At 69.2% G+C, this 54165-nt stretch carries 59 protein-coding genes and 1 tRNA gene (2 of these 60 only partly in view); 24 read left to right on the top strand and 36 right to left on the bottom strand.

Translation table 11 applies throughout. The features are described 5' to 3' along the window. Window positions 1-176: the final stretch of a porin family protein gene (locus tag ACFWZ1_RS14405; protein ID WP_231321521.1), read on the top strand. 418 nt of this gene lie to the left of the window's left edge; only the last 176 of its 594 coding nucleotides appear in the window; its start codon lies off the left edge, out of view; the stop codon is at window positions 174-176. 464 nt (window positions 177-640) lie between these two features. Here the strand turns inward: ACFWZ1_RS14405 and ACFWZ1_RS14410 are convergent, their stop codons facing one another. From ACFWZ1_RS14410 to ACFWZ1_RS14430, 5 genes are all read right to left on the bottom strand, one after another. Beyond that, complete coding sequence (locus ACFWZ1_RS14410) at window positions 641-1645, bottom strand: class I fructose-bisphosphate aldolase (RefSeq protein WP_231321523.1); 1005 nt, start codon at window positions 1643-1645, stop codon at window positions 641-643. A gap of 127 nt (window positions 1646-1772) precedes the next feature. Beyond that, window positions 1773-2204 carry an energy transducer TonB gene (locus ACFWZ1_RS14415; RefSeq protein ID WP_231321525.1) on the bottom strand — a complete coding sequence of 144 codons (432 nt, stop codon included), beginning with the start codon at window positions 2202-2204 and terminating at the stop codon, window positions 1773-1775. Window positions 2205-2375: 171 nt separating this feature from the next. Then, window positions 2376-3848: a pyruvate kinase gene (gene pyk, locus ACFWZ1_RS14420; protein ID WP_439666948.1), complete on the bottom strand. Its 1473-nt coding sequence runs from the start codon at window positions 3846-3848 to the stop codon at window positions 2376-2378. A 137-nt stretch (window positions 3849-3985) separates the two neighbouring features. Further along, window positions 3986-4780 carry a S1/P1 nuclease gene (locus ACFWZ1_RS14425; RefSeq protein ID WP_439666949.1) on the bottom strand — a complete coding sequence of 265 codons (795 nt, stop codon included), beginning with the start codon at window positions 4778-4780 and terminating at the stop codon, window positions 3986-3988. A 46-nt stretch (window positions 4781-4826) separates the two neighbouring features. Then, window positions 4827-5687, bottom strand: coding sequence for an MBL fold metallo-hydrolase (locus ACFWZ1_RS14430; protein WP_439666950.1), 861 nt, complete (start codon window positions 5685-5687; stop codon window positions 4827-4829). A 233-nt stretch (window positions 5688-5920) separates the two neighbouring features. Here ACFWZ1_RS14430 and gap point away from each other — a divergent pair, with 233 nt between their 5' ends. Further along, on the top strand, window positions 5921-6919 hold the full coding sequence (gap, locus tag ACFWZ1_RS14435) for a type I glyceraldehyde-3-phosphate dehydrogenase (RefSeq protein WP_231321530.1): 999 nt from the start codon (window positions 5921-5923) through the stop codon (window positions 6917-6919). Window positions 6920-7083: 164 nt separating this feature from the next. Next, entirely contained in the window at window positions 7084-9030 is a 1947-nt protein-coding gene (locus ACFWZ1_RS14440; RefSeq protein WP_439666951.1) for an FTR1 family protein, read from the top strand. A 190-nt stretch (window positions 9031-9220) separates the two neighbouring features. Here ACFWZ1_RS14440 and fdxA read toward each other — a convergent pair whose 3' ends face one another. Continuing rightward, on the bottom strand, window positions 9221-9544 hold the full coding sequence (gene fdxA, locus ACFWZ1_RS14445; protein ID WP_439666952.1) for a ferredoxin FdxA: 324 nt from the start codon (window positions 9542-9544) through the stop codon (window positions 9221-9223). A gap of 246 nt (window positions 9545-9790) precedes the next feature. Here fdxA and ccoN point away from each other — a divergent pair, with 246 nt between their 5' ends. The 9 genes from ccoN to ACFWZ1_RS14490 are packed head-to-tail and all read left to right on the top strand — an operon-like array spanning window position 9791 to window position 16661. Continuing rightward, window positions 9791-11257, top strand: coding sequence for a cytochrome-c oxidase, cbb3-type subunit I (ccoN, locus tag ACFWZ1_RS14450; RefSeq protein WP_231321536.1), 1467 nt, complete (start codon window positions 9791-9793; stop codon window positions 11255-11257). 13 nt (window positions 11258-11270) lie between these two features. Continuing rightward, window positions 11271-11924 (top strand): cytochrome-c oxidase, cbb3-type subunit II, encoded by a 654-nt coding sequence (gene ccoO, locus ACFWZ1_RS14455; protein WP_231321537.1) that lies wholly within the window; start codon window positions 11271-11273, stop codon window positions 11922-11924. Beyond that, window positions 11921-12139, top strand: a complete 219-nt coding sequence (locus ACFWZ1_RS14460; RefSeq protein ID WP_439666953.1) for a cbb3-type cytochrome oxidase subunit 3 — start codon at window positions 11921-11923, stop codon at window positions 12137-12139. The genes ccoO and ACFWZ1_RS14460 overlap by 4 nt, the downstream gene beginning before the upstream one ends. Next, window positions 12136-13053, top strand: coding sequence for a cytochrome-c oxidase, cbb3-type subunit III (ccoP, locus tag ACFWZ1_RS14465; protein ID WP_439666954.1), 918 nt, complete (start codon window positions 12136-12138; stop codon window positions 13051-13053). Before ACFWZ1_RS14460 ends, ccoP begins: the two co-directional genes overlap by 4 nt. Further along, window positions 13028-13315 (top strand): hypothetical protein, encoded by a 288-nt coding sequence (locus tag ACFWZ1_RS14470; protein WP_439666955.1) that lies wholly within the window; start codon window positions 13028-13030, stop codon window positions 13313-13315. The genes ccoP and ACFWZ1_RS14470 overlap by 26 nt, the downstream gene beginning before the upstream one ends. Further along, on the top strand, window positions 13312-15543 hold the full coding sequence (locus ACFWZ1_RS14475) for a heavy metal translocating P-type ATPase (RefSeq protein ID WP_439666956.1): 2232 nt from the start codon (window positions 13312-13314) through the stop codon (window positions 15541-15543). The genes ACFWZ1_RS14470 and ACFWZ1_RS14475 overlap by 4 nt, the downstream gene beginning before the upstream one ends. Continuing rightward, a complete protein-coding gene (gene ccoS / locus ACFWZ1_RS14480) occupies window positions 15540-15755 on the top strand; it encodes a cbb3-type cytochrome oxidase assembly protein CcoS (protein WP_439666957.1) in 216 nt (71 codons plus the stop codon). Before ACFWZ1_RS14475 ends, ccoS begins: the two co-directional genes overlap by 4 nt. After that, the gene (azu, locus tag ACFWZ1_RS14485; protein ID WP_439666958.1) at window positions 15752-16204 is read left to right on the top strand and encodes an azurin; all 453 of its coding nucleotides are present in this window, start codon (window positions 15752-15754) and stop codon (window positions 16202-16204) included. Before ccoS ends, azu begins: the two co-directional genes overlap by 4 nt. A 52-nt stretch (window positions 16205-16256) precedes the next feature. Then, window positions 16257-16661, top strand: a complete 405-nt coding sequence (locus tag ACFWZ1_RS14490; RefSeq protein WP_231321544.1) for a group III truncated hemoglobin — start codon at window positions 16257-16259, stop codon at window positions 16659-16661. Window positions 16662-16722: 61 nt separating this feature from the next. Here ACFWZ1_RS14490 and tpx read toward each other — a convergent pair whose 3' ends face one another. From tpx to ACFWZ1_RS14520, 6 genes are all read right to left on the bottom strand, one after another. Beyond that, entirely contained in the window at window positions 16723-17223 is a 501-nt protein-coding gene (tpx, locus tag ACFWZ1_RS14495; RefSeq protein ID WP_439666959.1) for a thiol peroxidase, read from the bottom strand. Window positions 17224-17247: 24 nt separating this feature from the next. Next, a complete protein-coding gene (locus ACFWZ1_RS14500; RefSeq protein ID WP_439666960.1) occupies window positions 17248-17685 on the bottom strand; it encodes a CopD family copper resistance protein in 438 nt (145 codons plus the stop codon). Window positions 17686-17817: 132 nt separating this feature from the next. After that, a complete protein-coding gene (locus tag ACFWZ1_RS14505) occupies window positions 17818-18378 on the bottom strand; it encodes an SCO family protein (protein WP_439666961.1) in 561 nt (186 codons plus the stop codon). 4 nt (window positions 18379-18382) lie between these two features. Next, entirely contained in the window at window positions 18383-19177 is a 795-nt protein-coding gene (locus tag ACFWZ1_RS14510) for a formylglycine-generating enzyme family protein (protein WP_439666962.1), read from the bottom strand. Between the two features lie 3 nt (window positions 19178-19180). Continuing rightward, window positions 19181-20710: a copper-containing nitrite reductase gene (gene nirK, locus ACFWZ1_RS14515; RefSeq protein ID WP_439666963.1), complete on the bottom strand. Its 1530-nt coding sequence runs from the start codon at window positions 20708-20710 to the stop codon at window positions 19181-19183. Window positions 20711-20846: 136 nt separating this feature from the next. Further along, entirely contained in the window at window positions 20847-22085 is a 1239-nt protein-coding gene (locus ACFWZ1_RS14520; protein WP_439666964.1) for an NnrS family protein, read from the bottom strand. Between the two features lie 186 nt (window positions 22086-22271). Here ACFWZ1_RS14520 and ACFWZ1_RS14525 point away from each other — a divergent pair, with 186 nt between their 5' ends. From ACFWZ1_RS14525 to ACFWZ1_RS14540, 4 genes are all read left to right on the top strand, one after another. Then, complete coding sequence (locus tag ACFWZ1_RS14525; protein WP_231321553.1) at window positions 22272-23033, top strand: glucose 1-dehydrogenase; 762 nt, start codon at window positions 22272-22274, stop codon at window positions 23031-23033. Between the two features lie 14 nt (window positions 23034-23047). Beyond that, entirely contained in the window at window positions 23048-23485 is a 438-nt protein-coding gene (locus ACFWZ1_RS14530; RefSeq protein ID WP_231321554.1) for a universal stress protein, read from the top strand. Window positions 23486-23489: 4 nt separating this feature from the next. After that, a complete protein-coding gene (locus ACFWZ1_RS14535) occupies window positions 23490-25991 on the top strand; it encodes a cation-translocating P-type ATPase (protein WP_439666965.1) in 2502 nt (833 codons plus the stop codon). 87 nt (window positions 25992-26078) lie between these two features. Next, the gene (locus ACFWZ1_RS14540) at window positions 26079-27470 is read left to right on the top strand and encodes an MBL fold metallo-hydrolase (protein WP_439666966.1); all 1392 of its coding nucleotides are present in this window, start codon (window positions 26079-26081) and stop codon (window positions 27468-27470) included. Here ACFWZ1_RS14540 and ACFWZ1_RS14545 read toward each other — a convergent pair. The 8 genes from ACFWZ1_RS14545 to hmgA all read right to left on the bottom strand — a co-directional run bounded on the left by ACFWZ1_RS14545 (window position 27457) and on the right by hmgA (window position 33692). Beyond that, window positions 27457-27816, bottom strand: coding sequence for a DUF2238 domain-containing protein (locus ACFWZ1_RS14545; RefSeq protein WP_439666967.1), 360 nt, complete (start codon window positions 27814-27816; stop codon window positions 27457-27459). The genes ACFWZ1_RS14540 and ACFWZ1_RS14545 overlap by 14 nt on opposite strands. Next, complete coding sequence (locus ACFWZ1_RS14550) at window positions 27792-28055, bottom strand: DUF2238 domain-containing protein (RefSeq protein ID WP_439666968.1); 264 nt, start codon at window positions 28053-28055, stop codon at window positions 27792-27794. The genes ACFWZ1_RS14545 and ACFWZ1_RS14550 overlap by 25 nt, the downstream gene beginning before the upstream one ends. A gap of 5 nt (window positions 28056-28060) precedes the next feature. Next, entirely contained in the window at window positions 28061-28822 is a 762-nt protein-coding gene (locus tag ACFWZ1_RS14555) for a helix-turn-helix domain-containing protein (protein WP_209615402.1), read from the bottom strand. 20 nt (window positions 28823-28842) lie between these two features. After that, on the bottom strand, window positions 28843-30243 hold the full coding sequence (hemN, locus tag ACFWZ1_RS14560) for an oxygen-independent coproporphyrinogen III oxidase (RefSeq protein WP_439666969.1): 1401 nt from the start codon (window positions 30241-30243) through the stop codon (window positions 28843-28845). 247 nt (window positions 30244-30490) lie between these two features. Then, window positions 30491-30733 (bottom strand): hypothetical protein, encoded by a 243-nt coding sequence (locus ACFWZ1_RS14565; protein WP_439666970.1) that lies wholly within the window; start codon window positions 30731-30733, stop codon window positions 30491-30493. 74 nt (window positions 30734-30807) lie between these two features. Continuing rightward, a complete protein-coding gene (locus ACFWZ1_RS14570; protein WP_439666971.1) occupies window positions 30808-31794 on the bottom strand; it encodes a fumarylacetoacetate hydrolase family protein in 987 nt (328 codons plus the stop codon). A gap of 18 nt (window positions 31795-31812) precedes the next feature. Then, window positions 31813-32385, bottom strand: a complete 573-nt coding sequence (locus ACFWZ1_RS14575) for a lectin (RefSeq protein WP_439666972.1) — start codon at window positions 32383-32385, stop codon at window positions 31813-31815. After that, the gene (hmgA, locus tag ACFWZ1_RS14580; RefSeq protein ID WP_439666973.1) at window positions 32385-33692 is read right to left on the bottom strand and encodes a homogentisate 1,2-dioxygenase; all 1308 of its coding nucleotides are present in this window, start codon (window positions 33690-33692) and stop codon (window positions 32385-32387) included. Before hmgA ends, ACFWZ1_RS14575 begins: the two co-directional genes overlap by 1 nt. 109 nt (window positions 33693-33801) lie before the next feature. Between hmgA and ACFWZ1_RS14585 the strand changes: the two genes are divergently transcribed. Then, window positions 33802-34194 (top strand): DUF5362 domain-containing protein, encoded by a 393-nt coding sequence (locus ACFWZ1_RS14585; RefSeq protein ID WP_439666974.1) that lies wholly within the window; start codon window positions 33802-33804, stop codon window positions 34192-34194. A gap of 21 nt (window positions 34195-34215) precedes the next feature. On the opposite strand, the gene hppD is transcribed toward ACFWZ1_RS14585, so the two are convergent. Next, window positions 34216-35310, bottom strand: coding sequence for a 4-hydroxyphenylpyruvate dioxygenase (gene hppD, locus ACFWZ1_RS14590; RefSeq protein ID WP_439666975.1), 1095 nt, complete (start codon window positions 35308-35310; stop codon window positions 34216-34218). 137 nt (window positions 35311-35447) lie between these two features. On the opposite strand from hppD, the gene ACFWZ1_RS14595 reads away from it, so the two are divergent. Next, on the top strand, window positions 35448-35927 hold the full coding sequence (locus tag ACFWZ1_RS14595) for a MarR family winged helix-turn-helix transcriptional regulator (protein WP_231321565.1): 480 nt from the start codon (window positions 35448-35450) through the stop codon (window positions 35925-35927). A 71-nt stretch (window positions 35928-35998) separates the two neighbouring features. Here ACFWZ1_RS14595 and ACFWZ1_RS14600 read toward each other — a convergent pair whose 3' ends face one another. Both ACFWZ1_RS14600 and ACFWZ1_RS14605 read right to left on the bottom strand, forming a co-directional pair. After that, window positions 35999-37507, bottom strand: coding sequence for a peptide MFS transporter (locus ACFWZ1_RS14600; RefSeq protein WP_439666976.1), 1509 nt, complete (start codon window positions 37505-37507; stop codon window positions 35999-36001). Between the two features lie 155 nt (window positions 37508-37662). After that, a complete protein-coding gene (locus tag ACFWZ1_RS14605) occupies window positions 37663-38505 on the bottom strand; it encodes a tryptophan 2,3-dioxygenase (RefSeq protein ID WP_439666977.1) in 843 nt (280 codons plus the stop codon). A 395-nt stretch (window positions 38506-38900) separates the two neighbouring features. On the opposite strand from ACFWZ1_RS14605, the gene pdhA reads away from it, so the two are divergent. From pdhA to ACFWZ1_RS14625, 4 genes are all read left to right on the top strand, one after another. Then, the gene (gene pdhA / locus ACFWZ1_RS14610; RefSeq protein WP_439666978.1) at window positions 38901-39986 is read left to right on the top strand and encodes a pyruvate dehydrogenase (acetyl-transferring) E1 component subunit alpha; all 1086 of its coding nucleotides are present in this window, start codon (window positions 38901-38903) and stop codon (window positions 39984-39986) included. A 3-nt stretch (window positions 39987-39989) separates the two neighbouring features. Then, window positions 39990-40970 (top strand): alpha-ketoacid dehydrogenase subunit beta, encoded by a 981-nt coding sequence (locus ACFWZ1_RS14615; RefSeq protein ID WP_439666979.1) that lies wholly within the window; start codon window positions 39990-39992, stop codon window positions 40968-40970. 69 nt (window positions 40971-41039) lie between these two features. Continuing rightward, entirely contained in the window at window positions 41040-42428 is a 1389-nt protein-coding gene (locus ACFWZ1_RS14620; RefSeq protein ID WP_439666980.1) for a dihydrolipoamide acetyltransferase family protein, read from the top strand. A gap of 152 nt (window positions 42429-42580) precedes the next feature. After that, entirely contained in the window at window positions 42581-42964 is a 384-nt protein-coding gene (locus ACFWZ1_RS14625; protein ID WP_439666981.1) for a VOC family protein, read from the top strand. A 115-nt stretch (window positions 42965-43079) separates the two neighbouring features. Here ACFWZ1_RS14625 and ACFWZ1_RS14630 read toward each other — a convergent pair whose 3' ends face one another. The 8 genes from ACFWZ1_RS14630 to ACFWZ1_RS14665 form a co-directional block, all read right to left on the bottom strand. Further along, on the bottom strand, window positions 43080-43724 hold the full coding sequence (locus ACFWZ1_RS14630; protein ID WP_439666982.1) for a DUF6348 family protein: 645 nt from the start codon (window positions 43722-43724) through the stop codon (window positions 43080-43082). Window positions 43725-43731: 7 nt separating this feature from the next. Continuing rightward, a complete protein-coding gene (locus ACFWZ1_RS14635) occupies window positions 43732-44061 on the bottom strand; it encodes a hypothetical protein (RefSeq protein WP_231321578.1) in 330 nt (109 codons plus the stop codon). A gap of 10 nt (window positions 44062-44071) precedes the next feature. Next, window positions 44072-45430 carry a tryptophan--tRNA ligase gene (locus ACFWZ1_RS14640; protein ID WP_439666983.1) on the bottom strand — a complete coding sequence of 453 codons (1359 nt, stop codon included), beginning with the start codon at window positions 45428-45430 and terminating at the stop codon, window positions 44072-44074. A gap of 117 nt (window positions 45431-45547) precedes the next feature. After that, window positions 45548-46462, bottom strand: coding sequence for an arginase (gene rocF, locus ACFWZ1_RS14645; RefSeq protein ID WP_231321582.1), 915 nt, complete (start codon window positions 46460-46462; stop codon window positions 45548-45550). A gap of 45 nt (window positions 46463-46507) precedes the next feature. Further along, window positions 46508-46583, bottom strand: a tRNA-Thr gene (locus ACFWZ1_RS14650). A 68-nt stretch (window positions 46584-46651) separates the two neighbouring features. Continuing rightward, entirely contained in the window at window positions 46652-47332 is a 681-nt protein-coding gene (locus tag ACFWZ1_RS14655; RefSeq protein WP_439666984.1) for an SPOR domain-containing protein, read from the bottom strand. Between the two features lie 27 nt (window positions 47333-47359). Then, window positions 47360-48118 carry a type III pantothenate kinase gene (locus ACFWZ1_RS14660; protein WP_439666985.1) on the bottom strand — a complete coding sequence of 253 codons (759 nt, stop codon included), beginning with the start codon at window positions 48116-48118 and terminating at the stop codon, window positions 47360-47362. Continuing rightward, window positions 48115-49086 (bottom strand): biotin--[acetyl-CoA-carboxylase] ligase, encoded by a 972-nt coding sequence (locus ACFWZ1_RS14665; RefSeq protein ID WP_439666986.1) that lies wholly within the window; start codon window positions 49084-49086, stop codon window positions 48115-48117. The genes ACFWZ1_RS14660 and ACFWZ1_RS14665 overlap by 4 nt, the downstream gene beginning before the upstream one ends. Window positions 49087-49272: 186 nt before the next feature. Here ACFWZ1_RS14665 and ACFWZ1_RS14670 point away from each other — a divergent pair, with 186 nt between their 5' ends. Beyond that, window positions 49273-49590, top strand: coding sequence for a hypothetical protein (locus ACFWZ1_RS14670; protein ID WP_231321590.1), 318 nt, complete (start codon window positions 49273-49275; stop codon window positions 49588-49590). 43 nt (window positions 49591-49633) lie between these two features. Here the strand turns inward: ACFWZ1_RS14670 and ACFWZ1_RS14675 are convergent, their stop codons facing one another. The 5 genes from ACFWZ1_RS14675 to ACFWZ1_RS14695 all read right to left on the bottom strand — a co-directional run bounded on the left by ACFWZ1_RS14675 (window position 49634) and on the right by ACFWZ1_RS14695 (window position 53841). Then, window positions 49634-51010, bottom strand: a complete 1377-nt coding sequence (locus tag ACFWZ1_RS14675; RefSeq protein WP_231321591.1) for an ATP-binding protein — start codon at window positions 51008-51010, stop codon at window positions 49634-49636. Window positions 51011-51089: 79 nt separating this feature from the next. Then, entirely contained in the window at window positions 51090-51782 is a 693-nt protein-coding gene (locus tag ACFWZ1_RS14680) for a response regulator transcription factor (protein ID WP_231321592.1), read from the bottom strand. Continuing rightward, window positions 51782-52165: a PepSY domain-containing protein gene (locus ACFWZ1_RS14685; RefSeq protein WP_439666987.1), complete on the bottom strand. Its 384-nt coding sequence runs from the start codon at window positions 52163-52165 to the stop codon at window positions 51782-51784. Before ACFWZ1_RS14685 ends, ACFWZ1_RS14680 begins: the two co-directional genes overlap by 1 nt. Continuing rightward, window positions 52162-53139 carry a tRNA dihydrouridine(20/20a) synthase DusA gene (gene dusA / locus ACFWZ1_RS14690; RefSeq protein ID WP_231326052.1) on the bottom strand — a complete coding sequence of 326 codons (978 nt, stop codon included), beginning with the start codon at window positions 53137-53139 and terminating at the stop codon, window positions 52162-52164. Before dusA ends, ACFWZ1_RS14685 begins: the two co-directional genes overlap by 4 nt. A 48-nt stretch (window positions 53140-53187) precedes the next feature. Then, window positions 53188-53841, bottom strand: coding sequence for a TMEM175 family protein (locus ACFWZ1_RS14695; protein ID WP_231321594.1), 654 nt, complete (start codon window positions 53839-53841; stop codon window positions 53188-53190). 181 nt (window positions 53842-54022) lie between these two features. Here ACFWZ1_RS14695 and ACFWZ1_RS14700 point away from each other — a divergent pair, with 181 nt between their 5' ends. After that, a protein-coding gene (locus ACFWZ1_RS14700) for a ferredoxin--NADP reductase (protein ID WP_231321595.1) crosses the window boundary here: on the top strand, window positions 54023-54165 show its 5' end (the start). Its footprint extends 634 nt past the window's final position; 143 of the gene's 777 nt are visible here — the first part of the coding sequence; its start codon is at window positions 54023-54025; its stop codon lies beyond the right edge, outside the window.

Below are 54165 nucleotides of genomic sequence, written 5' to 3' on the forward strand. Positions count from 1 at the left end.
TCAACCCGGTGCGCAAGAGCCTGGACGACACCAGCTGGTACGCCGGCGCGGGCGTGGGCTACGACTTCAGCAACAACGCCAGCCTGGGCCTCAACTTCGACCACTACGATGCGTCGAAGAACAACGTCAACCTCGACACCAACATGGTGTCCGTCAGCGCCGAATACCGGTTCTGATCACATGGGCGCAGGGATGCGCCTCCATGGAGAAGAAGGGCGCCCTCGGGCGCCCTTCTTTTTTGCCCTCTCCATGGAACAGGGCATGTACACCGCAGCACACAGACACGCGCGGTCTTCGGCCTCGGCTCCCGAGCGTCCGCGGTGAAGCGGCGGCGGCTTTTCTAAGATCAAGAGACCCGCCAGTCAAAGCGAGGAGGCGCCCAGCTCTTGCCCCTTACCGGGCTTGGCAGACCCATTCTTTTGGTTACTTTTCCTTGGGCCGGCAAAGAAAAGTGACCCGGGCGCCGACAAGCAATCGGAGGCCGCCGCAGGCGAGCCACGTCACGGAGGGATTCTCAAGAAGCAAGGCATCCATGCGGGAGCTTCCCGCGAGCCGCGGCCCCTCTCCCCGGACGGGAGAAGGAGCAGGGCAAAAAAAGGGCGCCCTGAGGCGCCCTTTCTCACAACTGTGCGTTGGCAGTTCAGCCGTTCCACTGTCCCAGCGCGGCCAGGCCATTCTCCTTGGCACGCGCGGCGACGGTCTTCTGCGCCTCGGCGTAGTTGGCCTTCATGTCCTTGGCCCACAGCTTCAGCGCCGCCTGCTGCATGGCGCGGCCGTAGGAGAACGACAGCGGCCACGGGTGCGGGCCGATGTGGTTCATGGCGTTGAGGTGCGCGGTCGACTGCTCGTCGGTCTGGCCGCCGGAGAGGAATACGATGCCCGGCAGCGAGGCCGGCACGGTGCTCTTGAGCACGCGCACGGTCGCCTCGGCCACCTCCTCGACTTCGGCCTGCTCGTCGCAGTCCTTGCCGGGGATGACCATGCTGACCTTCAGGATGGTGCCCTCGAGCATCACGTTCTGCTCGTACAGCGCGTTGAACAGGCTGCGCAGCACGGCTTCGTGCACTTCGTAGCTGACCTCGATCGAGTGGTCGCCGTCCATGATCACTTCCGGCTCGACCATCGGCACCAGCCCGGCTTCCTGGCACAGCGCGGCGTAACGGGCCAGCGCGTGGCAGTTGGCTTCGATCGCGGTGGAGCTGGGGTTGTCGTCGGAGATGTTGATCACCGCGCGCCACTTGCAGAACTGCGCGCCCAGCTTGACGTACTCGGCGAGGCGGTCGCGCAAGCCATCGAGGCCCTCGGTAACCACGTCGCCCGGGAAGCCGGCCAGCGGCACCGGACCCTTGTCGACCTTGATGCCCGGGATGATGCCGTTCTTCTTCATCACCTCGGTGAACGGCACGCCATCCTTGGTCTTCTGGCGCAGCGTTTCGTCGTACAGGATCGCACCGGAGATGTGCTCGTTCAGGCCCGGCGTGGTCAGCAGCAGTTCGCGGTAGGCGCGGCGGTTTTCCTCGGTGTTCTCGATGCCGACCGCCTCGAAGCGCTTCTTGATCGTGTTGGTCGATTCGTCGATCGCGATGATGCCCTTGCCGGGCGCGACCATCGCCTGGGCGATGCTTTCAAGATCTTCGATGCTCATGAACGACTCCGTGCAGACGAGGCGGGGTCACCGCAATGGATTTGCGCCGCCCCAAGCGGGACGGCAGGTCAAAGAACCGGCGATTATAACGACATGGTGTCAACGCCGTCGTGACGGCGCAGCACGGCTAGTTTTCGTAGCCCGGCAGGCGGCACGGGGCCATCACCTGCTCCTGGCCGGCCGGATCGGAGGGCGCGTTGAACGGCACCACGTAGTACGTAGCCACCGGATCGTGGTTCTTGTTGGACAGCGAGGGGCCGTAGCGGAAGTTGGACACGGCGCTCAGCGCGATCTGGCCGAAATCGCCCTTGGGGACGACTTTCTCGACCTTCAGATCGCGCGGCAGACCGTCGGAACCGATCATGTAGCTCACCGCCGCGCAGCCCGGCTGGTTGACGTTCCGGGCGCTGTTGGGCACGTCGACGGCGACGTTCTGGTTCAGGAGGATCCAGTGGTCGTACAGGTGCCGCGGATCAACCCGTTGCTGGGACTGGGCCGCCACCGGCAGACCAGCGGCCAGCAGCGTCGCGAAGGCGAGACGACGGACGGTCGGGTTCATGGCAACCTCCTGGTGTGGGGCTGGCCAGTGTAGCGCCGTGGCGAAAAGACAGCCTGTGGCGCTTTGCTCCCTCTCCCCTCGGGTGGGAAGGACTGATGCTGCGGTGTATGGGGCCCTTCGCCTCGATCCTTTCCCTCGGAGGGGAGGGGAAGCGAACGCAGAGCGCCGTGCTTACAGGTCGCGCAGGCTCTCGACGATGCCCTCCGCACCCACCAGCAGCAACTTGAGCGTGTTGGTGCCGCCACCGGCACCGACGCGGTCGCCCTGGGTGAGCACCACCCGGTCACCCTCGGACAGCTTGCCCTGCGCAAACAGCTGGCGAACCGCCTCGCGCGCGTTGGCCGCCGAACTCTGGCTCACCTCGGTAAAGGCCACCGGTTGCACGTCGCGCAGCAGCAGCATGCGGCGGCGGGCGTCGGCGCTGGGCGAGAGCGCGAAGATCGGTACCGCGCTGCGATAGCGCGAGAGCCACTGCGCGGTGGCGCCCGAGTCGGTCAACGCGATCAGTGCGCGCACGCCGAGCTGCCCGGCCAGCACCATCGCGGCCAGGGCGATCGCCTGGTCCGCGCGGTCCAGTCGATGCGCGGCGGAGGTCAGGTCTTCCTTGGGCTCGAACTGGCGCTCGGCGCCCAGGCAGATGCGTCGCATGGCGGCCACCGCCACGTCCGGATGCGCGCCGGCGGCGGTCTCCTGCGAGAGCATCACCGCGTCGGTGCCGTCGATCACCGCGTTGGCGACGTCGAGCACTTCGGCGCGCGTGGGAATCGGCGCGGTCACCATCGACTGCAACATCTGCGTGGCGGTGATCACGGCGCGGTTGCGGGCGACCGCCTCGCGGATGATCTTCTTCTGCAGGCCGGGCAGCTCGGCGTCGCCGATTTCCACGCCCAGGTCACCGCGCGCCACCATCACCGCATCGGAGGCGTCGATGATCTCGCCCAGCACCGGAATCGCGTCGGCACGCTCGATCTTCGCCACCAGCGCGCCAAGACCATCAGCCTCGCGCAGCAGGCGACGCGCCTGCTCCATGTCGGCCGCCGAACGCACGAACGAGACGGCGAGGAAGTCGGCGCCGATTTCGGCCGCCAGGCGGATGTCCGCCCGGTCCTTGTCCGAAAGCGCGGACACCGACAAGCCGCCGCCCTGGCGGTTGAGGCCCTTGCGATCGGAAAGCTTGCCGCCGATCAGCACCTCGCAGCGCACCTGTGCGCCTTCGACGGCATCCACGCGCAACGCGACCAGCCCATCGTCCAGCAGCAGCACGTCGCCGGCCGCCACGTCCTGCGGAAGCTGGTGGTAGCTGACACCGACGCGCGTGCCGTCGCCGGGCGGCGCGTCGGGCGAGCAGTCGAGCACGAACGGATCGCCCGGATGCAGCTCGATCGGACCGTTGGCGAATTTCTCGATGCGGATCTTCGGGCCCTGCAGGTCGGCGAGGATGCCGACCTCGCGGCCGGCCGCGAGGGCCGCGTCGCGCACCGCCATGGCGCGGGCGCGATGGTCCTGTGGCTGGCCGTGCGAAAGGTTGAGGCGGACCACGTCCACGCCCTCGGCGATCAGTCGCGCGAGCATGCCCGGCGCGTCGGTGGCGGGACCCAGGGTGGCGACGATCTTGGTGCGGCGCAGGTGGTTTTCGGCATTCATGCCGTCGAGGCTAGCAGATGCCAGTCACGGCGCGGCCCGGGTGCAATCGTATGCAATGTGACGGGAGACCCATCCCCGCCCCAGCCTTCCTGGAGGGGGAGGAGCAAGGGCGCGGCGCCTCGAGTTCCTCACGCAACTCATCCCAGGGTGCGGTTGAGCAATTGGGCCAACCGCCGCCCCGCCTGGCGCAGTCGCCGTTCGGCCACCGGCAACTGCGTCCCGACGTAAGCGGCGCCAACCGTATGGCCGTCCGGATAGATGTCGCGGGTGAGCCGGCAGGATTCCTCCGCCCATGCCGCGAACGGCGCGCCCGCCACCGGCGGCAGTGCAACCATCCCGCGCGCATCCAGCCGCTTCGCGTACGTCTGCCAGTCCAATCCACGGGTGCGCAGCATCCCCGAGTCCCACACGCGATGCAGGTTGCTGCCCTGGTCCCGGAACTGCACCTGGTAGGTGTTGCCGCCCTTGTCGGGTCGATAGCCGGCGTGCAGCGGCTGGTGCACGTCACCGACGAAATGCACCACGAACTTCAGGGCCTCGCGGCGTGCATCCTCGCTCTGGCTCCGGTCGCCGAGTACGGCGACGTAGTGCGCCAGGCCCTCGACCACGCACCGTCCCCCGCGGCAGTCGCGCGGCGGCTGGTAGTCGCAGTCGCGGTCGCCGAAGTTGATGTAGTGCAGGCTGCGCGTGGCCTTCCACAGCGCCCGTTGCGATGGATCGTCCTGGATGTCGTCGGCCCAGGTGGCGACGTCGGCCAGCCGGCGCGTGTGCTCGGGGCCCAGCAGGCGCTCGACCTGGGCTTCGGCGGCGGGACTCAGGTGGCGCTGGGCGAGCTCGGCGACGATGCGATGACCGTCCGGTCCCCAGGCATGGGCGTCAGGGACCAGCAGGAAACAGGCGAGCAGGAGAACGGCGGAACGACGCAGGAACATCGTCGAGACAACGACCACAAAAGGCCGGCCAGTGTGCCACAGCGCCTCAGTCGCGCACTTGCAACGGCAGCTTGAAGTAATGCTGGCCGTTGCCTTCGGGCGGCGGCAGCCGGCCACCGCGGATGTTTACCTGCAGCGCCGGCCACAGCAGGCGCGGCGGCGGCAGGCCGGCGTCGCGCTGCCGCCGCATCGCCACGAACGCCTCCTCCGTCACGCCGTCCCGGATGTGCTTGTTCCCGGTGCGCTGCTCGGCGATCGGCACCTCTGCCCGCGGCGCGCTTCCGGCGGCGGGATAGTCGTGCGCCAGGAACATGCGGGTGACGGGCAGGCCGTAGATGCGCCATACCGACTGGAACAGCGCATGCGCATCGCCGCCGGGAAAATCGCAGCGTGCGGATCCCGCCTCTGGCGAGAACAGCGTATCGCCGACGAACACCGCATCGCCGATCAGATAGCTGAGGCTGTCGGGCGTGTGTCCCGGCGTGGCGATCACGTGGATCACGAGTTCACCCAGCGGCAACGCGTCGCCGTCGTGCAGCAGGCGGTCGAACGCGCGGCCATCCAGCTCCGGCTCGTCTTCCAGGCCCAGCCGCTGGCGGAAGGTTTCCTGCACCTGTTCGATGCCGGCCCCAATCGCGGTCTGTGCACCGGTGGATGCGCGCAACCAGGCTGCCGCCGACAGGTGGTCGGCGTGCGCATGGGTCTCCAGGATCCAGCGCACCTGAGCGCCGTCGCGCTCGGCCGCCTGAAGGATCGCCGCCGCGCTGGCGTGGCCGAGTTCGCCGGTGGCCGGGTCGAAGTCCAGCGCGGCATCGATGATGGCCGCCTCGCCCGTGGCGGCGTCGCGCACCAGGTAGCTCCACGTCGAGGTAGGCGCGTGGAAGAAGGGGGTGATCTGTGCCTGCATGGCTACGCTCCTGGGGAACTCGACGCCCGGGCAGGAGTATGACGCGACCGCCCTTGGGCAAGCAGCCGCGACACCACCGCCTCGACCGATACCTGCCGAGGCAGGCAGGCCGAAGGCGCAGCGGACCGGACGGTATACGGCCCCGTGACCCCGATCGGCGCTAAAATGCGCGTTTCAGGCGACCCGAACGTCGCCGCTCCACCGCTCCATCGAACCCAAGAGGATGCTTGCCCATGGCCATCAAGGTCGCGATCAACGGCTTCGGCCGCATCGGCCGCAACGTGCTGCGCGCCGCCGTGCAGAATTTCGCGGACATCGAAATCGTCGCCATCAACGATCTGCTGGAGCCCGACTACCTGGCCTACATGCTGCGCTATGACTCCGTGCATGGCCGCTTCAAGGGCGAGGTGGCCGTCGATGGCGCCCACCTGCTCGTCAATGGCAAGCGCATTCGCCTGACCCAAGAGCGCGATCCGTCGAACCTGAAGTGGGACGAAGTCGGCGCCGAGGTGGTGATCGAATCGACCGGCCTGTTCCTGACCAAGGAAACCTGCCAGAAGCATCTGGACGCGGGCGCGAAGAAGGTGATCCAGTCGGCGCCCTCCAAGGACGACACGCCGATGTTCGTCTACGGCGTGAACCATGAGAAGTACGCCGGCGAGACGATCATCTCCAACGCCTCGTGCACCACCAACTGCCTGGCGCCGCTGGCCAAGGTGCTCAACGACAAGTGGGGCATCAAGCGCGGCCTGATGACCACCGTGCACGCGGCGACCGCCACGCAGAAGACGGTCGACGGTCCGAGCAACAAGGACTGGCGCGGCGGCCGCGGCATCCTGGAGAACATCATCCCCTCCTCCACCGGCGCGGCGAAGGCCGTGGGCGTGGTGATCCCCGAGCTCAACAAGAAGCTCACCGGCATGTCCTTCCGCGTGCCGACCAGCGACGTCTCGGTGGTCGACCTCACCGTCGAGCTGGAGAAGCCGGCGACCTACGCGGAGATCTGCGCCGAGATGAAGGCGCAGTCCGAAGGCGCGCTCAAGGGCATCCTGGGCTACACCGAGGAGAAGGTGGTCGCCACCGACTTCCGCGGCGACGCGCGCACCTCGATCTTCGACGCCGACGCCGGCATCGCGCTCGACCCGACCTTCGTCAAGCTGGTCAGCTGGTACGACAACGAGTGGGGCTATTCGAACAAGTGCCTGGAAATGGTGCGGGTGGTGGCGAAGTAAGCGCATCGGCCGGCTTCCCTCGAAGCCGGCGCGCCACGAGAAGGCCGGGACCCGCGCCAGGTCCCGGCTTTTTTTTTCGCCCGGCGAACCGCCGCCGAAGGGCGCGTCTGCGGCATCCGGACACGCCTGGCGTCGCGCGTCCTGTTCCGGCCTATACTGAGGCAATGATAGGCATTCTCAACAAGGCAGCCGCGTCGATACTGGCCTTCGCGCTGCTGGCGGGCGGGTGTCCCGCCCTCGCCCGGGCCCAGTCGGCGGGCTCCGCCGCAGCCGCCGTCCCGGCATCGCCAGAGGTCAGCCAGACCTGGCAGATGCTCGACTACCTGGCCACCGACTACGCCGGCGCGGTGCACGACGGCCACGTGGTCAGCGCCTCCGAATATGCCGAGATGCGGGAATTCGCCGCCACGGTGCGCCAGCGCCTGGCGCAGCTGCCGCCGCGCCCGGGCTCGCCGGCGCTGCAGGCCCAGGCCGCGCAACTGGTGCAGCTGATCGACGCCAAAGCCGCCACGGCCGACGTGGCGCGCCAGGCCCACGGGTTGGCGGACGCGCTGCTGGCTGCCTATCCGGTGCCCACGGCGCCCGCGCATCTGCCCGACCTCGCCCGCGGCGCGGCGATGTACCAGCAGACCTGCGCCGCGTGCCACGGCGCCACCGGCCAGGGCAACGGCCCCGCGGCCGCGGCGCTCGAGCCACCGCCGATCGACTTCACCGACCGCACGCGCGCCGACCAGCGCAGCGTGTTGTCGCTGTACGAGGCCATCAGCCAGGGCGTCAAGGGCACGGCGATGACCGCCTATGCCGAACAGTTGTCGGTCGACGATCGCTGGTCGCTCGCCTACTACGTCGGTTCGCTGGCCTACGCGCACCGCGCGGGCGAAGGTGTGCGGGCGTGGAAGGACAACGCCCTGGCACACCAGCGACTGGGCAACCTGGAAGAGCTTTCCCGCGCCCGCGTGGCGGACCTGTCGCCTGCACTGGGCGAGCAGCAGGCGCGGGCCATCCTCGGTTACCTGCGCGCCTATCCGCATGCGTTGCCCAAGTCCCGTTCCGGCCTGGCGCTGGCGCGCGAGAAACTGGCCGCCAGCCTCATCGCGTGGCAACAGGGAAATCATGACGAAGCGGAGCGCCTGGCACTCTCGGCGTATCTCGATGGCGTGGAACCGGTCGAGCCGCAACTGGACGCGCGAAACGCGGCACTGCGCTCGCAACTGGAAACGGCGATGGGCGTCTACCGCACCGCGGTGGCCAGCGGAGGGGCAGACGTCGTGGCGAACCAGCAGGCCGCCGACGCGCTGCTGCAGCGTGCCCAGGCCGTCCTCGCCGGCGGTTCGGCCGACGCCGCCTCGGCCTTCCTCGGCGCCTGGACCATCCTGGTGCGCGAGGGGCTGGAGGCGCTGCTGGTCGTCGTCGCCCTGCTCGCCTTCCTGCGCAAGGCCGAGCGCCCGGCGATGCTGCGCTACGTGCATGCCGGCTGGAGCCTGGCGTTGCTGGCGGGCCTGGCCACCTGGGCGGTGGCGAGCTACGCGGTGGCGATCAGCGGCGCGGGACGCGAACTTACCGAAGGTCTGTCCTCGCTGTTCGCCGCCGCCGTGCTGCTGTGCGTGGGGCTATGGATGCACCGCAAGAGCGTGGGCGGGCGCTGGCAGGCGTACCTCAAGGCCAAGATGGCCGCCACCCTCGATCGCTCGGCCTGGTTCCTGTTCGGCCTGGCCTTTCTCTCGGTCTACCGCGAAGTGTTCGAGACGATCCTGTTCTACGTGGCGATGTGGAATGAAGGCCCACGGATGTGGCTGCTCGGCGGCATCGGTGCTGGCGCGCTGACGCTCATCGCGATCGCGTGGCTGCTGCTGCGCACCAGCCGGCGGCTGCCGCTGGGCAAGTTCTTCTCGGCCAGCTCCGCGCTGATCGCACTGCTGGCGGTGATACTCACCGGCAAGGGCATCGCGGCGCTGCAGGAAGCCGGCTGGATCGGCGTGCACGTGGCGCCGTTGCCGCGCATCGAACTGCTCGGCATCTATCCGACCTGGCAATCGATCAGCGCGCAGGCCGTGGTGGCGCTGGTGCTGGCCGGCGGGTATGCGCTGAATCTGCGGCGCGTTCCCGGCTGACCCGGCCCCGTCCCGCGGGCGCACCTGTGCGCGACCGGAGACACGGCGGTCGCGTCAGGCGCATTCCCGCAAGGGTGCCTGCAGACTTGGCGGGCGGACGCGCAGCGGCGAACTGCCCGGGCGCGTCCTGCGCGAGGTCCCTCGCGCAGGCGCACCCTGCAGCCCTCCCCAACCGATCCCCAGGCGGGTGCTACCGCTTGAGCAGCGCCAGCTTGTCCGGCACGCCGTCCCATTGCCCGGCCTCCGCCATGGCCGGGATCTTCGTGGTGATCACCGGCCACTCGCGCGCCAGTTCGGCGTTGAGCGCCAGGAAGCCTTCCTGGCCGACCGGGATGTCCAGCTCGGGAAAAATCGCGCCCACCGGGCACTCCACCACGCAAAGCGTGCAATCGATGCACTCGTCCGGGTTGATGACGAGGAAATTCGGACCCTCGTGGAAGGCATCGACCGGACACACCTCCACGCAGTCGGTGTGCTTGCAGTTGATGCAGTTCTCGGTCACGACGTGGGTCATCGGCGGCGAGTATGCAGATGCCCTCCGCGGGGCGCCCTGACCCAGGTCAGGGCGCGGGAACGGCCGGCACGGCGCCGGCCGGCTTGTACGCCACGGCCACGAATGCGGGCGCACGATCAGGGCCCGGCGGCGTGCGACAACCGGCCACAGCGCCGAAGCGGTCTTTTGCCGCGGTGCTTTGACACAGGTCAGGCGAACCGATCGCCCGCCCACGGAAAATACACGGACCTCTCCTGGAATCCCTCCATGCCCAACACCGAGTATTACAACGACAAGGTCGTGCGCCAGTTCCTGCTGGCGGCGGCCGTGTGGGGCATCGTCGGCATGTCGGTCGGCGTGCTCGCGGCCGCGCAGCTGGCGTGGCCCATGTTCAACTTCGATACGTCGTGGCTGACCTTCAGCCACATCCGCCCAGACCACACCTTCGGTGTGATCTTCGCCTTCGGCGGCTCGGCGTTGATCGGCACCTGCTACTACGTGGTCCAGCGCACCGGGCACACGCGGCTGGCCTACCCGAAGCTCGCCGCGTTCACCTTCTGGGGCTGGCAGGTCGCCTGCCTCGCCGCGATGATCACCATGCCGCTGGGCATGACCCAGAGCAAGGAATACGCGGAGCCGGAGTGGTGGGTCGACATCATCATCGCGGTGGTGTGGATCAGCCTGGGCGTGGTGTTCTTCGGCACGCTCGCGCGCCGGCGCATCCGCCACATCTACGTGGCGAACTGGTACTACGGCGCGTGGATCATCGCGGTGGGCCTGCTGCACATCGTCAACAACCTGGTGATCCCGGTGTCGCTGTCGAAGTCCTACCCGATCTACTCGGGCGTGGTCGATGCGATGGTGCAGTGGTGGTACGGCCACAACGCGGTGGCGTTCTTCCTGACCGCCGGCTTCCTCGGGATGATGTACTACTTCGTGCCGCGCCAGGCGCAGCAGCCGCTGTGGAGCTACCGCTTCTCCATCGTCAATTTCTGGGCGCTGATCTCGGTGTACATGTGGGCCGGCGCGCACCACCTGATGTACACGGCACTGCCGGACTGGGTGCAGTCGGTCGGCATGGCCTTCTCGCTGGTGCTGCTGATGCCCAGCTGGGGTTCGGCGGCGAACGGCCTGATGACCTTCAACGGTTCGTGGCCGAAGCTCAAGGTCGACCCGGCGGCCAAGTTCATGGTGCTGTCGCTGGTGTTCTACGCGGGCAGCACGTTCGAGGGCTCGATGATGGCGGTCAAGACCGTCAACCAGCTCTCCCACTACACCGACTGGACCGTGGCGCACGTGCACAACGGTGCGCTGGGCTGGGTGGCGATGATCACCATCGGCTCGCTCTACGCGATGGCGCCGCGCGCGCTCGGCCAGCCGGCGATGTACTCGCGCAAGGCGATGGAATGGCATTTCTGGCTGCACGTGTTCGGCGTGGTGCTGTACGTCGGCTCGATGTGGGTCGCCGGCGTCACCGAGGGCCTGATGTGGCGTGCCACGCTGCCCGACGGTTCGCTCACCTACCCGTTCATCGACAGCCTGCTGGCGATCCAGCCGGCCTATTGGACGCGGTGGTTCGCCGGCGTGGTGATCCTCACCGGCATGGTGCTGATGGCATGGAACCTGTGGCACACCGCCGCCGACGCCCGTGCGCGGCTGATCAAGCCGATCCCGGTGCCGATCCCCGAGCCCGATCCGCACCAGGTACCCGAACCGCTGCCGAGCGTGGGCTGAGGAACACGACCAGATGGCTTACAAGCATTTCGAAATCATCGAGAAGAATGCCGCGCTGCTGGGCATCCTCACGGCGATCATGGTGTCGATCGGCGGCCTCGCCGAGATCACCCCGCTGTTCATGGAAGCCCATGCGGTCAAGGCGCCGCTGGGGGTCAAGCCGTACGACCCGCTGCGCCTGGCCGGCAAGGATGTCTACGTGCGCGAGGGCTGCTACCTGTGCCACTCGCAGATGATCCGGGCGCTGCGCGCCGAGACCCAGCGCTATGGCCACTTCTCCACCGCGCAGGAATCGGTCTACGACCGTCCGTTCCAGTGGGGCTCCAAGCGCACCGGGCCGGACCTGGCGCGCGTAGGCGGCAAGTACACCGACGACTGGCAGCGCCTGCACCTGGAAAATCCGCGCCAGGTGGTGCCCGAGTCGAACATGCCGCAGTACGACTGGCTCGAGCACAACACGATCAGCGCCGAGGACATCCAGGCGCGCATGCGTGCGCTGCGCAGGCTGGGCGATCCGTACACCGATGCGGACATCGCCAGCGCGCCGAAGGCGCTGGCCGGCAAGACCGAGATGGATGCGCTGATCGCCTACCTGCAGGGACTGGGCATCCAGAACGAGCCGGCGGCCACCGTGCCGGTGCCGACCGGCCACGGAGGCACGCCATGAACCATCCGATGATGAATCCGTTCTGGGGCCACCTGACCGGCGTGGTCACGGTGCTGCTGATGCTGGTGTTCATCGGCATCTGGATCTGGGCCTGGCGCAAGCGCCACCGCTCGACCTTCAAGCGGATGAGCGAGCTTCCGATGGAAGACAAGCCGGAAGGGCCGGCGCCGGGCGCGCCGGACGCGGACACGAACAACAAAGGTAGGCAGCCGTGAGCGCGGGTTGGTCGTTGTGGGTGATGTTCCTGGTGGTGCTGAACTTCGGCATCACGTTCCTGCTGTTCCTGTGGGCGCCGCGGGCGAAGATCCCGACACTGTCGGACGACACGAGCGGCCATGTCTGGGCGCACGGCACGATCCGCGAGGGCGTGCGCAACCTGCCGCTGTGGTGGCTGCTGCTGTCCGGCGCGATGTTCGTCGCCGGCGCGCTCTACCTGGTGCTCTACCCGGGCTTCGGCAACCACAAGGGCACGCTGGGCTGGACGGCGCACGGCGAGCTGGCGCGGGACGAGGCCATCAACAACGCCAAGCTGGACGACCTGGTCGAACGCTTCCGCAAGTACCCGGTCGAGCAGCTGGCCGACGACCCGGCCGCACAGCAGATGGGCGAGCGCCTGTTCGTGGACAACTGCGCCGCCTGCCACGGCCGCGGCGGCTACGGCAACGTCAAGCTGGGCGCGCCCAGCCTGATCGACGATGACTGGCTCTACGGCGGCAGCGGCAAGGACATCCTCGCCTCCATCCACGATGGCCGCAGCGGCCTGATGCCGCCGTGGGCGAGCCTGGGCGAGGACAACGTCAAGAACCTGGCCAACTACGTGCTGAGCCTGTCCGGCTCGTCGCACGACGAGGGCCGCGCAGCCGCGGGCCAGCCGCTGTTCACCACCTGCGCCGCCTGCCACGGCCCGCAGGGCAAGGGCAATCCGGCGCTGGGCGCGCCCAACCTGACCGATCACGTGTGGCTGCACGGCGGCAAGTTCGAGGACATCGTGCGCACCATCGGCGGCGGTCGCCAGGGCCACATGCCGGCATGGGGCAAGCGCCTGAACGACGACCAGATCCGCGTGCTGGCCGCCTACGTCTACCACCTCTCGCACCAGGGCGATGCAGCAGCACAAGCCTCCCGCTGAGGCGTCGGCCGCGGCCGACGCCTGGTACCGGCAACCCGTGCTGTGGCTCGGGGCGGTGATCTTCGCCGCCTCGCTGGCCGGGTGCATCTGGACGATCGTGCTCGGTTCGCGCCATGCCGACCTGCCGCTGCAGATGACCGAGCATCCGCATGCGCTGCTGGACATGCCGATGCACGGGCCCGTGAACGGGGGCCGCAAAAAAGCGGAAAGCGCGAAGGCCTCGTCGTCCCGCGCGGCCGGAGCGCCAGGGCGCGGCCCATGAACGCCGCCGGCATGCACGCGGCGTGGCTGCACCCGCGCCTGGCTGCGCAGGTGATCCGTCCCCGGCGCGATGGCCGTGCCGAGATCGCGCTGCGTGTCGAAGGCCTCAACGACCCGCGCCAGCAACTGCGCCTGGACGCGCGCCTGCACGCCCTGCCGGGCGTGGCGCGCGTGGCGATCGACGCCCGCGCACAGCGCGCGCGCATCGTGTGGAACCCCGACCGGCTCGCCCTGCCGCAACTGCTCGACGCGTTCGCCGCCGAGCAGTGCAGCGCACGGCCGCTCCGGCGCGAACACATCGACGACGCGCGCAGCGGCGAGGCCAACGACGCGCTCAAGCGCCTGCTGGTCGCCGGCATGTGCGCCATGCAGGTGATGACCTACGCCTTCGTCATGTACATCGGCGTGGTCGACTTCGTCGACTTCACCACGCGCGGGCTGTTCCGCTGGCTCAGCCTGCTCACCACCGCACCGGTGGTCGCCTATTCGGCGCAACCGTTCCTCGTTGGCGCCTGGCGCGAGGTGCGCACGCGACGGCTCGGCGTCAGCTTCACCGTGTCGCTGGCGGTACTGCTGACCTTCGGCGCCAGCGTGTGGAGCACGCTGCGAGGGCACGGCGAGATCTATTTCGACTCGGTGAGCATGTTCGTGTTCCTGCTGCTGGCCGCGCGCCACGTCGAGCTGCGCGCGCGCCATGCCAGCGGCGCGCTGGGCGAGGCCGCGCGGGATGCCACCCCGCTGGTGGCCGAGCGTCGCCGCGCCGACGGCAGCCTGGAAACCATACCGGCGCTGGAGCTCCTGCCCGGCGATCGCGTACGTATCGCCGAGGGCGGCACCGTGCCGGCCGACGGCGTGCTGGAGAGCGACGCGGTCGAAGTGGACGAGGCGCTGCTCTCGGGCGAGTCCCGCCCGCGCCGCCGCCAGCGCGGCGAACGGCTGGTCGCCGGCGCCGTGGTCCTGGGCAGCCCGGCCGAACTGCGCGTGGAACACAGCGGCGACGACACTACCGCCGCACGTCTCGGCCAACTGGCCGGCCGCGCGCGCCAGGCGCGCCCGGGCAACGATGCCGCCGACCGCGAGGCCACCCGCTTCGTATTGCGCGTGCTGGCGCTGACCACGCTCACCGCGCTCGCCTGGCTGTGGCTCGACCGCGCGCGCGCGTTCGACGCCGCGGTCGCCGTGCTGGTGGTCGCCTGTCCCTGCGCCTTCGCACTGACCCGCCCCGCCGCCGTCACCCGCGCGCTGGCCGTGCTCGCCGGACGCGGCGTGCTGGTGACCGAACCGGCCGCGCTCGACACGCTCGCACGCGTCGATTACGCGCTGTTCGACAAGACCGGCACGCTGACCACGCCGTGGCTCGAACCCGACGCGATCGAGCCGCTGCGCGACGGCCTGGCGCCGCAGCAGGCGCTGCGCCTGGCCGCGGCGCTGGCGCGCGAAAGCACCCATCCGCTCGCCACGGCGCTGGCTGCCGCCTGGCCGTGCGACACGCCAGCGGCGCACGCGCTGAAAGTCACCGCCACCGCCGGCATCGGCGCCGAGGTGGACGGCCGCGCGCTGCGCCTGGGTCGCCCAGATTTCGCGCTGGCCTTGAGCGGTTGCGCGGCGCCGGCCAGCGCCGCCGGCACCTTGCTGCTGGCCGATGCCGAAGGCCCGCTGGCCGCCTTCCACGTCAGCGAGGCGCCACGCAGCGATGCCGCCGCCACGCTGCAGGCGCTGCGCGGCGAGGGCATCGTCACCGTGCTGGCCAGCGGCGATACCCGCGCCCGCGTGGCGCCGATCGCCAACGCGCTGCACATCAAGCGCTGGGCCGGTCGCCAGTCGCCCATCGACAAGCTCGCGCTGCTCGATGCGGCACGGGCGCAGGGCCACGTCACGCTGGCCGTCGGCGACGGCAGCAACGACGCCCCGGCACTGGCGGGCACGGACGTCTCGGCGGTGCTCGCTTCGGGCACCGACCTGGCGCAAGCGCATGCCGACCTGCTGCTGGCGCGCGGCCGGCTGGACGGCCTTGTGCAGGCGCGCCGCGTCGCCCGCCAGCTCGCCCACGTGGTGGCGCAGGGCCGGCGCTGGTCACTCGCCTACAACCTGCTCGCGGTGCCGTTCGCCGCTGCCGGCCTGGTGCCGCCGTGGCTGGCCGCGATCGGCATGTCGGTCAGCTCGCTGGTGGTGGTGCTCAACGGCCTGCGCGTGGGCCGCGCGAGTGTCGGCGCGGCGCTGCGCGCATGAACATCCTGCTGGTGCTGATCCCGGTCACCGGGCTGATCGTGCTGGTTGCCGTGGCGCTGTTCTTCTGGGCCGCCAACCACCAGCAGTTCGACGACCTGGACAGCCCCGCCGTATTGCCGCTGATGGAGGACGAACCGGTTCCCGGCCAGGCCGACGACGCGGCGCCGCCGCACGATCCCGCTTCCCCCGATAGCAAAGGAGACATCCCGTGAAACGTCGTCTGTTCGCTTTCGCCCTGCTCGGCCTGGTCGCCGCCCCGACCTGGGCCGCCTCCAACTGCTCGACCACCATCCAGGGCAACGACGCCATGCAGTTCGACCAGAAGTCGATCGTCGTGCCCAACACCTGCAAGCAATTCACCGTCACGCTCAAGCACGTGGGCAAGTTGCCGAAGGCCGCGATGGGCCACAACTTCGTGGTGTCCGCGACCGCCGACGAGCCGGGCATCGTCGCCGATGGCGCCAAGGCAGGCATCGACAACAACTACCTCAAGCCCGGCGACAGCCGCGTCATCGCGCACACCAAGGTCATCGGCGGTGGCGAGAGCGACTCGACCAGCTTCAAGGTGGACGCGCTCAAGCCCGGCCAGGATTACGAGTTCTTCTGCTCGTTCCCCGGGCACGCCGCACTGATGAAGGGCACGATCAGCCGCGCCAAGTAACCTCACCGCCGCGCCGCGGATCGCCCGCGGCGCGGCCACCCAAGCGAACCACATGCGCGACACCACGCTTACCGAATCCACGATCGCCCGCCTGGTCGATCACTTCTACGACAAGGTCACCGCCGACCCGTTGATCGGTCCGGTGTTCAACGCCGTCGTGCACGACTGGCCCGAACACAAGCGCCTGCTGACACGCTTCTGGTGCTCGGTGGCGCTGGGCGCGGCCAGCTATCGCGGCAACCCGATGGCCATGCACCGCCCGCTGCCGATCCGCGCCGAACACTTCGATCACTGGCTGGCACTGTGGCGCGCCACCTGTGCCGAGGAACTGGACGAGGCCGGTGCCGCGCAGATGGTCGAGTACGCCGAACGCATCGGCCGCAGCCTGAAGTATGGATTGGGGCTGAATCCCGACGCGCGCGGGATCGGCGTGCCGCTGATCTCCGTCCGACGGTAGTTCCTGCGGGAGCGCCCTTGGGGCGCGACCTGGCAATCGCGGTCGCGCCCCAGGGCGGCGCTCAGCCCAGCGCGGCCAGCGCGGCGTCGTAGTCGGGCTCGTTCGTCAGCTCGTCGACCAGCTGCGCGTGCAGCACGCGGTTGTCCGCGTCCAGCACCACGACCGCGCGCGCGGCAACGCCGGCCAGCGGGCCGGTGGTGAGCGCCACGCCATAGTCTTTGAGGAACTCGCGCCCACGCATGGTCGAGAGCGTCACCACGCGCTCCAGCCCCTCGGCGCCGCAGAAGCGCGCCTGCGCGAACGGCAGGTCGGCCGAGATGCAAAGCACCACGGTGTCGCTGAGCTTCGCCGCCAATTCGTTGAAGCGGCGCACCGAGGTGGCGCACACGCCGGTGTCGATGCTGGGGAAGATGTTGAGCACCTTGCGCTGGCCCGCGTAGCTGGACAGCGCCACGTCGGCCAGGCTCTTGCCGACCAGCGTGAACGCCGGCGCCTGCGTGCCCTTGGCCGGGAACGCGCCGCTGACTTCGACCAGTTCGCCCTTGAACTTCACTTGCGACATGACGCTTCCTCCTGGGGATGAGACCTACAAGTAGAACATGGTCTTGGCCAGGAACACGATGCCGACCATCAACGCCAGCACCACGCGGTGGGTGTGGCGGAAGCGGCACACGCTCATGCGCCCACGCGCGCCGGCCCATACCGCGTTGACGAACACCCCGAGCACGCCGAACGCCAGCGCCACCTTGAGCAGCAGGAACCAGCCAAAGCGCGTGCCGACGCAGGTGACGCCGTCACAGCGGATGTCGAACAGCATGCCGCCGCTCAGGAAAAGCAGCAGCACCACGACCGGCATGAAGCGTCGCACGCGCGCCATCACCGCCTGTTCGATGTCGGCCATCGTGGTTGCGTCGAAGCGCTTGTGCAGGCCTTCGAGCACCAGCACCTCGAACGCGGCCGCGCCGACGAATACGATGGCGCAGGACAGGTGCAGCAACAGGATCCAGGGGTACCAGGCGGCCATGCTCGGGCCTCGTTCGGGACTGACCGCAGCTTGCGCCGCGCCGCACCCCGAGGCCATGACCTGCATCAACGCCGGATCTTCGTGGGGCGGCTTCAACCCACCAGGCGTCGCGCGATGGTGGGCGAGCCCACCCTACTTCGATCCGGTGGCCTTGCGCACGGCGGCGACGAACTCCGGATCGGTACGTCCGATGATGTTGGTGCGCGCCACGATGCGCCCGTCCCCATCCAGCAGCAACAGGGCACTGGAGTGGTTGAACTCGCCGTCGGGCAGCTTGCGGTATTGCACGCCCAGCAACGCAGCGAGCGAGCGGGTGTCCTGCGGCGCGGTGCGCGCCAGCGTCCACCAGCGCAAGTCCAGCTTGTGCGCGGCGGCATAGCGGCGCAGCGCGTCCACGTCGTCGCGCTCGGGGTCGAAGCTCACCGCGAGCAGGTGCAGGTCGGCCGGCTCGCCGGCGGCGCGGCGGGTGGCCTTCATGGTGTCGATGATCATCGGGCAGACCATCGTGCACGAGGTATAGAACATGCTGACGATCCGCGGCGTGCCGCGGCCTGCGGCGAGCGGCGCGACGTGGCCGTCCTGGTCGGTCAACGGCACCGGCAACTGGTAGATCGAATCGGACGGCAGCGGGGAGGCCGCCTGAACCGGGGCGGCGAGCAGCAGGGCAAGCAGCGTCAAAAGCAGTCGTTTCACGGGTTCACTCCGGCCGGGCGCAGCGGAAGCCCAGGTTGGCGGTGGTATCGGTAGCCTTGAGCGAGGAGAGCATCGCCACGCGCATCAGCGTGGCGTAGTTCTCCTTCTGTTCCATGGTGATGGCGCCGGCGCCGCAGAACTTGAGCTTGTTGGCGCCGTCCTGCTCGCGGCTGTCGGCGCTGGTCATCATCGCGTTGAAGTCTTCCACCCACTCCCACACCAGGCCGTTCAGGTCGCGCACGCCGTGGACGTCCGGCTTGCCGCCGACCGGCGGCAGCGCGTCGGTGGAGGGACGCGCATACCAGGACAGCACGCGCTCGCGCCACGCCGGATCGCTGCGCGCGTCGGCGCGGGTGGCGTCCGCGGCAGCGGCGTATTCCCACTCGTACCACGTCGGCAGGCGGGCGTGCTCGCTCTCGCAGTACGCCTGCGCGGCGAACCAGCTCACCTGCGTCACCGGCTGGCGCGGCAGCGCGTCGGGGCCGAGCTGGTCCGGCGCGGCCCATTGGGCCAGGTAACGACCGTCGGCGAACACGCTCGGCACGCGATCGCGCCGCCATTCCGGGTGGCGTTTGACGAAGGCAAGGAACTCGGCATTGGTCACCGGCTCGGTGCGCAGGCGGAAGGGTTTGAGGACGGCCGGCGCCGTCTTTCCGTCAGCCGGGAGCACGCTGGCGAACTCGCCGCCCGGCAACGGCCGGTAATTCGCCGGCGCGCCGTCCGCCGCCAGGATCGGCCCGGCCAGCAGCAGCCCGAACAGCACCAGCCCGAGCCTGGAAAGGGAAGGACGCCGGCGCATCGCTCAGTGCTCCGCGGCCGGCGCCGGGGCCGGTTGCGCGCGGACCTTGGCCACCTCTTCCTTGGTCACCTGTCCGCCCGGGTTGTCCCAGCTGTTGAGCACGTAGGTCAGCAGGTTGGCCACCTCGTCGTCGGTCAGCTGCGTCATCGGCGGCATCACCGAGTCGTATTCCTTGCCGTTGACCGTGACCTTGCCGGTCAGGCCGTGCAGCGGGATCGCGATCAGCTTGTCCTTGTCTTCCTTCACCAGCTTCGCCACGAGGTCGGACTTGGCCAGCGGCGGGAACACGCCCGGCAGGCCTTCGCCGTTGGCCTGGTGGCAGACCGAGCAGGTGCCGGTGAAGAGCTGCTTGCCGGCGGCAACCTGGTCTTCCTTGCTGAGCGTGCCGGCGGCGTTGGCCTTGGCCGCGGTGGTCACCGCATGCAGGTTCGGTTCGGCGCGGTCGCCCAGGTAGACCGAGTCGACCTCCTTGCCCGAGTAGATCGCCTTGTTCTCCGGACCATCCACTTTCAGGATGCCCAGCGCGCCCTTGTTGAACGCGCGGAAGATCGAGTGATCGACCAGCACGTAGCTGCCCGGCACGTCGGTGTGGAACTCCACGATGGCCGCGCCGCCGGAGGGGATCAGCGTGGTCTGCACGTTCTCCTGCGGATGCAGGCCGCCTTCCTGCTGCACGCGGTCGAAGATCTCGCCGATCACGTGGAAGCTGGAGACCAGGTTCGGGCCGCCGTTGCCCACGAACAGGCGCACCGATTCGCCCACCTTCGCGGTCAGCGCCTTGTCGCCGGTGAGCGCGCCTTCGTGGCCGTTGAACAGCACGTAGGTCGGGCGCTCGTCGATCGCCTTGTCCATGTCGAACGGCTGGTGGCCTTTCTCGCGGTACTTGCCGGTGGTGTAGAAGTCGCCCTGCATCACGTAGTACTCGTGATCGACCTTGGGCAGGCCTTCCGGCGGCTCGACCAGGATCAGGCCGTACATGCCGTTGGCGATGTGCATGCCCACCGGCGCGGTGGCGCAATGGTAGACGTAGATGCCGGCGTTGAGCGCCTTGAAGGTGAACTGCGACTCGTGCCCCGGCGCGGTGAAGCTCGACGCCGCGCCACCGCCCGGACCGGTCACGCCGTGCAGGTCGATGTTGTGCGGCATCTTGCTGGTCGGCGAATTCTTCAGGTGGAACTCGACCGTGTCGCCCTGGCGCACGCGGATGAAGCTGCCCGGGACGGTGCCGCCGAAGGTCCAGTAGGTGTAGGTGACGCCTTCGGAGATCGGCATCTCCTTTTCGATCACTTCCAGCTCGACGATGACCTTCGCCGGGTAGTTGCGGTGGATCGGCGGCGGCACGTGCGGCGGGCTGGTCAGCACCGCGTGGATCGGCTCGCCCTGCGGCGGGCCGAAGTCGGTCGGTGCGGGCACCGGTGCGGAAGCCGCGCTGGCCACGGCTGGCTCGCCGGCACTGGCGGAGGGTTTGTCCGAACAGGCGACCAGGGCCAGCATGCTGGCGGCCGCGAGCAAGAGGGACAGCCTTCGTGACATGAGGAATCGCTCCTGTGGTTCCCGGGGATCAGGCTAGATTCCGGGCCACTGACGCGCTTGACCTGCGTCAGGCCCACTGCCGGAACCGGCCTGCTGCGTCACCCTGCCACAGAACAGTGTTGCCGTGGCGTCAGCCCTAGCCGGGCCTGCCGTCCACGCGAGGGGTCAGGTAGATCCAGGCCGAGCGCACCACCCAGGGCAGGAAGGCCACCAGCCAGCCAAAGGCGGCCACGACCAGCCACAGGTAGCTGTCGCGCGCGAGCTCCGCCCACACGCGCAGCAGCACGACGCCCTGCAGCAGCACGAAGCAGGCCCAGGGCACGGCGCCCATCTGCAGCGGCCGGCCGGAATGGCCCTGGGTGACGCGGGTGACCATGGCCACCAGCATCGAGCCGAAGTAGCCAATGGTCAGCACGTGCAGCGGCGCCAGGCCGAGCACCGGCCCGTGCCCGGCGAACAGGCACAGGCTCTGCACCGCGTACAGCACGAACGCGATCGGCAGCCAGGCGAAGGCAAGATGCAATACGGCGAGCAGGCCCGGGCGCGTCGCCTTCCACGGCTGCCAGGCGATCGCATGCCAGCCGAACAACAGTGCCAGCGGCGCATCGACGACCCACAGCCACGCCTGCGCGTGGGCCAGGTCCAGCGCCAGGTGCGCCAGCAGCAGCGGCCACATCAGCGGCAGGCTCCAGGCCGGGCGGCGCACCACGTACCCCTTCACCACGTTGCCGCTGAAGAAGGCCAGCATGCGATGGGCCACCGTGAAGTACACCGGCACCAGCAGGCCGAAGGTGCCCAGCTTGATCGCGAAGCGCGCGCAGTGCGCCGGCGCGCCGAGCAGGAAGCCCAGGAATGCCGCCAGCCCCAGCGCGCCCAGGCACAGCGCCGCCAGGCACGACCAGGCGTGCTGGTTGCGCTGTTCCGACGCGCGCAGCACGCCGGCGAGCGTGACCACGCCGACGAGATACCCGGTCAGCATCAGCGCGATGCCGGCGCGCAGTACCCATGGCATGTCCAGCAACCCGATGTGCGAGAGCAGGTATCCGGCGAACACCGAGCCGGCCACCGCCACGTAGCGCCGCGGCCGTATGGATGGCCGGCTGAGCCATTTGGGAAACGTGGTCAGCAGGAAGCCGAACATGAACATCGGCAGCATGCCGTACTGGGTCAGCATCGCGTGCGCCCAGCCCGGCGGCACCGGTGGCTGCGGCCAGCCATGCCAGCCGAAGCGCATCGAAGCCAGCTCCAGCGCCCACCAGGCCATGCTGGTCAACACCGCCAGCGCACCGGCGAGGAACAGCGGGCGGTGCGGGGCGGCGGCAAGCAGCGTGGCGATGGGCGGGGACGTGCTGCCGGTGGTGGCGGATTCGCGCATGCGGGGCTCGCAAGGGTGGAAATGCGAGCGATTCTCCCGCGCGCCCATCGCCGCGGCCGTGACTTGAATCAGTCCCGCGTCAATCGGCCCTGCGTCAATCGGCCCCCGCGCCGGTTGACGCAGGTCAGCATCGCCCGGAGTCGCCCGATCCATGCTCGCTTCACGTCTGAAGAGGAGGATCCGGTCATGGGCAGGCTCGATGGCAAGACCGCACTGGTCACCGGTGGCGCCGTAGGCATCGGCGCGGCCTGCGCGCGGCGCATGGTGGAAGCGGGGGCGCGCGTGGCGATCGTGGACGTGCACGACGACGCCGGGCAGCGGCTGGCCGCCGAACTCGGCGACAGCGCGCGCTACCTGCATGCCGACGTGTCGGTCGAAACGGAGGTGGCCGCCGCCGTCGCCGCGACCGTGGCCGCGTTCGGCCGGCTGGACGTGCTGGTGAACAACGCCGGCATCTCCGGCGCGAACAAGCCCACCCACGAACTGACCGAAGCGGAGTGGGACCGCGTGCAGGCGGTCAACGTCAAGGGCGTGTTCTTCGGCACCAAGCATGCGATCGCGCCGATGCGCGCGGCCGGCGGCGGCAGCATCATCAACCTGTCCTCGATCTACGGCCTGGTCGGCGCGCCCGACGTGCCGCCCTACCATGCCTCCAAGGGCGCGGTGCGGCTGATGAGCAAGACCGACGCGCTGATCTACGCCGCCGACCGCATCCGCGTGAACTCGATCCACCCGGGCTTCATCTGGACGCCGATGGTCGAGCAGCACATCGCCGCGATGGGCGGCGACGTGGAGCAGCACCGGCGCGATACCGCCGCGCTGCACCCGCTGGGGCACCTGGGCGAGCCGGACGACATCGCCTGGGGCGTGGTCTACCTGGCTTCGGACGAATCCCGCTTCGTCACCGGCAGCGAGCTGGTGATCGACGGCGGCTATACCTGTCGCTGACCCTGGAGAGATCCATGTACAAGCACATCCTGCTGCCCATCGACGGCTCGGACCTTTCGCTGCGCGCCGCCGACGCCGGCATCGCGCTGGCCCGCCAGCTCGGCGCGCGCGTGCACGCGCTGCACGTGGTGGTGCCGCTGCCGGCGGTGCCGTTCCTCAACGAGATCATCGCCACCAGCGACGCCGAATATGCCGACAGCGCCGAGGAAGCGGGCGCCCGCTACCTGGCCGCCGTGCGCGAGCGCGCCGACGCTGCCGGCGTGCCTTGCCAGTGCAGCCTGGAAACCGACCCCAGGCCGCACCGCGTCATCGTCGCGGTCGCGCGGCGCGAGGGCTGCGACCTGATCGTGATGGGCAGCCACGGTTGGCGCGGGCTGGACCGACTGTTGCTGGGCAGCGAGGCGCAGCGCGTGATTCTGGAATCGGACGTTCCCGTGCTGGTCGACCGCTAGCGCCATGGTCACCGCCGAGCGCGCGCAGGCGGCCGCACGCCTCGGCCTGGACCCGGCCGAAGCGGCGCGCCGGCTGGCCGCGCACGGTCCCAACCTGCTGCCCGGCAGCACGCCCAAGAGCTTCGGCGCGATCGTGCTGGGCGTGTTGTCCGAGCCGATGTTCCTGATGCTCCTGTGCGCCGGCGGCCTTTACCTGGCGCTGGGCGACCGCGCCGAGGCGGCGTTCCTGCTCTCGGCCGTGTTCGTGGTGATCGGCATCACCCTGCTGCAGGAGCGCAAGACCCAGCGCGCGCTCGAATCGCTGCGCGAACTTTCCGCGCCGCGCGCGCTGGTGATCCGTGGCGGCGAGGAGCTGCGCGTGGCCGGCGCCGACGTGGTGCCGGGCGACCTGCTGGTGCTGCGCGAAGGCGATCGCATCGCGGCCGACGCCACGTTGCTGGAAGGCCGCCTGGAGGTCGACGAATCACTGCTGACCGGCGAATCGGTGCCGGTGACGCGCCAGAGCGAGGGCGAAGCGGCGGTGCATGCCAGCACGGTGGTAACGCGCGGGCTGGGCGTCGCCCGCGTCAACGCCACCGGCGGCGCCACCGCGGTCGGTCGCATCGGCGAGGCGCTGGCGGACACGCGCGAGGCGCCGAGCGGGCTGCAGCGCGCCTCGCGCCGGTTGATCCGTTATCTCGCCATGGGCGGCCTGGCGCTGGCCGCGGCCTACGCCTTGCTGTCCTGGTTGTGGGACGGTCGCGGCCCCCTGGAGAGCCTGCTCGGCGGCACCGCGCTGGCGATGGCGATCCTGCCGGAGGAGATACCGGTGATCCTCACCGTGTTCCTCGCGCTGGGCGCCTGGCGCATCTCGCGACGCAAGGTGCTCACCCGGCGCGTGCCGGCGGTGGAGGCACTGGGCGCGATCTCGGTGCTGGCCGTGGACAAGACCGGCACGCTCACGCAGAACCGCATGCAGGTGGCGGAGCTGGCGGTCGGCGGCGAGCGCTTCGTCGACGCGGGCGCCACGGAGCTGGCCGAGACGTTCCACCTGCTGGTGGAGTTCGCGATGCTGGCCACGCCCAGTGATCCGTTCGATCCGATGGAGAAGGCGATCCAGCACTTCGGCCTGCGCTGGCTGGTGCACACCGAGCACGTGCATGCCGACTGGTCGGCCGAAGCGGAGTACGCCCTCTCGCCGCAGATCCTGGCGATGACGCGGGTGTTCCCCTGCGACACCTGCACGCGCCACCTGCTTGCCACCAAGGGCGCACCCGAGGCGGTGATCGACCTGTGCCACCTGCCCGCCGAACGCGCCGCGACGATCCAGCACGAGGTCGAGGCGATGGCCGCGCGCGGCCTGCGCGTGCTGGGCGTGGCGCGCGGGCAGTGGACCGGCGAGACGTGGCCGTCCAACCAGCACGATTTCGATTTCGAGTTCCTGGGCCTGGTCGGCTTCGCCGATCCGCCGCGCCCGGAGGTGCCGGCCGCGATCGCCGAATGCCGCGCCGCCGGCGTGCGCATCCTGATGATGACCGGCGACCACCCCGCCACCGCGCGCGCGATCGCCCGACAGGTCGGTCTGGGCGAGCGCACCGAGGTGCTCACCGGCACGGACATGGCGGCGCTCGACGACGACGCGCTGCGCGAGCGCCTGCGCCACGTCGACCTGTGCGCGCGGCTCAAGCCCGAGCAGAAGCTGCGCCTGGTGCAGCTGCTGCGCGCGGACGGCCGGGTGGTGGCGATGACCGGCGACGGCGTCAACGACGCGCCCGCGCTCAAAGCCGCCGACGTCGGCATCGCCATGGGCGAACGCGGCACCGATGTGGCGCGCGAGGCCGCCGCGCTCGTGCTGCTGGACGACAGCTTCGCCAGCATCGTGGCGGCGATCCGCCAGGGCCGGCGCATCTACGACAACATCGCCAAGGCGACCGGTTTCGTGTTCGCCGTGCACATGCCGATCATCGCGTTGGCGCTGGTGCCGGCCCTGCTGCACTGGCCGGTGCTGCTGATGCCGGTGCACATCGTGCTGCTGGAACTCCTGATCGACCCGGCCTGCTCGATCGTGTTCGAGGCGGAACCCGAAGCCGGCGACGTGATGACGCGGCCACCGCGCGCGGCGGGCGAGTCGCCGTTCGCCGCGCCTCGGCTGGGCCGCGCCGTGGTGCAGGGACTGGGCGTGGCAACCGTGCTGTTGCTCGGCTTCGGATGGCTGCTGCACGAGGGCGTGAACGCCGCGCAGGCGCGGGGCGCGGTGTTCGCGGCGCTGCTGGGGAGCCTGTTCCTGCTGATCCTGGCCAACCGCCACCCGGCTCGCGCGGTGCTGGCGCGATCGGCGCCGGGCAATCGCTGGATCGGCCGGCTGGCCGGCGCCCTGTTGCTCATGCTGGTAGCCGCATTCGGCGTGCCGTTCCTGCGCGCGGTGATGGACCTCGCCCTGCCCGGCGCCATGGCCGCCAGCGCCATGCTGGCCATGCTCGCCGGCGTCCTCGCCTGGCTCGAAGCCCTGCGCCGCGCATTTTCGTAAAGCGCTTCCCATCATCCCGGCTTGACGGTGGTCAAGCGCGCCGGCGGGCATCGTGCGAGAGTTTCCGGGCTACCACGGAGCAATGCGATGCTCGTCTACAGCTGCCACGGTGCCGCCAAGCAGGTCACCGGTTCGTGTCACCTGATCGAATGCAACGGCCGGCGCGTGCTGGTCGACTGCGGCATGTTCCAGGGCGACCGCGCCACCGAACAGGCCAACGCCGAGCCGTTCGGCTTCGAGCCCGCGTCCATTGACGCGCTGCTGCTCACCCATGCGCACCTCGACCACTGCGGGCGCATCCCGCGGCTGGTGCGGCAGGGCTTTCGCGGGCGCATCCTGGCCACCTCGGCCACGCGCGAACTGGCGCGGCTGGTGCTGCTGGATGCGGCCGGACTGCAGGAGGAGGACGCGCGCCGCGCGGCACGGAGCGACCGGCGCGGCGAGGAGGCGGTCGAGCCGCTGTACACGCTGGACGATGCGCTGCATGCGATGGACTTCTTCGAACCGGCCCTGGGCTATGCGCACGACATCGACGTGGCGCCCGGCATCCGCGCGCGCTTCCTCGACGCCGGGCACATCCTCGGTTCGGCGCAGGTGCTGCTGACGCTGGACGATGGCGCAAGGCAGCGCACGATGCTGTTCTCCGGCGACCTGGGCAATCCGGGCCGCCCCTTGCTGCGCGACCCCGTGCCCGCGCCAGCGGCCGACTACGTCGCAATGGAATGCACCTACGGCGACCGCCCGCACCGGTCGGTGCCCGACTCGGTGGCCGAGCTGTACCAGGCCATCCGCGAAACGGTGGGGCGTCGCGGCAACGTGGTGATTCCCACCTTCGCGCTGGAGCGCACGCAGGAGATCCTCTACTACCTGCACCTGGGTTTGCGCGACGGCCAGGTGCCGCCGAACGTGCGCGTGTTCCTGGACTCGCCGATGGCGATCTCGGCCACCGAGATCTTCCGCCGGCACCCGGAATGTTTCGACGCGCAATTCCTGCAGGTGCTGCAGCATGGCGACCCGTTCGCCATGCCCGGCCTCCATTTCACCCGCAGCACGCAGGAGTCGATGGCGATCAACGCGATCGACGGCGGTGCCATCATCCTGGCCGGCTCGGGCATGTGCACCGGCGGGCGCGTGCGCCATCACCTGAAACACAACCTCTGGCGCGAGCGCAGCAGCGTGGTGTTCGCCGGCTACGCCGCGCAGGGCACGCTGGCGCGGCGGATCATCGACGGCGCCGCCAGCGTGCGCGTGTTCAACGAGGATATCCCGGTGCGCGCGCAGGTGTGGACGATCAACGGCTTCTCCGCCCACGCCGGCCGCCCCGACCTGCTGGACTGGCTGGGACAGTCACCGCGGCGGCGGGTGTTCCTGGTGCATGGCGAGTACGACCGCGGCATGCGCGGCATGGGCGAGGCGTTGACCGGGCTTGGCGTGGACTGGCAAATGCCCGGCATGGGCGAGCCGATCAGGCTCGACTGAGCTTTCGCGGCAGGGCCGCCCACAGCAGGCTGCCGGCGAGCGCGATCGCCATGTCCTTCTGCGCGTCCCACGCATCACCCTGGGTGCCGAGATAGGCCATGCCCAGGTCGCCGCCGAAGGTTTCGGCCGCGGCCCACTCGATCATCTCGTACAGCGCGGAGCCGGCTGTGAGCAGCGCCACCACCACCACGCGCAGCGAAAGGCCGCGCAGCGGCGTGCGCAGGGCCGTCCAGTCCGCCACCGCCGGCGCCAGCAGCAGGCCGTAGGCGAAGTGCACCGCGCGGTCGAAGTGGTTGCGTCCGGGCGCGGGCGCCTCACCGGTCAACGCCTGCACCACTGCATCCATGGCACCTGCGAGTAGGTGTAGTGCGCGCCGACCTCGTGCAGCAGCAGGAAGGCGAACAGCGCGACGCAGGCGAGGTTCGAAAGCGGCCGTTGCCGATGGCTGGCCAGCAGGACCGCCAGCAGGAGCACCACCAGCGCGTTCTCCAGCAGCCAGTCGTTGCGGTCGTACGGAGCGATGCCCAGCGCGAGCGTCGCGACCAGCCACAGACCCAGCAGCACCGCCGGCAACCGGCCGCCCAAGGGCGTCAGTCCGGCAGCAGGCTTCGGCCGATGTGGTGCAGGCCGGCCGGATCCAGGATCAGGAGCTGGCGTCCTTCCACCTGGATCAGGTTCTGCGCGCGGAAGCGGCTCAGCACGCGGCTGACCGTCTCGGCGGCCAGGCGCAGGTAGTTGGCGATGTCGCCGCGCGACATGCTGAGCTGGAACTGCGTGCCGGAGAAGCCGCGCGCGGCGTAGCGCTGGCCCAGGTCGGTAAGGAACGCGGCCATGCGCTCGTCGGCGCTGTGGTCGCCGGCCAGCAGGCTGGCCGAACCCAGCTCCTTGCTGAGCAGGCGGAACAGGTGGCTCTGCACCGCCGGCATGCGGGCGGCCAGTGCGCTCATTGCCGGGAAGGAGAAGCGGCAGAAATAGGAGGTTTCCAGCGCGATGGCGTCGCACGGGAAATGCTCCGGATAGATCGCATTCAGGCCGATCACTTCGCCCGGAAGGTAGAAACCCAGCACCTGCTCGCGACCTTCCTTGTCGACCATGCTGGTCTTCACCGTGCCCGAGCGCACCGCGAAGATGGCGCGGAACGGATTGCCGGTGCGGAACACGTATTCGCCGGCCCGGAACGGGCCGACGTGTTCGACGAGGCAGTGCAGCTCGCGCAGTTCGAGCTTGCCGTAGCCCACCGCCTGGCAGGCGCCGGCGAAGGCGCAGGTGCGGCAGAAGTGGGCCTCGTCGCCGTCATCGGCGATCGGGCTGGGCGGTTCGGGCAGGCGGCCCGCCTGGTTTTCCAAACGCATCAGCAACGCCTTGTGGCCGGTCAGATCGTGCGCGAGAAGCGGCGTGGCGCTTCTTCGGCATGCAGGTAGGCATCGAAACACATCGCGATGCTACGCAGCAACAGCCGCCCTCGTGCAGTCACCCGGATCATGCGCCCTTCCAGCGTCACCAGACCGTCGTCGGCCAGCGCGCGCAGGCGCGCCAGCTCGGCGGCAAAGTATTCGTCGAACAGCAGCCGGTGGCGGGCGCCGAACAGGCGGGTGTCGACCTCGCCGTGGCACATCAGCTCGCCGATCAGCGCGCGGCGGATGATGTCGTCCTCGTCCAGCGCCAGGCCACGGGCGATCGGCAGGCGGCCGGCATCCAGCGCGGCGTAGTAGCCGGTGAGGTCGCGCGCGTTCTGGCTGTAGGTGTCGCCCACGCGCCCGATCGCGCTCACGCCCAGGCCCACGATGTCGCAGTCGCCATGGGTGGAATAGCCCTGGAAATTGCGCTGCAGGCTGCCCTCGCGCTGGGCGCGGGCCAGTTCGTCGTCGTACCGGGCGAAGTGGTCCATGCCGACGTAGACGTAGCCGGCGGCGGAGAGCCGTTCCAGCGCGCGGCCGAACAGCGCCAGCCGGGTGGCCGGATCGGGCAACTCTTCGGCGTGGATGTGCTTCTGCGCCTTGAACAGGTCCGGCAGGTGCGCGTAGCCGTAGACCGCGACGCGGTCGGGCTCAAGGGCGATCACTTCGGTCAGCGTGCGGTCGAAGCCCTCCAGGTTCTGTTTGGGCAGGCCGTAAATCAGGTCCACGCTGGCCGAGACGAAGCCCGATGCGCGGGCGACCTCGATCACCTCGCGCGTCTGGTCCACGCTCTGGATGCGGTTGACCGCCTGTTGCACCGCCGGGTCGAAGTCCTGGATGCCGACCGAGAGGCGGTTGAAGCCCATCTCGCCCAGGCCGCGCATGTAGTCGCCGTCGGCGAAGCGCGGGTCGATCTCGATGCCGAACTCGCGCGAGCGCTCGCTGCTGAAGCTGAAATGGCGCGCCAGCGATTCCATCAGCTCGCGCATGCGCGGCAGGTCCAGGAAGTTGGGCGTGCCGCCGCCGAAGTGCAGCTGGCGCACCGGGCGGTCGCGGTCGAACAGCGGCGCGGTCAGCTCGATCTCGCGGTAGAGGCGTTCGAGGTAGCGGTCGGCCTTGGCGATCTCGCGCGTGATCACGCGGTTGCAGCCGCAGTAGAAGCACGGGCTCATGCAGAAGGGCACGTGCACATACAGCGACAACGGGCGCGGGATCGGCTCCTCGTTGGAAGTGCGGATCGCCTCGCGCAGCGCCGGCTCGCCGAAGCGCGTGTGGAACTGCGGCGCGGTCGGGTAGCTGGTGTAGCGCGGGCCGGCGGTGTCGTAGCGGGCGATCAGCGCCGGATCGAAGGCGGGGGCGGCAATGGCGTGGTTCATGGGGCCAGTGTGCCGGCGCGGCGCGCGGCGCTCTTGATCCGGGTCAAGGCACGGGCGCGGCGGGCGGGACAGAAGGTCGCGGGCGAATGACCGGCGAGGTTCACCCATTCACCTGCCGGCACGGCCCCCGTAGGCCGGAGGAAGCCGCGTTCCCGAGGCATCCCGCCTCGCCCCTTCCCGCGCAGGCGAACATTCTTCTCCGCTGGGAAGAACGTGCCGGGGGCGGATGGGGGAGTCTTGCGGGCGACTAGCCCCGCGGCGCGTCCTGCAGGTAGGCGCGCGTCGCTACCAGATCACGCACGCCCAGCGCGTCGCCGCCACGGGAAGCCACCCGCCCGCCGCCGTGGCAGGACGCACACAGGTTGTTCGGCAGGTTCGCCGCGCGGGCGACCGGCGGGTGGCCGGCGGCATGCGTCGAGGCGACATGCACGGCCAGGCCAAGCAGCGGCGCGGCGACGAAAGCGGCAAGGGCAGGCAATGGATGCGGCATCGGCAGGCTCCTTCTGTGAACGATGGCCGGCGGGCCAGTACCGCCCAGGCGCCTGTGCGCCCGGGCGGCACCGATCATGCCTTCTGCGGCGTGATGGTTTGTTCGATGGCGCCGAAGATCGAGGCGCCGGCGGCGTCGGTGATCTCGATGCGCAGGCGGTCGCCAAATTTCAGGAACGGCGTGCTCGGCTTGCCGTCGCGCAGGGTTTCGACCGTGCGCTGCTCGGCCAGGCAGGAGGCGCCCTTGCTGGTGTCTTCGTTGGCGATGGTGCCCGAGCCGACGATGGTGCCGGCGGTCAGCGGGCGGGTCCTGGCCACGTGCGCGACCAGCTGGGCGAAGCTGAACTGCATGTCCACGCCGCAATCGGCCTCGCCGAACCACTTGCCATTGAGCCAGGTGCGCATGGGCAGGTGCAGCTTGTCGTCCCGCCACGCCTCGCCCAGTTCGTCCGGCGTGACCAGCACCGGCGAGAGCGCCGAGCGCGGCTTGCTCTGGAGAAAGCCGAAGCCCTTGGCCAGTTCGCCCGGGATCAGGCCACGCAACGAAACGTCGTTGACCAGGCCGATCAGCTGGATGTGCTCGGAGGCCTGGGACGGCGTGGCGCCCATCGGCACGTCGTCGGTGACAACGATCACCTCCGCTTCCAGGTCGATGCCGAAGTCCTCGCTCGGCACCACCACCGGATCGCGCGGCCCGAGGAAGCCGGCGCTGGTGGCCTGGTACATCAGCGGGTCGCTGTAGAAGCTCGCCGGCACCTCGGCGCCGCGCGCGCGACGCACGCGTTCGACATGCGGCAGGTAGGCGGAGCCGTCGACGAACTCGTAGGCGCGCGGCAGCGGGGAGGCGAGGTTGGCCATGTCCAGCGCAAACGCGCCCACGACTTCGCCGGCATTCAACGCTTCGGACAGGGTGTTCAGGCGCGGCGCCGCATTCGACCAGTCGTCCAGCGCGGCCTGCAGCGTCGGCGCGATGTGGATGGCGGTCACCGCTTGCGTGAGGTCGCGGCTGACCACGATGAGCGTGCCGTCGCGGCCGCCTTCCTTGAGACTTGCCAGTTTCATGAGAACTCCGGATTGAAATTAACCACAGCCTTCCACGTAATCGACCTGCGGCGGCACGCCGGCGCGCCAGCGCGTCACCCTGCCCTGCGCGTCGGTCTCGAAGACCAGCACGCCCATGCCCTGCGGGGCGGTCACGCGCAACCCCCTGCCACCAGGCAGGTATTTGTGCGGTGTCTCGCTGGCCCCCGCACCGTACAACGTGCGGATCTGTTCCGCGTGCATGCCGATCTTGCCGCCACCGGGCGCGGTTTCCTTCAGCGTGCCCACGTCGTAGCGCACGAAGCGGCCGCCTTCGAACATGAAGGCGAAGTCGGAGGGCGTCTTCGCCCACTTCGGCGTCTGGTAGAAGCACGCCTGGCCCGGTGGGCCGAGGCGAGTGAGCTCGCCCCTCCATGCGTCGGCGAACGCCTTTTCGTCCATGCCGAACCGGAGGTCACCGTAACCGTCGTAGCGTGCCATGCCTGCGGGAGCCGTATCGGCCGCACCACTGGTCGCGGCCGCGACGGGCGCGAGCGCCGGTGCACTGGCCTGCTCGCTGCTGCCGCAGGCAGCGAGCAGCAGCGCGCAGACGGCGCCCGCGAGCCGGCGCATCAACCGCGTCCCGGCTCGAAGTGCCGCGCGATGCCCTGCCAGCACTCGTAGTAGTTCTTCTGCAGCTGCGGCGATTCCAGTGCCTGGCGCGTCGGGCGGATCACCTTGCGCGTCTCGAACATGAAAGCCATGGTGCCGCCGATCACGTCGGGTTTCGAAAGGTCGGCGCCGGAGGCTTTCTCGAACGTCGCCGCATCGGGCCCGTGGCCGCTCATGCAGTTGTGCAAGCTGGCTCCGCCCGGCACGAAGCCCTCGGCCTTGGCGTCGTACACGCCGGTGATCAGGCCCATGAATTCGCTGGCCACGTTGCGATGGAACCACGGCGGGCGGAAGGTGTGCTGCGCCACCAGCCAGCGCGGCGGGAAAATCGCGAAATCCATGTTCGCGGTACCGGGCGTGTCGCTGCCGGAGGTCAGCACGGTGAAGATCGACGGATCCGGGTGGTCGTAGCTGATCGAGCCGATCGTGTTGAAGCGGCGCAGGTCGTACTTGTACGGCGCGTAGTTGCCGTGCCAGCCGACCACGTCCAGCGGCGAGTGGCCGATCTTCGCCTGCCACAGGCTGCCCTGGAACTTGGCGATCAGGCGGAAGTCGCCTTCGATGTCTTCGTACGCCGCGCGGGGCGTGAGGAAGTCGCGTGCGTTGGCCAGGCAGTTGGAGCCGATGGGCCCGAGCTCCGGCAGGCGCAGCAATGCGCCGAAGTTCTCGCAGACGTAACCGCGCGCCTCGCCATCGGGCAGTTCGACCCGGAAGCGCACGCCGCGCGGAATCACCGCGATCTCCTGCGGTTCCAGTTCGATCACGCCCAGTTCGGTCGCGATGCGCAGTCGGCCCTGCTGCGGCACGATCAGCAGCTCGCCGTCCGCGTCGTAGAAGAAGCGGCCCTCCATCGAGCGGTTGGCCGCGTACAGATGGATGCCGATGCCGGCCTGTTCGGCCGGGCCGCCGTTGCCGGCGATGGTGACCAGGCCGTCGACGAAGTCGGTGGGCTGCGCGGGACTTGGCAGCGGGTCCCAGCGCAACTGGTTGGGCGTGGCCGGCGCCTCGTCGAAGCGGTTATGGAAGCGCTCGTGCGCCAGCGGCTCGAACGGCGCGTGCACGGCCGCGGGGCGGATGCGGTAGAGCCAGCTGCGGCGGTTGACGTGCCGGGGCGCGGTGAAGGCGGTGCCGGAGAGCTGCTCGGCGTAGAGGCCGTGGGCCACGCGCTGCGGCGAGTTCTGGCCCTCGGGGAGGGTGCCCTCGATCGCCTCGGTCGCGAATTCGTTGCCGAAGCCCGATTGATATGCCGATGCGTTGCCCGTCTTCATGACCTCAGCTCCGGTGGTGCGGGCCCTGTGCGGCCTCGCCGTTTGCCTCTACTCTCTGCCCGGCCAGGCATCCAGGGGGACGCCGGCCCACTCAAACCAGGGGAACTACATGTCTTACGTACCTGCCGCACCCGGCGCGGGCATGCCTGCGCGCGCAACCCGGGAAATCGGTCTGCCGCTGGCATCGGCCGCGGGCTGGATGAAGTTCATCGGCATCATGTTCATCATCCAGGGTGCGATCACTGCCCTCACGATCGTCGGCATCATCATTGCGTGGCTGCCGATCTGGATCGGCGTGCTGCTGCTCCAGTCGGCCGGGGCGGCGCAGCGCTCACAGCTCCAGGACGACGCCAACGCACTGATCGAAGCCCTGTCGCGCCTGAAGACCTATTTCGTGATCCAGGGCGTGCTCTATCTGGTCGGCCTCGCGCTGATGGTCATCTACTTCGTGTTCTTCGGTGCGGTGGTCGCCGCCATGCTGCACAACAACCTCGGTCACTGACCGCTGTTCCCGCGGCGTGCCTTACAGCACGCCGCGCTTCATCTGGTCGCGTTCGATCGATTCGAACAACGCCTGGAAGTTGCCCTCGCCGAATCCCTCGTTGCCCTTGCGCTGGATGATCTCGAAGAAGATCGGTCCGATGTTGTTCTGCGTGAAGATCTGCAGGAGCTTGCGCTGCTTGGTCTCCGCATCGGCGTCGATCAGGATCTTGTTCTTGCGCAGGCGCGGCACGTCTTCGCCATGGTTGGGCACACGCATGTCGATCACGTCGAAGTACGTGTCGGGCGTATCGAGGAACTCCACCCCCTGCTCGCGCATCGCCTCGACCGTCGCATAGATGTCGTCGGTGAAGCAGGCGATGTGTTGGATGCCCTCGCCGTGATAGGCGTCCAGGTACTCGTTGATCTGGCTCTTCGGGTCGCTCGACTCGTTGAGCGGGATGCGCACGATGCCGTCCGGCGCCGTCATCGCCTTGGACACCAGGCCGGTCTTGGCGCCCTTGATGTCGAAGTAGCGGATCTCGCGGAAGTTGAACAGTCGCTCGTAGTAGTCCGACCACTTCTGCATGTTGCCGAAGTAGAGGTTGTGCGTGAGGTGGTCGATGAAGGTCAGGCCGAAACCCTTGGGATTCTTCTCGGCGCCCGGCACGGCCTCGTAGTCGCCGTCGTAGATGTCGCCCCTGGCGCCGTAGCGGTCCACCAGGTACAGCATGCAGTCGCCGATGCCCTTGACCACCGGCGCATCGACCGCCTTGCTGGCGGCCTTGTGATCGATCGCCTCGCCACCGTTGCCGAGCACCTTCCGGCACACCTCGTCCGAGGGCGTCTTGAAGCGGATCGCGAAGCCGCAGGCGCAGGGACCGTGCTTGGCCGCGAAATCGGCGGCGAAGGAATCCGGATCCTCATTCACGAGGAAGTTCACGCCGTTCTGGCGGTACACGGTGATCGCCCTGCGCTTGTGCTTGAGCACGGCGGTGAAGCCCATCTTGCGGAACAGCTCGTGCAGCTCGCCACCGCGGCCCGCCGGCGCGGCGAACTCGACGAACTCGAAGCCGTCGATGCCCATCGGGTTCTCGAAGGTGGTGACCTGCATGCCGAGGTTCGGTTGGGCGTTCATGGCGCTCTCCTCAAAGGCTGGAAGACGTAGAGTGGGCGGTGCGGCCACGTCCGCGAGGATGCGCGGGGACCACGAAGATTCCGGCTAGATCTCCGTTATAGTTACATATGAAACCATTTGCAAGGAGCCGCGCTGCCGTGCCAGCCAAGCGCCCACCTGACCGACCGCCCGCCGAACACGCACCACTCGAACTCGAGCATTTCCTGCCGTATCAACTGTCGATCGTGTCCAACACGGTCAGCCAGGCGATCGCCGACGATTACCAGCGCCGTTTCGACCTGGGGGTCACCGAGTGGCGGGTGATGGCCGTGCTGGCACGTTTCGACGGGCTGTCGGCGCGCGAGGTGGCCGAGCGCACGGCGATGGACAAGGTGGCGGTGAGCCGCGCGTTGGCGCGACTGGTCGAGGCCGGGCGCGTGGATCGCGCGATCCACGACGGCGACAAGCGCCGCTCGGTGCTCAATCTTTCCGAAGCGGGCTGGGTGATCCACGATCAGGTGGCGCCGATGGCGCGGGCGCGCGAACGCGAGCTGCTGGCGAAGCTCGATGTCGAGGAGCGGGCCTGGCTCGAGCGCATCCTGGACAAGCTGATGCCAAGCCAGGACACGCCCCTTTAGGGTGGGCCGCAGCCCACCATTCCTTCACCGCAAAGCGCGTGGTGGGCTGAGGCCCACCTTGAGGTTGGTGCTTACTTCACTCCGTGCATCAGCTTGTTGATCAAGGGCGAAATCAGCAGCAGAAGCACGCCCGCACCCACCAGCACCCAGAAGCAGAAATTGAAGCCGGACAGCGCCGAGGCGACCGTCATGCCGGTCTCGCCGCTGATCGAGCGCGCCACCAGCCCGGAGAAATCGCCACCGGCGGCCAGCGACAGGAACCAGCCGCCCATCGCCAGGCCGACCAGTCGCGGCGGCGCGAGCTTGGTCACCATCGACAGGCCGATGGGCGAGAGGCACAGCTCACCCAGCGTCTGCATCACGTAGCACAGCACCAGCGGCCAGAACGGAATCAGACCGGTGGGTCCGAGCAGTTCCTTGAGCGCGTACACCAGCACGATGAAGCCCAGGCCATTGAAGATCAGGCCGAAGCTGAACTTGCGCGGGATCGACGGTTCGGCGTTGCGACGCGAAAGCACCGCCCACACCAGCGTCAGCAGCGGCGCGAACACCAGGATCGAAAGCGGCGTCACCGACTGGAACCAGCCGACCGGGAAGATCCAGCCGCCGAACATCTCGCGGTCCACCCAGTTCTCGGCCAGGAAGTTGAGCGAGGTGCCGAACTGGAAGTAGAACGTCCAGAACACCACGCTGAAGACGAACACGATCAGCATGGCGATCACGCGGTGCAGCTGCACCCGGTCGTGGCGCAACGCCTCGACGATCAGCGCCGCCGCCACACCGATGAACAGCACGCCGAGCAGCCACTGCAGGCCCTCGGCGCCGACGTACGCCAGCAGCGCATAGATCAGCGGCACGGCCACCGCCGCGCCGATCAGCACCCACAGCACGCGCAGGCGGTTTTCCATGCCCGGCAGCGGACGGCCCACGCCCTTCAGGCCGCGGCGGCCGAACCAGAACCACAGGAAGCTCAGCAGCATGCCCACGCCGGCGGCGCCGAACACGATGCGGTAGTTCTGCTGCATCGGGGTATCGGTGAAGTAGGCAGCCATCCAGCCGGTCAGCAGCGGCGCCACGAAGGCGCCGGCGTTGATGCCCATGTAGAACAGGGTGAAACCGCGGTCGCGGCGCGGATCATCGCGGCCGTAGAGCTGGCCGACCATCGTCGAGATGTTCGGCTTGAACAGGCCGTCGCCGGCGATCACCAGCGCCAGGCCCAGCATCATCAGCGGCTTGCTCGGCACCAGCAGCGTGAACAGGCCGGCGGCCATCACCGCGGCGCCGAGCAGGATCGAACGCTGGTAGCCGATCACCCGGTCGGCCACGTAACCGCCGAAGATCGATGCGGCGTAGATCAGCGCTGTATAGGCGCCGTAGATGCCCGCCGCCCAGCCCTGCCCCGCCGGATCGCCGTTGAAGAACTGCGCCACGATGTAGAGCACCAGCGCCCAGCTCACGCTGTAGTAGGCGAAGCGCTCCCAGAACTCGGTCATGAAGAGCATCCACAGCGGACGCGGATGGCCCAGCAGCTGCGGATAGTCGGGCGCGGCGGCCGGCGCGGATTCGGCGGTCTGGCTCATAGATTCCCCTTGGCGTGGAGGCGCGCGCTCGGCGCGCGCCAATCGGTGACGTGTAACCGGCGCAAGGGCGTCACGTCAATGGCGGCCCGGTAGGAGCGCACCTGTGCGACCGCCGTGCCATGGCCGCGCACAGGTGGGCTCCTGCAAAGGATCGGTCAGGTGCCGAGCACCGTGCGCACGTCCAGCAATTCCGGAAAGAACTCCAGCTCCAGCGCCTTCTTCAGGAACGACACGCCCGAGGATCCCCCGGTACCGCGCCGGTGCCCGATGATCCGCTCGACCGTTTTCATATGCCGGAAACGCCACAGCTGGAAGCTTTCCTCCACGTCCACCAGCTGCTCGCACAGATGGTATTCCGGCCAGAAGTCGCCGCGTTCCTCGTAGATGCGCTTGAGCACCGGCAGGAGGCCCGCATTGCGGCGGTAGGGCTGCGTCCAGTCGCGCTCGATGAGTTCCGGCGGAACGGCGTGGCCGCGGCGGGCGAGATAGCGCAGGAATTCGTCGTACAGGCTGGGCGCCTCCAGCACCTCGCGCAGCTGCGCCTGCGCCGCCGGATCGTGGGCGAACACCGCCAGCATGTCGGCGTGCTTGTTGCCCAGCGCGAACTCGATCATGCGGTACTGCAGCGACTGGAAGCCCGAGGAGGGCCCAAGCATGTCGCGGAATTCAAGGTATTCGGCGGGGGTGAGCGTCTCCAACACCGCCCACTGCTCGAACAGCTGGCGTTGCACCTGCTTCACGCGGGCCAGCACCTTCAGGCAGCCGTCGACGTCGTCCTTGCGCAGGTCCGCGATCGCCGCCTTCAGCTCGTGGATCACCAGCTTCATCCACAGCTCCGAAACATGGTGCTGCACGATGAACAGCATCTCGTCGTGGTGGCTGGTGAGCGGGCGCTGCGCGGACAGCAGCGTGCTCAGCTGCAGGTAGCCGCCGTAGGTCATCTTGCCGTTGAGGTCCGTCTCGATGCCGGTTTCGAGGTCGCGCTGGTTGTCGCCCATGGAATGCTTTCCGTCCCTTTCGATCCAGGCCGCCATGGTACCGGGGGCGTTTCGCAGGCGCTCCTGATCCAGGACAAGAGGAGAGGCCGGTCAAGGCCTCACCGATACGACGGCTGTCGTTGCAGGAGCGCCCCGGGCGACCGTGAGCCCCATGGTCGCGCCCAGGGGCGCTGCTGCGGAGACGCTGCGCCAGCAAGCGATCCAGGCGTTGCGCGAGGTCCCGCCGACGCCCTCCACACGCCCGCGCATGTTGCACCGTACCTTGCAGCGCAACACGCGCGCCTGCTATCAAAGGCGGTCTTTTCGGGCCGTTTGCGCGTGCCTGGCCCCACTGGATGGGCCGCCGCCTCCCCCAACGCATCCCCATCTCCACTCCACCTTCACGGGAGCGAGTCGTGTCCATCGCCGCCAAGTTTGAAATCGAGTACCTGCAATACCTCGACGCCGAGGGCAAGCAGGTGCGTGACGACCTGCCTGCCTTCGCGCAGGACCTGAACCAGATGGTCGAGCTGTACAAGCTGATGCTTTCCACCCGCGTGTTCGACGCCAAGTCGATCGCGCTGCAGCGCACCGGCAAGCTCGGCACCTATGCCTCGTGCCTGGGCCACGAGGCCGCGCACGTCGGCATCGGCAGCGCCATGAAGCCCGAAGACGTGCTCGCACCGAGCTATCGCGAGTACGGCGCGCAGCTCTACCGCGGCGTGCAGCCGCGCGAGGTCTACATGTACTGGGGCGGCGACGAGCGCGGCAACGACTACCAGAACGAGCCGGCGCGGCACGATTTCGCCTGGTCGGTGCCGATCGCCACGCAGTGCCTGCACGCGGCCGGTTCCGCGCTCGCCTTCAAGATCCGCGGCGAGAAGCGCGTGGCGGTGTGCACCATCGGCGACGGCGGTTCGTCCAAGGGCGACTTCTACGGCGCGATCAACATCGCCGGCGCGCAGAACCTGCCGATGGTCGCGGTGATCGTCAACAACCAGTGGGCGATCTCGGTACCGCGCAAGATCCAGTCCGGCGCGCCCACGCTCGCCCAGAAGGGCATCGCGGCGGGCCTGCACTGCATCCAGGTCGACGGCAACGACATCATCGCCGTGCGCAAGGCGATGGAGGACGCGCTCGAGCGCGCCCGCAACGGCGAGGGCGGCAGCGTCATCGAGGCCGTCACCTATCGCCTGGGCGATCACACCACCGCCGACGACGCGCGCCGCTACCGCGGCGAGCAGGAAGTCAAGGACGCCTGGGCGAAGGACCCGGTCAAGCGCCTGAAGAACTGGCTGGTGGCCAAGAAGGTGTGGGACGACAAGAAGGAAGAAGCCTGGAAGGCCGAGTGCGACGACTGGATGGACAACGAGGTCAACGCCTACCTCGAGACCAAGACCCAACCGGTCACCGCCATGTTCGACTACACCTTCGCGGAAGTTCCCGCCGACCTGGAAAAGCAGCGCGACCTCGCGCTCTCGCTCGAGAACAAGGCTCACTGACCCATGGCACAGATCACCCTTATCGAAGCAGTCACCCAGGCGCTCGCCTACGAGATGGCGCACGACGAATCGGTCGTGGTGCTGGGTGAAGACGTGGGCGTCAACGGCGGTGTGTTCCGCGCCACCCAGGGCCTGCAGGAGAAGTTCGGCGAGCTGCGCGTGCTCGACACCCCGCTGGACGAGACCACCATCGCCGGCGTCACCGTGGGCCTGGCCGTGCAGGGCATGAAGCCGGTGGCCGAGGCGCAGTTCGAGGGCTTCATCTACCCGATGATGGAGCAGATCGCCTGCCACGCCGCGCGCCTGCGCAACCGCACCCGCGGCCGCCTCACCGTGCCCGCCGTGTGGCGCGCCCCGTGGGGCGGCGGCATCCGTGCGCCGGAGCATCACTCCGAGGCGAACGAACACCTGTTCACCAATATCCCGGGCCTGCGCGTGGTGATGCCCTCCTCGCCGGCGCGCGCCTATGGCCTGCTGCTGGCGGCGATCCGCGATCCGGACCCGGTGATGTTCTTCGAGCCCAAGCGCATCTACCGCCAGTACAAGGAAGAAGTGCCGGACGACGGCGAGGCGCTGCCGCTGGACGTGTGCTTCGTGCTGCGCGACGGCACCGACGTGACCCTGGTGACCTGGGGCGCGCAGGTGAAGGAAACGCTGGAAGCGGCCGATGCGCTGGCCGCCGAGGGCATCAGCGCCGAGGTCATCGACGTAGCCACGCTGACCCCGCTCGACTTCGACACGATCGCCGAGTCGGTGCAGAAGACCGGCCGCTGCGTGATCGTGCATGAAGCTCCGAAGACCGCCGGCTTCGGCGCCGAGATCGCCGCGCGCCTGGCCGAGGAATGCATGTACGACCTGCTCGCGCCGGTCGAGCGCGTGACCGGCTTCGACACGCACATCCCGCTGTTCCGACTGGAAATGAAGTACCTGCCCAGCACCGAGCGCGTGGTCGAGGCGGCCAAGCGCACGCTGGCGGCGAGCTGATCGAGGGAACGAGGCAGCGCATCAGGCGCGCCCGTTCCATCCCCTATTCCCTTTTCCGGATACAACGCCATGGCTGACATCAAGACGTTCTACCTGCCCGACCTCGGCGAAGGCCTGCCCGACGCGACCATCGTCGAATGGCACGTGAAAGTCGGCGACACGATCAAGCTCGACGCGCCGCTGGCCTCGATGGAAACCGCCAAGGCGGTAGTCGAGGTGCCCTCGCCCTACACCGGCAAGGTGACCAAGCTGTACGGCGCCGCTGGCGACGTGATCGAGACCGGTGCGGCACTGGCCGACTTCGAACCCGACCCCAACGCCAAGCAACGCGCCGAAGCCGAAGCCACCGGCCACCACCACGGCCCGAAGAAGAGCGTGGGCAGCCCTGCGCCGGACGACGGCCACAAGGTGGTTGCCTCGGACGAAGGCGGCGAAGTCGAAACCAACGGCAAGGACCGCGAAGACGAAGGCACCGTGGTCGGCGCCATGGTCAGCGGCAACACCGTGCACGTCGAACAGGCCGCCAGCATCGGCGGCGTCAAGGCAGTGCCTGCCGTGCGCGCGCTTGCGAAGAAGTTGAAAGTCGACCTGGCCAAGGTGCGCCCGACCGGCGCCGACGGCGTGGTCACCATGAAGGACGTCAAGGACGCCGCCGCCAATGGCAGTGCCCCGCTCGGCGCGGCCCCGGCGCGTGCCGTGCCCGCGTCGGCCGGCCGCCACCTGGCGCCCGAGCTGCCCGAGCCCGGCCCGGCGCCGCAGCGCGGCCCGGTCTCGCTCGCCGGCAAGCCCGTGCGCACCGCGCCCCCGTCGCAGCCGGCCACCGGTCAGCCCGAACAGTTGAAGGGCGTGCGCCGCAACATGGCCCGCGTGATGGCCGAAGCCCACGCCCAGGTCGTGCCGACCACGCTGGTGGATGATGCCGACCTGCACGCCTGGCTGGGCAAGCAGGACATCACCGCCCGCCTGATCCGCGCCATCGTGGCCGCCTGCAAGGCGGTGCCGGCGCTCAACGCCTGGTTCGACGGCAAGAACCTCACCCGCACGATGCACCGCCACGTCGACATCGGCATCGCGGTCGACACCGACGACGGCCTGTTCGTGCCCGCCCTGCGCAACGCCGACGTGCTCGACGGCGCCGGCGTGCGTGCCGCGATCAAGCGCCTGCGCTCGCAGGTCGAGGACCGCACGATCCCGTCGTCGGAACTGTCCGGCTACACCATCAGCCTGTCCAACTTCGGCATGTTCGCCGGCCGCTACGCCACCCCGGTGGTGGTGCCGCCGTGCGTGGCGATCATCGGCGCCGGCAAGCTCAGCCACGACGTGGTGGCGGTCATGGGCGGCATCGAAGTGCACCGCCGGATGCCGATCAGCCTGACCTTCGATCACCGCGCCGCCACCGGTGGCGAAGCGGCGCGCTTCCTCAAGGCGTTGCTGGACGACCTGGCGCTGCCGCAGTAAGGAAGCGCCCTTTCTCCCGCCCGGCGGCAGCGAAGGTCGCGCAGACGGATGGGCGCCACCGCCTGTCCACCGAGAACGGAGCGCCCCGACGCTCCGTTTTCTTTTCACACCCCCGGGCGCACGCTTGGCTTTCAGTCCAACGGAGGCCTTCCATGCACCACAGCCGCCTCAGCACCATCGTGCTCGACTGCCAGCTCGACGACCTGGAGCCGGCCATCCGCTTCTGGAGCGCCGCCCTTGGCAAGCCCGTCGAAGATGCCGACCAGGATGGCGACGGGCGTTACGCGGCGCTCGCTACCGCCGATGACGAGCCGATCGTCCTGCTGCAGAAGGTTTCGCACGAAAGCCGCGTGCACCTGGACATCGAGACCGACGATCTCGACGCGGAAGTGGCGCGTCTGGAAGCACTCGGGGCACGCTCCGTCGCCTTCGTCCGTGAACGCTGGTGGGTGATGCAGGCGCCGACCGGCCACCGCTTCTGCGTGGTGCAGAAACAACGCGAGCGCTTCGGCCCGCACCTCAATCGCTGGGAGTGAAGCCGGGAGCGCGATAGCACCCTGCAGCAGCGACCAGTGCGCGACCGCCATGCATCACGGCCGCGCCCAGATGCGCTCCTGAGGACAGAAAGCGGCGAACGCGGTCGCCGGAAGCTCAGTAGTCGCGCACGTCCAGCGCGATCAGGCTGCGTACGTCGTAGGCCTGCGCGCTTTCCGGCCAGGCCAGCGCCGCCAGCGCGCGGTCACCGGCGGACCACGGCGTGTTATCGAGCAGTACCTCCGTGGCCAGCGTGCCGTCGGCGGCACGGCGCAGGAACAGGCGGATCCAGTGCAGGCGCGGGGCGAGCGACTCGTTCTTCAATGCATCGGCCACGTTGGCCAGGATGCCCGCCGGCAGGGCGATGTCCGCGCCCTCCACCGCAAAGCGGCCGATGAAGACGTCCCATTGGCGCAGGCCAAGCTCCCACTGCGCCAGGTCCAGCCTGCGCTCGTCGGTGACGTACCAGCAGGCGGCCAGCAACACCGGCAGATCACTGCGTGCGAAGCGATCCAGCGCATCGCGCCAGCCGGCCTCGCCCTGCCCGTCGCCGGCGTAGCTGAGCTCGAGCTGGCGCTCCTCGTCCAGCACCAGGTCGAGGTCCAGCCGGCCGGGCCCGCCCGGCACGGACGCGTCCTGCCACTGCGCGCGCAGTGCGGGATAGTCGCCATCGGTCAGCAGCCAGTCCTCGTCCGGTTCGAGTTCCACCTCGTGCCGTTCGAACAGGCGCGCCAGCTGGATCTGCAGCTTTTCGGAAGTCATCGCACGCTCACCGGCGCACCGGGCGCCAAAGTAGATATCGGAGCAGCATCGCCAGCGCCAGCACGCCCACGCAGGCGCCGTAGCCGAGCAGGGCCGGCAGCACCTGCTGCCAGATCGCGCCACTGGCGCGGCCGAACGCGTCGACCTGCGGAGGCGGCGCGGCCTCGAAGCCCCAGCCGGCGCTCAACACCGCCGCCGCGGTCGCGAGCAGCAGCGCGAGCCAGTCGAACGCGCGGCGCGCGGCAGTGCGCGGCAAGCTCCTGGGATAAGTGAAATAGGCCCAAGCCAGTACCAGCAGCCAGGGCGCGAGCAGCAGCAGCGCGAGGTAGCGAAGCATCGGTGGTCCCTCAGGCGGCGCCGGCGAGCTGGTCGAGCGCCTCGCGCAGCCGGCCGAGCGCCTGGTCGCGCGTCGCTTCGTCGGCGAACGCGGGCGTGCTGCCCACCTCGCTGCCATCGAGCTCGAGCACGCCGCCCGCGGGCGTGGAACGCAGCGTGACCGCTCCACCACCCTGCCTGAGCTGCTTTTGCGCCACGCCGGCGGCCTTGGGGTCGTCGAAGGCGCGCGAGAGCAGCAATTCCTCGCCATCGCCGGCGAACAGCCGGAAGCGGAACCGCCCGTCCTCGTCGCGGAAGCTGGCCAGGCGCGGGGGCTTGTCCCCGCGCGGCTTGGCCGCCTCCGCGGCGCCGGACGCCACGACGTGGCTGCCCAGGCCGACCGCATCGCGCAGCCGCGCCATCTTCGGCGTGGCGATGGCGCGCGCCTTGCGGGCGCCTTCCTGCAGGATTGCCTCGATGTGCGCAGGCTGGGCGATCAATGCGTCGTAGCGCTCGCGCATCGGCGCGATCTGGCCTTCCAGCAGGTCGAACAGCGCCTGCTTGGCCTCGCCCCAGGCCAGCCCCGATTCCAGCGCACCGCGAAACGCGGCAGTGTCTGCATCGCTGGCGAACGCGCGGTAGAGCGTGTACAGCGAGGAGCTTTCCGGATCCTTCGGCTCGCCCGGCAGGCGCGAGTCGGTGACGATGCGCATCACCGCCTCGCGCAGCGCCTTGGCGCCGCCGGCGAACAACGGGATGGTGTTGTCGTAGCTCTTGGACATCTTGCGGCCGTCCAAACCCGGAAGCGTCGCGACCTGCTCCTCGATCTGCACCTCCGGCAGCACGAAGAAGTCCTGGCCGTAGATGTGGTTGAAGCGCTGCGCGATGTCGCGCGCCATCTCCAGGTGCTGGATCTGGTCACGGCCGACCGGCACCTTGTGCGCGTCGAAGGCGAGGATGTCGGCGGCCATCAGCACCGGATACATGTACAGGCCCGCATTTACGCCGGCATCCGGATCCTCGTCGGTCTCCACGTTGCGGTCGACCGCCGCCTTGTAGGCGTGCGCGCGATTGAGCAGGCCCTTGGCGGTGACACAGGTCAGCAGCCAGGTGAGCTCGGGAATCTCGGGAATGTCGGACTGGCGGTAGAAGGTGACCCGCTCCGGGTCGAGCCCGCACGCCAGCCAGCTCGCCGCGATCTCCAGCCGTGAGCGGGCGATGCGCGCCGGGTCGTCGCTCTTGATCAGCGCGTGGTAGTCGGCCATGAAGAAAAACGCGTCGACATCGTCGCGTCGGCTCGCCGCGATCGCCGGCCGGATGGCGCCGGCGTAATTGCCCAGATGCGGGGTACCGGTGGTGGTGATGCCGGTGAGGACGCGGGTTCGGTTCATGACTTCAGTTCTGGAGGTAAGGGCGCGGGCGGCGGGACCGCACCGCCAGCCGATCGATGATAGGCGTTCGGGACGCGTGCCGGCACGCGCAATGCTGTCGCAGTGCGGCGATGTCGCTCAGCGAATCAGCGTGGATTTGCCGAACAGCGACTCGACCAGATCCACCGCCAGCTTGCCCGTCTGGTTGCGCTTGTCGTAGGCGGGGTTCAACTCGACGATGTCCAGCGAGCCCAGGCGACCGGTGTCGGCGATCATCTCCATGCACAGCTGCGCCTCGCGGTAAGTCGGGCCGCCCCGCACCGTCGTGCCCACGCCCGGGGCGATCGACGGATCGAGGAAGTCGACGTCGAAGCTGACGTGCAGGTGCGTGCCCTCGTCGATGTCGGCCAGCGCCTCCTCCATCGTCCGCTTCATGCCGACCTCGTCGATGTGGCGCATGTCGAAGATCTTCATGCCGGCCTCGAGCACCAGCTTCTTCTCGTCGTCGTCCACCGAGCGGATGCCGACCTGGCGGTACACATGCGGCGAGGTGGCAGGCTTGTGGTTGCCGATGCCGGTGAGCACGTCCGGTCCATTACCGCAGAGGCACGCGACCGGCATGCCGTGGATGTTGCCCGAGGGCGTCGCGTCGGCGGTGTTGAAGTCGGCGTGCGCATCCAGCCAGAGCACGCGCAGCTTCTTGCCGGTGTCGCGGCAGTGGTCGGCCACCGCGGAGATGGAACCGATCGCCAGGCAGTGGTCGCCGCCGAGCATCACCGGCACGCGGCCGGCCTGCAGCTCCTGGCGCACGGCCGTATGGACGGCCATGTTCCAGGTCGCCACCTCGTCCAGGTGGCGGTAGCCGTTTTCCGGCGGCAGCCAGGGATTGAGCGGACCCTGCAGGTTGCCGCGGTCGATCACCTTCAACCCGCGCGCTTCGAGCTTTTCGGCCAGTCGGGCCACGCGCAGCGCTTCCGGGCCCATCGAGGCGCCGCGGTGGCCTGCGCCGATGTCGGTGGGTGCGCCGATCAAGCTGACTGTCTGCTGGGTCATAAGGGCCATGTCCGTCCGGTGGGATGCCGCGCGCTGGCGCGCGGCTGGTGCCGGCAGCAGGAGTCGAACCCGCGACCTACTGATTACAAATCAGTTGCTCTACCAACTGAGCTATGCCGGCCCTGGAGAAGGCATGGAGTCTAGCAGGCGGGGCGTAGGGACGGTGGGGGTAATGGGTTCCCGGCCAACCTAGAAGCAGGTCGTGCTGTGCGAGCCGATCCCCGCCGTGCGCACCCGGCCGCGCCAGTCGAAGCGCGCCCCGTCGGCGACCACCAGGTCCAGCCAGTATTCGGGCACCTGCTCGCTGCGTTCCTGGATCTGGGCGGAGAAGCCGGCGGAGGTGACTTCGTCGCGGCGCTTGCGCGCGTTGGCCGGGTCCTTGAACAGGCCCAGCGAGATGGCGTTGGGCTGGTCGCCGGAACTCATCACGAAGTAGTCGCCCACGTGCGCCTCCCCCAGCCGGCGGGCCAGCGCGAGCGCCTGGGCACGCGTGCCGGGCGCGGGCAGGTAGACCCACCAGGCGCGCGTTTCGGTGGTCTGCTCCTGCCGCGAACGCATGCGCACGCCGGGGCCGGCCAGTGCGGTGCGGGCATTGCGCAGATCCTGCGGGGTGTCGAACGGGCCGACCGCCAGGCAGCGGGTTTCCAGCGCCACCGCCGCGCTGGCCGCGGGCGCCGGGATCGAGGCGGGTGCGGGCGGTCGGCTGGCGACCGGTGCGGGCGGGGCGGTCTGCTCGGAGAGCAGGTGCAGCATCGGCACGCCCGGGTCGGTGACGCTGCGCCCGTGCGAGTCGTCCTGGCCCAGCAGCAGCCAGGCACCCACCGCGATATTGAACGCGATCAGCAGGACGAACAGCAGGCGCAGGAACATCGGACTCCCCCCGGGTGGACGCACATCTTAGGGCGTCGCGGAGCTGCCCGACTGTGCCTGCGCCCACACCGCCAGGCCCCGCAGCACGCCGTGTTCGACCATGGTCGCCGGCAGTCCCAGCAATGGCAGCAGACCGGCGGCGTCACCGCCGTCCAGCCGCAGCGCGGGCGCTTCGCCGAACCGCGGTGCCATGCGCGCCACGAAGCGTTCGACCAGCGCGGCGGCGGCCTGCCAGCAACCGGAGACCACTGCATCGGAGGTGTTGTCGGCAGCGTCCACCAGCACGCCGTCGTTGCGCGGACGCACCTGCGCGGTAGCGCCGAGCAGGGCCTGCTGCATCAGCCGCGGACCGGGGGCGATCAGTCCGCCGAGGTGCCGACCGTCCACGGCCAGCGCATCGAGGGTGAGCGCGGTGCCGACACCGACCAGCACGCAGTCGCCCGCCCCGGCGGCGCGTGCCGCGACCATCGCCAGGAAGCGGTCCACACCCAGGCGTCCGGGCTCCGGATAGGCATTGCGCACGCCACAGGCGCTGGCCGGCGTGCGCAGCCAGGCAACCTCGCGTCCGAACAGTGCGCGCACCTGTGCCGCCACGGCCTGTTCGCGTTCGGCATCGACCACCGACGCGCCAAAGGCCGCCGCGGGCAGCGGCAACGCCTGCCAGGTGGAGGCGAGCAACGCCAGGTCCTCGTTCCAGGCGGCGGCGCCCTGCGCCTGCCAGTGGCCGTGGCCCTCCTCAAGCGCCCATTTCAGGCGCGTGTTGCCAAGGTCCAGCAGCAGCCTCATGCGCGACGCACCGTGACGTCGGCGCTGTCGACCGAGCGCAACGCGCCGTCAGCCAGGCGCACCTGCAGCGCGCCGCGCGCATCGACGCCGGCGCCCGTGCCTTCGAAATGGCCTTGCGCACCGCTGAGCTTGAGCTGCCGACCGGCGAGCAGGTCGTGGCGGGCGTAGTCCTCCGCGAAAGACGCGAAGCCGTGCCGCTCGAACTCGCGCAGGCCCTCGACCAGCGCGGCGATCAACCGGGCCGCCACCAGGTTGCGGTCCGGCAGGTCGGTCGCCAGCGTGGCAAGGTCGCACGCCGGCTGTCCGGCCTGCTCGCGCAGCGCCTCGGTCAGGCGCAGGTTGAGGCCGACACCGATCACGGCCGCGCACGGCCCCTGGTATTCGCCGCTCAGTTCCACCAGCACGCCGGCAAGCTTGCCGCCGTCGGCCAGCACGTCGTTGGGCCACTTGAGGCCCGCGCCCTCGATGCCCAGCGAATCGATCGCCCGCAGCACCATCGTGCCCACGGCCAGCGACAGGCCCGACAGCGCCGCGAACCCGCGATCGAAGCGCTTCAGGCAGGACAGATACAGATTCAGGCCAGGCGGCGACAGCCAGCTGCGCCCGCGTCGGCCGCGCCCCGCGGTCTGCGTTTCGGCGAGCACCATGCTGAAATCGGCCGTCTCGCCCAACCGGCGTTGCAACTCGCTGGAGGTGGAATCGAGCTCCCAGTGCACTTCCAGCGCGCCCAGGCGGGTTGCGCAGGTACGCGGCAGGGCCGCGCGGATGCGCGTGGCATCCAGCAACTGCACCGGCCACGGCAGCCGGTAGCCGGCGGCGCCCCGGGCCTCGACCGGCACGCCGCGCGCGCGCAGCGTCTCGACCTGCTTCCAGATGGCCGCGCGGGTGACGCCGGAGCGATCGGCGAGCTGTGCGCCCGACACCGCCTCGCCGGAGGCCAGGGCGGCCAGCAGTTGTTGTGCCTGCATCAGCCGCACACTCCAGGGTCGGATCCGGCCACGCGGGCGGGGAAAAAGGTCTCGCGCATCGGGAGATTCTAGCCTTTCCGGTGCCCCGTCACGCCCTGCGCAACCGTCCGCGCCGGGCACTGGCAAGCCCCGTACGTTTCTGCGACGATCCGGAGCCTTGGCCGGTGGATCAAGGGGTTGGTCGCCATGGAACTGAAACGCTGCCTGTTCGGATGCCTGCTCGCGCTTGCCAGCGTGGGCACCGTGTCGGCCATGGGCGTGTCCACCCAGGACCCCACCGCCCCGCACGCCACCATCGACGGCGGCAGCCATGACGGCGGCGGTTCGGGCAGCGATGCCTCCAGCGCCAACCACGATTGCATCCTGCCCGGCCCGGGCGGCGACAATGCCGACGACAGCGACAGTGATGGCGGTGGCGGCGGCGGTTCCACAACGGCGCGCCCGCGCGCCAGCCATCACAGCAGCCTGGGCTGGCAGTCGCTGTTGCCCGGTTCGATCCAGTAGCTGGATCGGCGCCCTTCTCCCGGGGAGAGGGCTCTAGGCCGCGCTAGCTCGCCGGCAGATTCACGCTGAAGCGCGCGCCGCCCAGTTCGGGCGAGCGGTCGACCACCAGCTCGCCGCGGTACGCCTTGACGATGTCCTGCACGATGGAGAGGCCGATGCCGTGCCCTTGCACGCGTTCGTCGCCGCGCACACCGCGCTGGAGCACCTTCTCGATCTGGTCCTCGGCGATGCCGGGGCCGTCGTCCTCCACGCTGAGCCACAGACCGGGCCGCTGGCGGCCGGCCTGGGGCTGCGCCTTGACCACCAGCAGCACGCGGTGGCCGGCCCACTTGAAACCGTTCTCCAGCAGGTTGCCCATCAACTCCAGCAGATCGCCCTGCTCGCCGTAGAACGCCGCGCCCTCGTCCATCTCGAACTCGCACAGCACGTTCTTGGCCGCGTAGACCTTCTCGAGGCTGCGCACGAGGTCCTCGGCGTGGCCGGCGACCGGCACTGCGCTGGCGAAGGTCTGCCGGCCCGAGGTCGCGGCACGGGCGAGCTGGTAGGCGACCAGTTCGTCCATGCGCCGCACCTGGTCGAGCACGTCGCCGCGCAGGGTCGGCTGCTCGCCGACCGACTCCAGCCGCGAGCGGATCACCGCCAACGGGGTCTTCAGGCTGTGCGCCAGGTCGGCCAGGGTGTTGCGGGTGCGCGTGCGCTGCTCGCGTTCGGAGTCGATGAAGGCGTTGATGCGGTCGGTCAGCGGGATCAGTTCCAGCGGGTACTGGCTGTCCAGGTGATCGCTCTTGCCCCGTTCGACGCGTGCCATGTCGGTGGCGACCTTGCGCAACGGTGTCAGGCTCCAGCGCAGCAGCAGCAACTGCAGCACGATCAGCATCACGCCCAGGATCGACAGCATGCCGACCAGGGTGCGCCGGTACACCGCGTTCTCGCCCTCGAACTGGCTTTCGGTCTGCGCGACCATGAAGGTCAGCCTGAGCGGCTTCTTGTCGGGCACGTCCCAGGCCACGCCCAGCGCGTAGTAGTAGAGCCGGCCCATGCGCGTGTCGATCGGACCGGCAAAGCGGTTCTCGCCCGGATCCAGCGTTTTCAGAAAGGCGAAGTCGCGGCCGATTGCCGAGGACGATTCCCAGCGAAAACCCTTGTCGCCCAGCACGACGGCGTAGAGGCCGGAACCGGGCTGCGAGAAGCTCGGGTCCGGCGGCGCGTCGGGCAGCAATACCTTGCCGTAACGCGACACCTCGCTACCGGCCAGGTAGGCGATCACGTAGTTCTGTAGCCGGTCGTGCAGGTTGTTGAGCGCGGTCTCGTGGTTGGCCCGCGAGAGCGTCAGGCCGACCAGTCCGAGGAAGCCGGCCAGCACCAGGCCGGTCGCAATGGCCGCGCGCGCCGCCAGCGAGAACGGACGGGGCGCGAACATCGATCAGCGACCGCCCGTGGGCTGCGGGCGGCGCGAGGCGTGCATGCTCAGGGGCCGCCGCAGGACCATGGACCCGGACTCAGTCGTCGTCGCCGTCGCTGCGGGGAATGGCGAAGCGGTAGCCGCGGCCGCGCACGGTCTCGATCGGCTTGAGCGCGCTTTCCGGATCGAGCTTGCGGCGCAGGCGCCCGATGAAGACCTCCAGCACGTTCGAATCGCGATCGAAATCCTGTTGGTAGATATGCTCGGTGAGGTCGGCCTTGGAGACCAGCTCGCCGGCGTGCAGCATCAGGTATTCGAGCACCTTGTACTCGTAGCTGGTGAGGTCGACCGGCTTGCCCTCCACCATCACCGTCTGCGCGGTGGTGTCCAGCTTGATCGGCCCGCAGGCCAGCACCGGCTTGGACCAGCCACTGGCCCGGCGGACCAGCGCGTTGATGCGCGCCAGCAGTTCTTCGACGTGGAAGGGTTTGACCAGGTAGTCGTCGGCGCCATGCTTCAGGCCCTCGACCTTGTCCTGCCAGGAACCGCGAGCGGTGAGGATGAGGATCGGATAGCGCTGGCCGGCTTCGCGCAGCGCCTTGACCAGCTCCATGCCGGACATCTTGGGCAGTCCCAGGTCGATGATCGCCAGGTCGAACGGCACCTCGCGTCCCAGGTAGATGCCTTCCTCGCCGTCCTGCGCGGCGTCGACCGCGAAGCCGTCACGCTTCAGCCGCGCGGCGAGGGTCTCGCGCAAGGGCGCCTCGTCCTCGACCAAAAGGATGCGCATCAGTGTTTCTCCTTCTTGCCTGCGCCGTTGCCGGCCGGGTGTTTGCCCGCGCCCGCACGCGGGGCATCGGACGAAATCGAGATGGTCCGCACGTGGCCTTCCGGGGTGAGCACCTTGATGCGGTACTCGGTCCGCCGGCCGAACTTGCGCGGATCAGCCGACAATATCTTACCGCCGGTGTCCTGCTGCACTTTCGCCACCGCCTCTTCCAGTGTCATCGGCGTCTTCTCCTGCGGCGGGGCGGCATGCGCGAGCACCGGCAGCAGCAGGACCGGCAGGCAGGCAAGGAGGCGTCGGGAAAACATCGTAGGCAAGGCGGTGGCTCGAGTCCAAATGGTTACCAGCCTAGGCAAGCGGGGCTGAACAATGGCCGGCCGGTTCACGCCGCCTCCCGGCGACCGCTGAGAGCCTGTTCGAGCAGGCTCCAGCCCGCGCCGGGCAGGTGCGCACCCTCGCTCAGCACGCGCCGGAACGTGCGGGCGCCGGGCTCGCCCTGGTACAGCCCCAACAGGTGCCGGCTGATGTGCTTGAGCGCGGTGCCGCGCTTGAGTTCCGCCTCCACGTAGGGCCGCAGATGCGCAAGGACTTCCTCGCGCGCGGGAACGGGCGCGCCATACAGCGCCGCCTCCAGTTGCGCCAGCACGAAGGGATCGTGATAGGCCGCCCGCCCCAGCATCACGCCATCGACCTGTCCCAGGTGCGCCTGCACCGCCTCCACCGTCGTGATGCCGCCATTGATCACCACCACCAGCTGCGGGAACTCGCGCTTGAGGCGGTACACGCGCTCGTAGTCGAGCGGCGGGATCTCGCGGTTTTCCTTCGGGCTCAGGCCCTGCAGCCAGGCCTTGCGCGCGTGCACCACCAGTACCTGCACGCCCGCCTCGACCATCGTGCCGGTGAAGTGCTGCAGATCGGCGTAATCGTCCTGGTCGTCCACCCCGATGCGGCACTTGACCGTCACCGGCACGTCCACCGTCTCGCGCATCGCCCGCACGCAGTCGCCGACCAGCCCCGGCTCGCGCATCAGGCAGGCGCCGAAGCGGCCGGACTGCACCCGGTCGGACGGGCAGCCCACGTTGAGATTGATCTCGTCATAGCCGGCCTGCGCGCCCAGCCGCGCCGCCTGCGCCAGCTCCATCGGATCGCTGCCGCCCAGTTGCAGCGCGACCGGATGCTCCTGCTGGCTGTGTTCGAGCAGGCGCAGCTGGCCGCCGCGCACCAGCGCGGCGCTGGTCACCATCTCGGTGTACAGCCGCGCGTTCGGTGACAGCAGCCGGTGGAAGTAGCGGCAGTGCCGGTCCGTCCAGTCCATCATGGGCGCGACGCACAGGCGAAAGTCGGCAGGATCGGGGGTCATGCTCATGCGCACATTGTACGCAGGCGCACCTCTGCGATTTCGCCGCGGTCAGCCCGCGCCCCTGGCCGCCTTGGCCAGCCGCCGGTAGCGGCGCTTGGCGGCAAGCACCCCCAGGGCAAGCACGGTGAGTACGAGCGCCGGGACCTGCTGCTGGATGTCGTAGAACACGGCCGCGGCCATCAGCATCGGCGCGGAGACCAGCTCCAGCAGCCAGACGCGCGCGAGATTCCGTTCCACATCGGGCGCCAGCCGCGCGATGAAGGCGAGGTAGCCCCACATCACCCCGGCACAGGCGTAGGTGAGGCCCACGCCGGAGGCGTAGACGATGAAGCCCTTGTGGAGATCCTCGCCGGTGGCGCTCTGGGCGAGCGCGTAGCGCACCACCACCGGCACCAGGGCGACCAGGCTCAGCGTCAGCAGGTTGAGCACGGTACCGACCGCGTCCACGTCCCGCAGGTGGGCCACGATGCGCCGGTGCAGGAACCACAGCGATCCGATCAGCAGGAAGCTCAGGAAATACAGCAGCAGCGGGCGCCCCCAGGCCTGCAGCACCGTGGCGGCGAGGTCTTCTTCCGGCTTCAGTTCGATCGCCGAAAGGGTGATCGCGATGGCGAAGACGCCATCGGACAACATCACCATCCGGTCGAGGTGGCGCTGGCCGACGTGATGGTCGGTCAGCGCTTCGCGTACACGGCTTTCCATCGCTTGGGTTCCTGGCGGTTCGGTCGGCGCGCATCATGCCGCAGAACCCCGCGGCACGGGCAAGCACGGGCCGGATCGCGTACCCTATGCACCTGCGCCCGCCTGGCGCCCGCCCTTGCGCGGGCCCGCTTCCGGCCCCATCCCACGGCGCACCTTCGACCGATCCGAGACGAAATACACCATGGTGGCACTGGCGACCGAGCACGTGATCGACGTGCGGCACTGGAACGACAGCCTCTTCAGCTTCCGCGCGACGCGCGACCCGGGCTTCCGCTTCGAAAGCGGGCAGTTCGTGATGATCGGCCTGGAAGTGGACGGCCGTCC

It is taken from the genome of Frateuria sp. GZRe14 (assembly GCF_051900395.1).
GTDB classification, from domain to species: domain Bacteria; phylum Pseudomonadota; class Gammaproteobacteria; order Xanthomonadales; family Rhodanobacteraceae; genus Frateuria_A; species Frateuria_A edaphi.

Coding starts and splice junctions, on each gene's coding strand:
- ACFWZ1_RS14410 (WP_231321523.1), bottom strand. CDS start 1,645: ATGAGCATCGAAGATCTTGAAAGCATCGCCCAGGCGATGGTCGCGCCC.
- ACFWZ1_RS14415 (WP_231321525.1), bottom strand. CDS start 2,204: ATGAACCCGACCGTCCGTCGTCTCGCCTTCGCGACGCTGCTGGCCGCT.
- pyk (WP_439666948.1), bottom strand. CDS start 3,848: ATGAATGCCGAAAACCACCTGCGCCGCACCAAGATCGTCGCCACCCTG.
- ACFWZ1_RS14425 (WP_439666949.1), bottom strand. CDS start 4,780: ATGTTCCTGCGTCGTTCCGCCGTTCTCCTGCTCGCCTGTTTCCTGCTG.
- ACFWZ1_RS14430 (WP_439666950.1), bottom strand. CDS start 5,687: ATGCAGGCACAGATCACCCCCTTCTTCCACGCGCCTACCTCGACGTGG.
- gap (WP_231321530.1), top strand. CDS start 5,921: ATGGCCATCAAGGTCGCGATCAACGGCTTCGGCCGCATCGGCCGCAAC.
- ACFWZ1_RS14440 (WP_439666951.1), top strand. CDS start 7,084: ATGATAGGCATTCTCAACAAGGCAGCCGCGTCGATACTGGCCTTCGCG.
- fdxA (WP_439666952.1), bottom strand. CDS start 9,544: ATGACCCACGTCGTGACCGAGAACTGCATCAACTGCAAGCACACCGAC.
- ccoN (WP_231321536.1), top strand. CDS start 9,791: ATGCCCAACACCGAGTATTACAACGACAAGGTCGTGCGCCAGTTCCTG.
- ccoO (WP_231321537.1), top strand. CDS start 11,271: ATGGCTTACAAGCATTTCGAAATCATCGAGAAGAATGCCGCGCTGCTG.
- ACFWZ1_RS14460 (WP_439666953.1), top strand. CDS start 11,921: ATGAACCATCCGATGATGAATCCGTTCTGGGGCCACCTGACCGGCGTG.
- ACFWZ1_RS14470 (WP_439666955.1), top strand. CDS start 13,028: ATGCAGCAGCACAAGCCTCCCGCTGAGGCGTCGGCCGCGGCCGACGCC.
- ACFWZ1_RS14475 (WP_439666956.1), top strand. CDS start 13,312: ATGAACGCCGCCGGCATGCACGCGGCGTGGCTGCACCCGCGCCTGGCT.
- ccoS (WP_439666957.1), top strand. CDS start 15,540: ATGAACATCCTGCTGGTGCTGATCCCGGTCACCGGGCTGATCGTGCTG.
- ACFWZ1_RS14490 (WP_231321544.1), top strand. CDS start 16,257: ATGCGCGACACCACGCTTACCGAATCCACGATCGCCCGCCTGGTCGAT.
- tpx (WP_439666959.1), bottom strand. CDS start 17,223: ATGTCGCAAGTGAAGTTCAAGGGCGAACTGGTCGAAGTCAGCGGCGCG.
- ACFWZ1_RS14500 (WP_439666960.1), bottom strand. CDS start 17,685: ATGGCCGCCTGGTACCCCTGGATCCTGTTGCTGCACCTGTCCTGCGCC.
- ACFWZ1_RS14510 (WP_439666962.1), bottom strand. CDS start 19,177: ATGCGCCGGCGTCCTTCCCTTTCCAGGCTCGGGCTGGTGCTGTTCGGG.
- nirK (WP_439666963.1), bottom strand. CDS start 20,710: ATGTCACGAAGGCTGTCCCTCTTGCTCGCGGCCGCCAGCATGCTGGCC.
- ACFWZ1_RS14520 (WP_439666964.1), bottom strand. CDS start 22,085: ATGCGCGAATCCGCCACCACCGGCAGCACGTCCCCGCCCATCGCCACG.
- ACFWZ1_RS14525 (WP_231321553.1), top strand. CDS start 22,272: ATGGGCAGGCTCGATGGCAAGACCGCACTGGTCACCGGTGGCGCCGTA.
- ACFWZ1_RS14530 (WP_231321554.1), top strand. CDS start 23,048: ATGTACAAGCACATCCTGCTGCCCATCGACGGCTCGGACCTTTCGCTG.
- ACFWZ1_RS14535 (WP_439666965.1), top strand. CDS start 23,490: ATGGTCACCGCCGAGCGCGCGCAGGCGGCCGCACGCCTCGGCCTGGAC.
- ACFWZ1_RS14540 (WP_439666966.1), top strand. CDS start 26,079: ATGCTCGTCTACAGCTGCCACGGTGCCGCCAAGCAGGTCACCGGTTCG.
- ACFWZ1_RS14545 (WP_439666967.1), bottom strand. CDS start 27,816: ATGGATGCAGTGGTGCAGGCGTTGACCGGTGAGGCGCCCGCGCCCGGA.
- ACFWZ1_RS14555 (WP_209615402.1), bottom strand. CDS start 28,822: ATGCGTTTGGAAAACCAGGCGGGCCGCCTGCCCGAACCGCCCAGCCCG.
- hemN (WP_439666969.1), bottom strand. CDS start 30,243: ATGAACCACGCCATTGCCGCCCCCGCCTTCGATCCGGCGCTGATCGCC.
- ACFWZ1_RS14565 (WP_439666970.1), bottom strand. CDS start 30,733: ATGCCGCATCCATTGCCTGCCCTTGCCGCTTTCGTCGCCGCGCCGCTG.
- ACFWZ1_RS14570 (WP_439666971.1), bottom strand. CDS start 31,794: ATGAAACTGGCAAGTCTCAAGGAAGGCGGCCGCGACGGCACGCTCATC.
- ACFWZ1_RS14575 (WP_439666972.1), bottom strand. CDS start 32,385: ATGCGCCGGCTCGCGGGCGCCGTCTGCGCGCTGCTGCTCGCTGCCTGC.
- hmgA (WP_439666973.1), bottom strand. CDS start 33,692: ATGAAGACGGGCAACGCATCGGCATATCAATCGGGCTTCGGCAACGAA.
- ACFWZ1_RS14585 (WP_439666974.1), top strand. CDS start 33,802: ATGTCTTACGTACCTGCCGCACCCGGCGCGGGCATGCCTGCGCGCGCA.
- hppD (WP_439666975.1), bottom strand. CDS start 35,310: ATGAACGCCCAACCGAACCTCGGCATGCAGGTCACCACCTTCGAGAAC.
- ACFWZ1_RS14600 (WP_439666976.1), bottom strand. CDS start 37,507: ATGAGCCAGACCGCCGAATCCGCGCCGGCCGCCGCGCCCGACTATCCG.
- ACFWZ1_RS14605 (WP_439666977.1), bottom strand. CDS start 38,505: ATGGGCGACAACCAGCGCGACCTCGAAACCGGCATCGAGACGGACCTC.
- ACFWZ1_RS14615 (WP_439666979.1), top strand. CDS start 39,990: ATGGCACAGATCACCCTTATCGAAGCAGTCACCCAGGCGCTCGCCTAC.
- ACFWZ1_RS14620 (WP_439666980.1), top strand. CDS start 41,040: ATGGCTGACATCAAGACGTTCTACCTGCCCGACCTCGGCGAAGGCCTG.
- ACFWZ1_RS14625 (WP_439666981.1), top strand. CDS start 42,581: ATGCACCACAGCCGCCTCAGCACCATCGTGCTCGACTGCCAGCTCGAC.
- ACFWZ1_RS14630 (WP_439666982.1), bottom strand. CDS start 43,724: ATGACTTCCGAAAAGCTGCAGATCCAGCTGGCGCGCCTGTTCGAACGG.
- ACFWZ1_RS14635 (WP_231321578.1), bottom strand. CDS start 44,061: ATGCTTCGCTACCTCGCGCTGCTGCTGCTCGCGCCCTGGCTGCTGGTA.
- ACFWZ1_RS14640 (WP_439666983.1), bottom strand. CDS start 45,430: ATGAACCGAACCCGCGTCCTCACCGGCATCACCACCACCGGTACCCCG.
- rocF (WP_231321582.1), bottom strand. CDS start 46,462: ATGACCCAGCAGACAGTCAGCTTGATCGGCGCACCCACCGACATCGGC.
- ACFWZ1_RS14655 (WP_439666984.1), bottom strand. CDS start 47,332: ATGTTCCTGCGCCTGCTGTTCGTCCTGCTGATCGCGTTCAATATCGCG.
- ACFWZ1_RS14660 (WP_439666985.1), bottom strand. CDS start 48,118: ATGAGGCTGCTGCTGGACCTTGGCAACACGCGCCTGAAATGGGCGCTT.
- ACFWZ1_RS14665 (WP_439666986.1), bottom strand. CDS start 49,086: ATGCAGGCACAACAACTGCTGGCCGCCCTGGCCTCCGGCGAGGCGGTG.
- ACFWZ1_RS14670 (WP_231321590.1), top strand. CDS start 49,273: ATGGAACTGAAACGCTGCCTGTTCGGATGCCTGCTCGCGCTTGCCAGC.
- ACFWZ1_RS14675 (WP_231321591.1), bottom strand. CDS start 51,010: ATGTTCGCGCCCCGTCCGTTCTCGCTGGCGGCGCGCGCGGCCATTGCG.
- ACFWZ1_RS14680 (WP_231321592.1), bottom strand. CDS start 51,782: ATGCGCATCCTTTTGGTCGAGGACGAGGCGCCCTTGCGCGAGACCCTC.
- dusA (WP_231326052.1), bottom strand. CDS start 53,139: ATGACCCCCGATCCTGCCGACTTTCGCCTGTGCGTCGCGCCCATGATG.
- ACFWZ1_RS14695 (WP_231321594.1), bottom strand. CDS start 53,841: ATGGAAAGCCGTGTACGCGAAGCGCTGACCGACCATCACGTCGGCCAG.